This window comes from Halorhabdus amylolytica, assembly GCF_004944975.1.
Classification (GTDB): Archaea; Halobacteriota; Halobacteria; order Halobacteriales; family Haloarculaceae; genus Halorhabdus; species Halorhabdus amylolytica.
The window spans coordinates 162671-209113 of the sequence record NZ_SPQG01000001.1; the positions used below are offsets into that span (position 1 = coordinate 162671).

Annotated in this window: 43 protein-coding genes and 1 pseudogene; 18 read left to right on the plus strand and 26 right to left on the minus strand. The window is 59.8% G+C overall.

The annotated features are described in order from the left end of the window. Window positions 1-159, minus strand: a pseudogene (locus tag E3374_RS17510) (IS5/IS1182 family transposase); the annotation flags it as partial. Window positions 160-294: 135 nt separating this feature from the next. On the opposite strand from E3374_RS17510, the gene E3374_RS00835 reads away from it, so the two are divergent. Together E3374_RS00835 and E3374_RS00840 are read left to right on the plus strand one after the other, a co-directional pair. Continuing rightward, window positions 295-1269, plus strand: a complete 975-nt coding sequence (locus E3374_RS00835; protein ID WP_136686731.1) for a hypothetical protein — start codon at window positions 295-297, stop codon at window positions 1267-1269. Window positions 1270-1369: 100 nt separating this feature from the next. Continuing rightward, window positions 1370-1768 carry a Bax inhibitor-1 family protein gene (locus tag E3374_RS00840; RefSeq protein ID WP_282568425.1) on the plus strand — a complete coding sequence of 133 codons (399 nt, stop codon included), beginning with the start codon at window positions 1370-1372 and terminating at the stop codon, window positions 1766-1768. Here E3374_RS00840 and E3374_RS00845 read toward each other — a convergent pair. The 6 genes from E3374_RS00845 to E3374_RS00870 all read right to left on the minus strand — a co-directional run bounded on the left by E3374_RS00845 (window position 1718) and on the right by E3374_RS00870 (window position 8521). After that, window positions 1718-2299 (minus strand): hypothetical protein, encoded by a 582-nt coding sequence (locus tag E3374_RS00845; RefSeq protein WP_136686735.1) that lies wholly within the window; start codon window positions 2297-2299, stop codon window positions 1718-1720. The genes E3374_RS00840 and E3374_RS00845 overlap by 51 nt on opposite strands. 14 nt (window positions 2300-2313) lie before the next feature. Beyond that, window positions 2314-5553, minus strand: coding sequence for a carbamoyl-phosphate synthase large subunit (carB, locus tag E3374_RS00850; RefSeq protein WP_136686737.1), 3240 nt, complete (start codon window positions 5551-5553; stop codon window positions 2314-2316). Window positions 5554-5813: 260 nt separating this feature from the next. Further along, window positions 5814-6068 (minus strand): hypothetical protein, encoded by a 255-nt coding sequence (locus tag E3374_RS00855; protein WP_136686739.1) that lies wholly within the window; start codon window positions 6066-6068, stop codon window positions 5814-5816. A 109-nt stretch (window positions 6069-6177) separates the two neighbouring features. Beyond that, window positions 6178-6708, minus strand: a complete 531-nt coding sequence (locus tag E3374_RS00860; RefSeq protein WP_136686741.1) for a DUF5815 family protein — start codon at window positions 6706-6708, stop codon at window positions 6178-6180. Window positions 6709-6798: 90 nt separating this feature from the next. Then, a complete protein-coding gene (locus tag E3374_RS00865) occupies window positions 6799-7215 on the minus strand; it encodes a DUF7124 domain-containing protein (protein ID WP_136686743.1) in 417 nt (138 codons plus the stop codon). A gap of 61 nt (window positions 7216-7276) precedes the next feature. Next, window positions 7277-8521 (minus strand): NAD(P)/FAD-dependent oxidoreductase, encoded by a 1245-nt coding sequence (locus E3374_RS00870; RefSeq protein WP_136686745.1) that lies wholly within the window; start codon window positions 8519-8521, stop codon window positions 7277-7279. A 148-nt stretch (window positions 8522-8669) separates the two neighbouring features. Here E3374_RS00870 and E3374_RS00875 point away from each other — a divergent pair, with 148 nt between their 5' ends. Next, complete coding sequence (locus E3374_RS00875; RefSeq protein WP_136686747.1) at window positions 8670-9278, plus strand: DUF6149 family protein; 609 nt, start codon at window positions 8670-8672, stop codon at window positions 9276-9278. 161 nt (window positions 9279-9439) lie between these two features. On the opposite strand, the gene E3374_RS00880 is transcribed toward E3374_RS00875, so the two are convergent. Beyond that, window positions 9440-10753 (minus strand): NAD(P)/FAD-dependent oxidoreductase, encoded by a 1314-nt coding sequence (locus E3374_RS00880; RefSeq protein WP_136686749.1) that lies wholly within the window; start codon window positions 10751-10753, stop codon window positions 9440-9442. 86 nt (window positions 10754-10839) lie between these two features. Beyond that, window positions 10840-13029, minus strand: a complete 2190-nt coding sequence (locus tag E3374_RS00885) for a sensor histidine kinase (RefSeq protein ID WP_248299358.1) — start codon at window positions 13027-13029, stop codon at window positions 10840-10842. A gap of 91 nt (window positions 13030-13120) precedes the next feature. Between E3374_RS00885 and E3374_RS00890 the strand changes: the two genes are divergently transcribed. Beyond that, complete coding sequence (locus tag E3374_RS00890; RefSeq protein WP_136686752.1) at window positions 13121-13996, plus strand: homoserine kinase; 876 nt, start codon at window positions 13121-13123, stop codon at window positions 13994-13996. Between the two features lie 52 nt (window positions 13997-14048). Here E3374_RS00890 and E3374_RS00895 read toward each other — a convergent pair whose 3' ends face one another. The 4 genes from E3374_RS00895 to E3374_RS00910 form a co-directional block, all read right to left on the minus strand. Continuing rightward, window positions 14049-15254 (minus strand): mechanosensitive ion channel family protein, encoded by a 1206-nt coding sequence (locus E3374_RS00895; RefSeq protein WP_136686754.1) that lies wholly within the window; start codon window positions 15252-15254, stop codon window positions 14049-14051. 154 nt (window positions 15255-15408) lie between these two features. Next, window positions 15409-16314 (minus strand): pyridoxal 5'-phosphate synthase lyase subunit PdxS, encoded by a 906-nt coding sequence (gene pdxS / locus E3374_RS00900; protein WP_136686757.1) that lies wholly within the window; start codon window positions 16312-16314, stop codon window positions 15409-15411. Window positions 16315-16401: 87 nt separating this feature from the next. Beyond that, the gene (locus E3374_RS00905) at window positions 16402-16614 is read right to left on the minus strand and encodes a helix-turn-helix transcriptional regulator (RefSeq protein WP_136686758.1); all 213 of its coding nucleotides are present in this window, start codon (window positions 16612-16614) and stop codon (window positions 16402-16404) included. A 12-nt stretch (window positions 16615-16626) separates the two neighbouring features. Further along, window positions 16627-17190: a hypothetical protein gene (locus E3374_RS00910; RefSeq protein WP_136686760.1), complete on the minus strand. Its 564-nt coding sequence runs from the start codon at window positions 17188-17190 to the stop codon at window positions 16627-16629. A 97-nt stretch (window positions 17191-17287) separates the two neighbouring features. Between E3374_RS00910 and E3374_RS00915 the strand changes: the two genes are divergently transcribed. Beyond that, window positions 17288-18529 carry a tripartite tricarboxylate transporter permease gene (locus E3374_RS00915; RefSeq protein WP_136686762.1) on the plus strand — a complete coding sequence of 414 codons (1242 nt, stop codon included), beginning with the start codon at window positions 17288-17290 and terminating at the stop codon, window positions 18527-18529. A gap of 193 nt (window positions 18530-18722) precedes the next feature. Here the strand turns inward: E3374_RS00915 and E3374_RS00920 are convergent, their stop codons facing one another. The 8 genes from E3374_RS00920 to E3374_RS00955 form a co-directional block, all read right to left on the minus strand. After that, window positions 18723-19142, minus strand: a complete 420-nt coding sequence (locus E3374_RS00920; RefSeq protein ID WP_136686764.1) for a HEAT repeat domain-containing protein — start codon at window positions 19140-19142, stop codon at window positions 18723-18725. An 894-nt stretch (window positions 19143-20036) separates the two neighbouring features. Beyond that, window positions 20037-20822, minus strand: coding sequence for a hypothetical protein (locus E3374_RS00925; protein WP_136686766.1), 786 nt, complete (start codon window positions 20820-20822; stop codon window positions 20037-20039). After that, complete coding sequence (locus tag E3374_RS00930; RefSeq protein WP_136686768.1) at window positions 20823-21749, minus strand: hypothetical protein; 927 nt, start codon at window positions 21747-21749, stop codon at window positions 20823-20825. It abuts the gene before it with no gap. A 1-nt stretch (window position 21750) separates the two neighbouring features. Next, window positions 21751-23292, minus strand: a complete 1542-nt coding sequence (locus E3374_RS00935; protein WP_136686770.1) for a hypothetical protein — start codon at window positions 23290-23292, stop codon at window positions 21751-21753. 341 nt (window positions 23293-23633) lie between these two features. After that, on the minus strand, window positions 23634-24902 hold the full coding sequence (locus tag E3374_RS00940; RefSeq protein ID WP_136686772.1) for a serine/threonine-protein kinase: 1269 nt from the start codon (window positions 24900-24902) through the stop codon (window positions 23634-23636). 604 nt (window positions 24903-25506) lie between these two features. Continuing rightward, window positions 25507-26217: a zinc ribbon domain-containing protein gene (locus E3374_RS00945; protein WP_136686774.1), complete on the minus strand. Its 711-nt coding sequence runs from the start codon at window positions 26215-26217 to the stop codon at window positions 25507-25509. 419 nt (window positions 26218-26636) lie between these two features. Beyond that, window positions 26637-28793 (minus strand): coiled-coil domain-containing protein, encoded by a 2157-nt coding sequence (locus tag E3374_RS00950; RefSeq protein ID WP_136686776.1) that lies wholly within the window; start codon window positions 28791-28793, stop codon window positions 26637-26639. Further along, window positions 28790-29314 carry a hypothetical protein gene (locus E3374_RS00955; RefSeq protein WP_136686778.1) on the minus strand — a complete coding sequence of 175 codons (525 nt, stop codon included), beginning with the start codon at window positions 29312-29314 and terminating at the stop codon, window positions 28790-28792. The genes E3374_RS00950 and E3374_RS00955 overlap by 4 nt, the downstream gene beginning before the upstream one ends. Window positions 29315-29644: 330 nt before the next feature. Here E3374_RS00955 and E3374_RS00960 point away from each other — a divergent pair, with 330 nt between their 5' ends. From E3374_RS00960 to E3374_RS00985, 6 genes are all read left to right on the plus strand, one after another. Beyond that, a complete protein-coding gene (locus E3374_RS00960; protein ID WP_136686780.1) occupies window positions 29645-29923 on the plus strand; it encodes a hypothetical protein in 279 nt (92 codons plus the stop codon). Between the two features lie 63 nt (window positions 29924-29986). Continuing rightward, window positions 29987-30661 (plus strand): hypothetical protein, encoded by a 675-nt coding sequence (locus tag E3374_RS00965; RefSeq protein ID WP_136686782.1) that lies wholly within the window; start codon window positions 29987-29989, stop codon window positions 30659-30661. A gap of 30 nt (window positions 30662-30691) precedes the next feature. Continuing rightward, entirely contained in the window at window positions 30692-31831 is a 1140-nt protein-coding gene (locus tag E3374_RS00970; protein WP_136686784.1) for an ATP-binding protein, read from the plus strand. 1 nt (window position 31832) lies between these two features. Beyond that, window positions 31833-32621, plus strand: a complete 789-nt coding sequence (locus E3374_RS00975; protein WP_136686787.1) for a ribonuclease P Rpr2/Rpp21/SNM1 subunit family protein — start codon at window positions 31833-31835, stop codon at window positions 32619-32621. Between the two features lie 61 nt (window positions 32622-32682). Then, the gene (locus E3374_RS00980; protein WP_136686789.1) at window positions 32683-34473 is read left to right on the plus strand and encodes a zinc-ribbon domain-containing protein; all 1791 of its coding nucleotides are present in this window, start codon (window positions 32683-32685) and stop codon (window positions 34471-34473) included. Beyond that, complete coding sequence (locus tag E3374_RS00985) at window positions 34466-35236, plus strand: hypothetical protein (protein ID WP_136686791.1); 771 nt, start codon at window positions 34466-34468, stop codon at window positions 35234-35236. Before E3374_RS00980 ends, E3374_RS00985 begins: the two co-directional genes overlap by 8 nt. A gap of 319 nt (window positions 35237-35555) precedes the next feature. Here E3374_RS00985 and E3374_RS00990 read toward each other — a convergent pair whose 3' ends face one another. Further along, a complete protein-coding gene (locus E3374_RS00990; protein ID WP_169051743.1) occupies window positions 35556-37691 on the minus strand; it encodes a hybrid sensor histidine kinase/response regulator in 2136 nt (711 codons plus the stop codon). Between the two features lie 70 nt (window positions 37692-37761). Next, window positions 37762-37992, minus strand: a complete 231-nt coding sequence (locus E3374_RS00995) for a hypothetical protein (protein WP_136686821.1) — start codon at window positions 37990-37992, stop codon at window positions 37762-37764. A gap of 13 nt (window positions 37993-38005) precedes the next feature. Here E3374_RS00995 and E3374_RS01000 point away from each other — a divergent pair, with 13 nt between their 5' ends. The 4 genes from E3374_RS01000 to E3374_RS01015 all read left to right on the plus strand — a co-directional run bounded on the left by E3374_RS01000 (window position 38006) and on the right by E3374_RS01015 (window position 40775). Continuing rightward, window positions 38006-38389: a winged helix-turn-helix transcriptional regulator gene (locus E3374_RS01000; protein WP_136686823.1), complete on the plus strand. Its 384-nt coding sequence runs from the start codon at window positions 38006-38008 to the stop codon at window positions 38387-38389. After that, the gene (locus E3374_RS01005) at window positions 38390-39757 is read left to right on the plus strand and encodes a dihydrolipoyl dehydrogenase (RefSeq protein WP_136686825.1); all 1368 of its coding nucleotides are present in this window, start codon (window positions 38390-38392) and stop codon (window positions 39755-39757) included. A 99-nt stretch (window positions 39758-39856) separates the two neighbouring features. Next, window positions 39857-40183, plus strand: a complete 327-nt coding sequence (locus tag E3374_RS01010; RefSeq protein ID WP_136686827.1) for a hypothetical protein — start codon at window positions 39857-39859, stop codon at window positions 40181-40183. Beyond that, window positions 40173-40775, plus strand: a complete 603-nt coding sequence (locus E3374_RS01015; protein WP_136686829.1) for a hypothetical protein — start codon at window positions 40173-40175, stop codon at window positions 40773-40775. Before E3374_RS01010 ends, E3374_RS01015 begins: the two co-directional genes overlap by 11 nt. Before the next feature lie 137 nt (window positions 40776-40912). Here E3374_RS01015 and E3374_RS01020 read toward each other — a convergent pair whose 3' ends face one another. Further along, window positions 40913-41458: a redoxin domain-containing protein gene (locus tag E3374_RS01020; RefSeq protein WP_136686832.1), complete on the minus strand. Its 546-nt coding sequence runs from the start codon at window positions 41456-41458 to the stop codon at window positions 40913-40915. Window positions 41459-41581: 123 nt separating this feature from the next. Here E3374_RS01020 and E3374_RS01025 point away from each other — a divergent pair, with 123 nt between their 5' ends. Further along, window positions 41582-42646 carry an NAD(P)/FAD-dependent oxidoreductase gene (locus E3374_RS01025; RefSeq protein WP_136686834.1) on the plus strand — a complete coding sequence of 355 codons (1065 nt, stop codon included), beginning with the start codon at window positions 41582-41584 and terminating at the stop codon, window positions 42644-42646. A gap of 53 nt (window positions 42647-42699) precedes the next feature. On the opposite strand, the gene epsC is transcribed toward E3374_RS01025, so the two are convergent. Continuing rightward, on the minus strand, window positions 42700-43575 hold the full coding sequence (epsC, locus tag E3374_RS01030; protein ID WP_136686836.1) for a serine O-acetyltransferase EpsC: 876 nt from the start codon (window positions 43573-43575) through the stop codon (window positions 42700-42702). Window positions 43576-43911: 336 nt separating this feature from the next. On the opposite strand from epsC, the gene E3374_RS01035 reads away from it, so the two are divergent. Further along, the gene (locus E3374_RS01035; protein WP_136686838.1) at window positions 43912-44898 is read left to right on the plus strand and encodes a PLP-dependent cysteine synthase family protein; all 987 of its coding nucleotides are present in this window, start codon (window positions 43912-43914) and stop codon (window positions 44896-44898) included. Beyond that, window positions 44895-46070 carry a cystathionine gamma-synthase gene (locus E3374_RS01040; RefSeq protein ID WP_136686840.1) on the plus strand — a complete coding sequence of 392 codons (1176 nt, stop codon included), beginning with the start codon at window positions 44895-44897 and terminating at the stop codon, window positions 46068-46070. The genes E3374_RS01035 and E3374_RS01040 overlap by 4 nt, the downstream gene beginning before the upstream one ends. Window positions 46071-46094: 24 nt before the next feature. Here E3374_RS01040 and E3374_RS01045 read toward each other — a convergent pair. After that, on the minus strand, window positions 46095-46443 hold a 349-nt coding region (locus E3374_RS01045; RefSeq protein WP_248299359.1), incomplete at its 5' end, for a plastocyanin/azurin family copper-binding protein.

The following is a 46443-nucleotide window of genomic DNA, read 5'->3' on the forward strand; positions in this document are numbered from 1 at the left end:
GTAGGATTTCTCCAAATAAACCCGCAGACAGTGCAGCGACACAACCGCGTAGTCGGCGAAGCCGCCACCCCCTTCGGGGGCGGCGACTTCGCCTCGGCCACCGACAGCATTTTAAGCTAACTGAACCGCTTTCTTTGTGAAGCGGGAGATCTTCGACATAGGCATCGACGGTTTCCCGCTTCATCTCCCTAGTTCTGACGGTCGAAGCCGACGCTGTCTAGTGATTCACCAGAGCCAATTAGTTTACAAGATGAAATGGTTAGATTTTTATATCATTCGTATGAACATCCATTTGTGAAATCAAATAACAATTTTAGCAGACGGGAATTGCTCGAAAAAGGTATCGCTACTTCCGCACTGGCTGCGCTTGGATTTGTTGGAGCGGTTCCCGCATCGGCGTCGGAAGATTCTGATGAAATCAAACCCCTCCTCGAATCTATGGAAGTAAAGGCGATCAAACGTGTGGACCCCAGCTTGGAATGCAGACCGGACGACGCGGTACTGATCGCTACTGGGGAAGATCCCTCGTCCGCTTCTGTGCAACAGGATACCAGTGGTCATCCTGCCGGAGCGGCAATTCCAACGAATCATGGCACACTGACGGTCGTAACCACGGGTGGCGAGCATACAGCTATTCTTGATTTCGACGAGCGGGTTCCGGAGGTCGAGATCGACTGGCCAGAGGGCACGACAGCACGGCTAAAATCCAATGAAAACGAGACAACATTCCAGCGATCCGCAACAAAGAAAGAAACTCATCGAATATTACGGAAGATAAGTCGAAACGATCTTGCAACGGCAGATAACGTCGAGGTGAGTATAGCACCCAAAGAACAAGAGTTCTATATCCACCATATGAATGCGGAGGATCACGAGATCGAGCGAATTCGAGGCCATGATCCGTCGATCGGCAAAGCACATGGGAGAGACAATAAAGGTCAACGGACGCAGAAACCAGTCCAAGGAGGGTTCCAGGTGCTCGAAGAGAAAACGTTTGCCGCCGGAAATGATCAAATATCAACTGCATCATCTTGTGACTGTGACAAGGCGATGGCCGATCTGATATTTTGCGTCTACCAGGCCGGTGGGTGTTTCACGTGTTTCCTAGGATCACCTGTACCGCCAGTTCTTGTGGCGTGTCTGATTCTCGTCTGTGCCGGAGGAACTGGTGGTGTTATGCTATCATTCTTCGGGAATCTTGGGTGTGTCCCACCATCGAGCAGAGTCAGCAAAGGATGTCTAACGGACTGTGTTGACGAGTGGGTATAGGTAGCTATGGGGAACGATTAGACCCAACCCACGTTCGAGCAAGATAGACGACGCTCCTGAACCGCCATTCAAGAGAAAATGTAGTTACGGAATTATCGGTATTGCGGCGCTTCGAATGTTCGTCTTCAACCTCTCAAGTACCATGATCATCGCCGTGGACATCGGAACGGTGATCGTCTTTTCGCTGTTCATCCTCTATGACGTCAGCAAGATCCAAAAAGAGGACTACGGGCCAGTTGGCGATGCAATATCTCTCTACCTGGATTTCTTCTTGATTTTTCATCCACGTCCCCGAACTGCTCGGGGAAGCAAATTGACCATCTCGCAAAACCCGTTCGGCGTCCATCCGGTGAACACCTACCACCGAATCGACGTGATCCCGGAGTGTCCGCGCCTTTGGAAGAAAAACGAGGAATGTATATCTGATGCGACTGCCGGTGAACTGCTATCAGCCGGCGGGTTCCGCATCTGCGTTGGTGTTCTCGCTCTCCTCGTCTGAAGGATCGCCTTTACGCTGGGCGTTGATCTGGTCGACGATCGTTTCGACGGTCGCTTCGGTGGCGTAGACCTGTAGCGTTGTCCGTGACGTCTGGACGGCCAGATAGTGGTACGTTTCCCCCGCCTCGTCATCGTCACGGAGCCGAGCGGTGACCACACTCAGGGCGAAGGTAACCACCCCGACTCCGAAAGGTGCTGCCGTTAGCAGTGGCGAAAACGACATGAACAGCCACAGCGCGATCGTCGCGAGGATGCCGATCGCCAGGCTGAGCACACCGAGTCGAAGGATCGCCGACCCCGTTCCGGACTGCATCGTCTCGGTTTTGATCGCTTCGACGTCCTCGAACTCCACTGTTTCGAGGTCCTCGTCCAGCCAGAGGAGTCGTCGATCGGTCAGGCCTAGCGTCTCGGTCGGCCCCATCCCCGGTGGCGACAGTTCGAACCCGCGAATGATCGTATCGACTGTCCAGGTCTCGACCAACTCCTCGTCATCGCCGAGAAACGATGCCAGCGCACGTTCGGTTCGATCCATGGATGCAATCTCCCTCAGCTGTCGCCCCACTTCCGGGCGGTCTTCGGTCGGCTGGCGATGTCCTGCACGTTCAGCGGTTCGTCGGCCGATTCGATCGCTTCGAGGGCAGCCTCGGCACTCTCGATAGTCGAGAAGTACGTGATCGTCTCCTCGACACAGATCTCCAGCACGTCCCGGTCCCGCGAGACGACGAGATCGATCTCGCCCTCACGCAGGGCCTGCTCGATCGCCGTCTTGTCCTCGAAGTCGTCGAAGTCGAACGTCTCAAAGTGCTCCTCGAACCCGAGGACCGGCAGATCGACGATCGCCGTGCCCGAAAGCGGGATCGCCTTCCCGACTGCCTGCTGGGCCTTCTGGTAGGCTTTACCGAAGCTCCCGGCGGTCCCCATGACCTCGCCCGTCGACTTCATTTCCGGGCCGAGTCGCGGATCACTGCCCGGGAGACGGTCGAACGGCAGGACGACCTCCTTGATCGAGACCTGTCCGGGCTGTTGCTCCTCGACGTCGAGTTCGTCGAGACTCGATCCGGCCATGACCTTCGCGGCCAGCTTCGCGATCGGGACACCGGTCGTCTTCGAGATGAACGGCACCGTCCGCGAGGAGCGAGGATTGGCCTCTAGTACGTATACAGTTCCATCCCTGACGGCCAACTGGACGTTGAGCAGCCCTTCGGCGTCGAGTTCTCGGGCAACTTCCTCGGCCACCTCGCGGATACGCGGCATGACATCTTTGATCTCCTGACTGCGCGGCGGAATCATACAGGCCGAGTCTCCGGAGTGGACGCCCGCGGTCTCGACGTGTTCCATCACGCCGCCGATGAGGACGTCCCCGCCCTCGCCCGCGGCGTCTGCCACGGCGTCGACATCGAGTTCGACCGCATCCGCCAGGAAGTCGTCGACGAGGATCGGCTTGTCGGGACTGACCCGGACTGCTTCCTCGATGTAGGTCTTTAAGTCCTCGTCGTTGTAGACGACGTCCATCGCCCGACCGCCGAGTACGTAGGAGGGACGGACGAGAACCGGATACCCGATATCGCGAGCCAGTTCGAGCGCTTCCTCCTCGCTGGTCGCCGTGCCGCCCTCGGCCTGATCGATGCCCAACTCGTCCATCAGGCGGTTGAACCGGTCGCGGTCCTCCGCTAAGTCCATCGCGTCGACCGACGTACCGAGAACCTCACAATCCAGGTCACGGCGTTCGAGTTCCTCCTCCAGCGGGTGTCCGATGTCGACGGAGGTCTGACCGCCGAACTGGACCATCACGCCGTCGGCACCGGTCTCCTCGACCACGTCGGCGACCTCCTCGGCGGTGATCGGTTCGAAGAACAGGCCATCAGAGGTGTCGTAGTCCGTCGAGACCGTCTCGGGGTTGTTGTTGACGACGTGGGCCTCGATTCCCATCTCCTCTAGGGCCCGGACGGCGTGGACCGAACAGTAGTCGAACTCGACGCCCTGGCCGATCCGGATCGGGCCGCCCCCGACGACCACGACACTCTCGACGTCCGGATCGACCTGGACCTCGTTGCGCTCCAGTCCAGAGAGAGGTTCCCGCGCGGAATAGTAATACGGCGTCGAGGCCTCGAACTCGCCGGCGCAGGTATCGACCTGCTTGAACGACCGGTCGGGCGCGGCATCCTCGACGTCTTCGACTGTGACGGCACCGGTCCCGCCGTCGGCCTGCGGGGTGACTTCCCCGTTCTCGCTGACGACTCCCCGTTCGTCGAGCAAGCGGTCCGGCAGCCAAGAGGCGTGGGTATCGTCGAAGGCTCCGCCACTGGCGAGGGTCGCGACCTCGTGGTTCGTGAACCCGGCCTCGGCAGCGACGTCGAGATCGCCCGCGCTGGCGGCCTCAGCTGCGTCGGCGATCCGCTTGTAGCGTTCGACGTACCATTCGCGGATCTCTGTCAGTGCCGACACTTCCTCGACGGAGTAGCCCCGTTCGAAGGCCTCGAACATCGCGTAGGGCCGGTCGGGTGAGGGGCGGACGAGGTACTCGCTTTCGAGTTCCTCGTCGCTCACGCTGGCCCAGTTGACGGCGGGATCGTACTCGCTCGAACGGAGCGCCTTCAACAGTGACTCCTCGAAAGTCCGGCCGATAGACATCGCCTCCCCGGTAGACTTCATCGCCGGCCCGAGTTCGAAGTCGACGTCGCGGAACTTGTCGATCGGCCAGCGCGGGACTTTCGTGACCACATAGTCGATCGCAGGCTCGAAAGCAGCAGTCGTCTCGCCGGTGATCTCGTTTTCAATCTCGTGGAGGCGCTTGCCCATCGCGACCTTCGCGGTGACCCGGGCGATCGGATACCCCGTCGCCTTCGAAGCGAGTGCCGACGAACGGGAGACGCGTGGATTGACTTCGACGACGCGGTACTCGCCGCCGGGCGAGCCGTCGTCCCGCCAGGCGAACTGAATGTTACAGCCGCCGTGGATCTCGAGTTCGCGGATCACCTTCAGCGCCGTGTCCCGCATCTCCTGGTGACCCTCGTCCGGGATGACCTGTGAAGGCGTGACGACGATCGACTCGCCGGTGTGGATCCCCATCGGATCTAAGTTCTCCATATTGCAGATGATGATACAGGAGTCGTCGGCGTCACGCATCACCTCGTACTCGAGTTCGATCCAGCCATCGATAGACTCGGTGATCATCACACGGTCGTCACGCGACAGGCGAAGGCCCTTGCGGACCTGCTCTTTCAGTTCGTCCATGTCACCGATGACGCCCGATCCTGCGCCTCCGAGCGTGTAGGTCGTCCGCATGATGACTGGTAGCCCGCCGACCTCCTCGACGGCGTCCTCGACCCCGCCGATCGAGTCGATAGTCGTCGAGGCAGGGACCGGCTCGTCGATCTTCTCCATGCGCTTGCGAAACTGCTCGCGGTCCTCTGTCGCGTAGATAGTATCCAGTGGCGTGCCCATCACGTCGACGTCGTGGTCCTCCAGTACCCCTTCCTCGGCGAGTTCCGCGGTGACGTTCAGCCCGGTCTGGCCGCCGAGGCCGGCGATGACGCCGTCGGGGTCCTCCTTGCGAATGATCTCGGCGATGGCCTCGGTATTGATGGGTTCGAGGTACACCTTGTCGGCCATCTCCGGGTCGGTCATGATCGTCGCCGGGTTCGAGTTTACCAGGACCACGCGCGCACCCTCCTCCTGGAGCGCCCGACAGGCCTGGGCCCCGGAGTAGTCGAACTCGGCCGCCTGACCGATCTGGATCGGGCCGCTTCCGATCAACAGGATCGTGTGATCTTCCTCGTCTGTCATTGTGCGTCTGGAGTTCGTTCGTCGTAATAAGCCCGGCGAAAGGTTACGATACTCGCAAGTGAATTTCGAAAATCGTATCGACCCTGGTCACTCGGCCCGTCGTAACGAGCCTCGGCAACGGTGCCCCGGTCGTCGCGGTTCACACAACTGATAGCATTTGAAACCACCATCCACGAATTCCGGACGAAAAAACAACGGAACTGCTTTACGAGAGTCCGAAATAGGACGGAAGTCGACCGGCACTCCCGTCCCGACCGTGATCACTGTCCGCGGTCGTCGAACCGATATCGGTAGGGCCGGTCGCGGATCACCTCAACCTCGCCGGTCTCGGCGTGACGACCCAGGACGGTTGCCACCTGATGGGCGCTGTCAAAGGACTCGCCGTGCTCCTCCAGCAGGGCGAGGATTTCTCTGGCAGTCAGGGGTTCCTCGTGATCCGCCTCCCGCAACACGGCGCGGATCCGCTCGAACTCGCCGTGGCGTAACATAGTCTGACAATTGTTCCCGAACACCATTAATTACCGTCAGACTACCGTCTGACGGACGATCGGACAGTTTCGATAGACGACGGCGCGATCGACTGTCACACGAAGCGAACGATTCGCGGAAACGTCACACGCCTGGTCAGACAGCCGTGTCGTGCTCGCCTTCGAGGTCGCGTTCGGCCCGGTAGACGTCGACGAACTCGCTCACGTCGAACTCACGCATCTCGGCCTCGAATTCCGTGATCGTGTCCTCGTCGTTCGCGTGACTGACGGCGTGTTCCATCAAATCGACGATAAGTTCGACGACGATTTCGTGGAGGCGTCGGGCGTCGAAGTCAGTAATCCAGACGAGTCCACAGCCGATGTCGCCGTCCTCGGAGACGTCCTCGGCGACGACAGCGTCCGGGAACTCCTCTAAGACGATGCCCATGAGGTGAACGGTTCCGAGTTCCTCGGCCTCGTCGGTCGTCTCGACCGTCTCGCGGAGCACGTCGACCAGAAACTCGGGCAGGAAGCGGGCCGGCGGATGGACGTCCATGACGAGTGCGTGTGTCGACCCACACGCACAGTCGAACTCCCGCATACCCATGTCGAGTTCGGAGAGGCCGATTGACTCGCCACAGGGGAGTTCGATGCGGTCGCCCGCTCCAGGGACGCGAGGTGTACTCATCGGCCTGGATTGCGCCCGCGGGCGGTTAAACGCCCCGATGGGCGACGTCACTTCCGCGTCCCAACGTGTCGTCTTGCCGACCCCGGCAGGTCAGGGCCAGTCGTCGCGTGTCTCTTCCTGTTCGGCCTGAGCCGGCGGTTCGGGTTCGCCGAGTTCCCACTCGGCGGCCTCGGCCGCATCAGTGACGTCCAGAAACTCCCAGCCGGCTTCTTCGGCCAGTGCCGCCGCCTCGTCGTCGGTACCGACATAGACGTAGCGTGGCGTCTCGAACTGGCCCATGACGTTCTCCAGACTCTCCGTGCGGCCGCGGGGTCCGGAGAAGAAGTCCTGGCGGACGCGGTGTTTCCGCGCGAAGTTGGTGACGACGTACGTCGGTTCGTCGGAGACGATGCCGACGTACTCGCTCCACTGGCGTGCGTCAGTGAACACTGCATCGGGGTGGGCCAGTTGTCGCAGCGCGTCGAGGTCGAAAGCGAGAGTCATCTCACCGCCCGTATCGCCGTGCATGTGTCTCAACATCCGACTGACGCGCAAAACCGTGTCGATCCGGGACGGACCAGGCGGTCAGTCACCGTTCGAGGGGGGACGGAGCCAGCGCTTCGAGATCGACCTCGGGCGCAAGCAGTGCCTCCTTCTGGTCGGCGACGGGTCGTTCCTCGCGGATGATCCGCTTGAACGCGCTCTGCTGGGAGAGATCGCCGATCAGAACGCCGCCGATCAGCTTACCGTCCTTGAACGTGAGGCGACGCCACTCCTCGTCATCGTACTTGCGTTCGGCTGCGTCGTCGCCGATCGTCGGATGGCCAAAGGAGAGAAACGGGAAGTCGAAGTGCGTGATCGAGTACGTCGGCACGTATCGGAAGGTCTCGACGGGTTCGTCGGCGACCATGTTCGCGCCGGCGACTGCCCCCTGCTCCTTGGCACTCCCCCAGGAGCCGTTCTGTGCCCCCTCGTCGAGGATCACGTCGTGGTAGCGTGTCAGGTCGCCGGCGGCATAGACGCCTTCGACGTTCGTTTGCATGTGTTCGTCGACGACGACGCCGTCGTCGAGTTCGACCGGTGTCCCCTGAAGGAATTCCGTGTTGTAGTCCAGGCCGACAGCGACTGCGGCGAACTCGGCCTCGTGGAACTCGCCGTTGGAGTCGATGGCACCGCTGACGTGACCGTCCTCGTCGACCTCGAAGTGGTCGAGGCCACTCTCGAAGACCAGATCAACCCCTAGATCCCGGAGCGCCTCATGGACGATTTCTGCACCGTCGAGCGTCAGCGCGTAGCGCCACCACCGGTTTCCGCGCATCAGGTAGTCCGCGTCGACGCCCTGGGCGCCACAGATCGCCGCGAGGTCGATACCGAGCAGGCCCGCGCCGACGATGACGCCCGTCTCGGCCTCGCTGGCGTGCTGGCGGATCCGCCTGGCGTCTTCGAACGTCCAGAAGTGGTGGATCCCATCGGCGTCGCTGTTCTCGACGGGCAGCTCGATCGGCGTGCCGCCAGTCGCGACCAAGAGATTGTCGTACTCGTAAGTGGAGCCGTCGTGGGCCTCGATGACCTTCGCGTCAGTGTCGACGTCCGTGACGTGAGTGTTGAGTTCGAGGGCGATGTCGCGCTCGTCGTACCACTCCTCCTCGTGGATCGCGATGGGATCCTCGGGGAGTTTCCCTTTGGCGAACTCCTTGATCAGGATCCGGTTGTAGAGAGGTTCGCCCTCCTCGGTGATGACGGTCACCTCGGCGTCTGGATCCGCCTCGCGGATCGTCTCCGCGGCGGAACTGCCCGCGATCCCGTCGCCGAGGATCACGTGCGACGTGGTCATGATACCGTCCTTCGACCCGGGGCCTAATGTGGATTGCTATCGGCGAAATCATATCACTCGATCCGGGAACCCGCGTGTCCGAACGTCGCTCGTTACCGGATGCCGACTTCCCTGAGTTGATGGGGCTCGACCGAGTATTCCGACCCACATGAAGATCAAACAAAGCGTCAAACACTGGGCGGCCAAACAGAGCCTGACTGCACCGGTCGTCGGCGAGATGGTAGCCGACAGACTGGTCAACCTGCATACCGGTGTCTTCCTCGACTGGGCACAAGAGGAGTACCAGGAGGAGCGACGCGAACGCCTGGAAGCGTTCTTCGATGCGACGATGGATACCTACGTCGCCGCCTTGAAGGAGGGATACCCCGAGGCCGAGGCCCGCGAGATAACCCACGCTCAGGCCAACTTCGACTTCTACAACCACGGCTGGACCGAAATGATGGAGTTCCCCGTCGAGGAGGTCGAGATCCACTACGATCGCTACGCCGACTTCTTCGAATCTCACGGTATCACGATCGACGATCCGTTAGGGGAGTTCGCACCCGCCGGTGGACTACCCGATGCTCCCTCGACGCCGGAGAAACTCGACGACCCCGAACATCCCCACGCGATCGGCGGCTTTGCCGACGACGTCTACGTCGAAACCGAGGACGGCGAGGTCGTGATCGGCGGAGAAGAGGAACCCGACGAAGTCGACGTCGAGGAAGCACCCGGCGTCGACCGCGATGTTGTCGAGGGCAGGGAAATCGAGTCCTGATCGGCAGCGCAGTCCCGATCGCGTTTTCCTGAACGTGCGGCCGACGGAGTAAGCCCTGAGTGAGTCTGCATACAACCGTATGCACATGTCGAAAAGTATCCGACTCTCCGAGGAGGCCTACGAGCGCCTCGACGTTGCGATCGAAACGTACTAACGTTCGACTACTCAGCCTCGCCGATCCGTTCGGCACACGCCTCGCCGGCGACGATCGCCCCGTTGATCGAACGTTCGGGGTACTGCGCCCGTGAGGCCATCCCCGCGTAGTAGACGCCCGAAGCTACGTCCTCGCTCAGATCGTAGGGCACCACCATATCGAGGTAGCCCCGCTCGTAGATGGGCGCAGTCTTGGGGCTGCGTGCCGTCTCGATCCAGTTGACGGACTCCCGATCGAAGTCGGGGAACAGATCTTCGATACCGGATAGCCAGGTCTCTTCGACGCCTTCGTCCTCCTTCTGCCAGAGTTCGTCCCCCAGATCCTGAACGTACTTGACGGCGTACAACAAGTGTTCACCGCCGTATCGTTCCGCCGACACATAATTAGTGTGTTCGATCAGCGCGCCGAAGGGCGCCTCGTCGGCGATGTTGAGCCAGTAGGTGTCCGTCAGGGCTTGCTCCATACTGATGACCGAGCAGACGGTCCCCTGGAAGTCGATGCCACACTCGTAGCCCGTCAGGTGTTCGAGAACGTCCGGCATCGTGGCGACGACCACCGCGTCGACGTCGTGGGTCTCGGTTCCGTCGCCGGTCTCGACGGTGAGGGAGCCCACGGCGCCGTCCTCGATCCCGAGATCGGCCACGCGAGCGCCCGTGACGACGTTCTCACGGCCGACCGATTCGAGCATGGCGTCGATGAGTCTGCCGAACCCCCCTTCGAGATAGCCAAGCAGTTCGCCTTTGAGGATGTCCCGCTCGCCGCGGAACTTCACCCGCCCGAGAAGCCAGGCGGCACTGACCGACTCCCAGCGGTCGCCGAACTTCGCCTCCAACAGCGGTTTGAAAAACCGCTCGAAACAACCCCGCGAGGTGTGATCGAGGATAAACTCCCTGACCGGCACGTCCTCGAAGTCCTCCAGTCGTTCGTAGGTGTCGAAGGAAGGAACCCCGCCGCGAACGTCGACATCCAGCACGAGCATTCCCAGGCGAAACTTGTCGTAAAGCGAAAGGTGCGGATAGGCGAGGATCTCCCATGGTTTGTCCATGGGGTGGACGACGCCGTCGACGTAGTAGGCGTCGCTACCGTAGCGCCACTCCAGATTGTCACCAAGCCCCAGTTCCTCGATCCACTCGACGATGGTCTCCTCGGACTTCGAGAGGTGGTGGTAGAACTTCTCGACGGGATCGCCGGCGGTTTCGTATGTCGCCGCCAGTCCGCCGAGGTCGTCGCTCGCCTCGAACACTGTCACGTCGTACCCTCGTTCTTGAAGGCGACGGGCCCCAGCAAGCCCGGCGACCCCGCCGCCGACGACACCGATCATGGGCCGGCTTCGGCGGGTCCGCGAATAGGCCTTTCCGTTACGAACGGGCGGAGGCTAGTCGTGTGGTCCGACGATCCGAACGGCGTTCACTCTTCGGCGGACGGGCGCTGAAACTCCAGAACTGCGATCGCACCGGTCGGATCGTTGTCCTCGAACCAGACGTCCCCGCCGTAGAGGTCCATCATCACCGCGACGAAGTACAGCCCAAACCCATGAGCGGTCTGGCTGACGCTCACGTCCCGCTCGAACAGCGACTCCTTGAGGTGATCCGAGACGCCTGGCCCCTCGTCGGCGATCCGTACCTGGAGCCACTCGCCCATCGGTCGTATTTCGATTTCGACGGTCGCCGAAGCGTCGTCGCCGTGTTCAGCCGCGTTCCGAACGACAGCCTCGAAGACGTCGGCAAGCAGGCCGTTCGCCAGCACTGTCTGATCGTCGTCGACGTCACCCTTGACAGTGAGGGTGTGTTCGGCCTCGACGCGTTCGAGGGCGGCAGAGAGGGGCGCACCCACGTCGACGGCCCAGACCCGATCACCGTCGGATGTGAGTGTCTCGGTGATCGAACGGATCTTCCCGGTGAGTTCCGAGAGTTCCGCCGACCGCTCCCTGATGCGATCGACGCGTTCCTTGTCGTCTCCCTGGAGATCCCTGGCCAACAACTGCGCGTTGCTGTCGATGACCTGGACCCCATTGCGGATGTTGTGTCTGAGCACGCCGTTGAGGAATTCGAGTTGCTCCGTCCGGTGGCGGACGACGCGACGGCTCTCCCGGAGTTGCTGTTCACGGGCAACCCGATCCAGCGCGGTCTCGGTCGCCCCGGCGAGGATCGTCGCGAACTGCCGATCCTCGGCCGAGTACGCCGTGCCCTCCCGGGAGGCGATACACAGCAACCCGTGTTCCCCGAGCGACAGCGCGAGTACGCCGTCCACGTCGAGCGTTTCGAACGGGCTCCACCCCCAGTCCGATCCCGTCAGAACGCCTGTCTCCTCCGCGTCGTACTGTTCGAACAGGACCGCCGTCTCCGCCGTCACGTCCGGCGGACGTCCGTCGATCGCGTCCTCGACAGACGAGGAAACTGCCGCCGTACGGAGTCGGCCCTCGTCGGCCAGAAAGACGACCGCGATCTCCTGACCAAGGACCCGTTCGACGAACGAGACGGCGACATCCGCAACCTCGTCGTCGATCCGTGCCTCGATGAGTCGCTCGGTGGTCGCCTGTAGCGCCTCGATCCGATCCATGCGGCGCTGTTGGACGGTGACGTCCCGGAGCACGATCAAACGACCGCGGCAGTCGCCACGCGAGTCCGTTATCTCGGTGTCCCGGGGATCGAACAGCGCAGTCTCACCTGGATCGTTCGGGTTCGTTGCCCGGACCAGATCCCCGGATGCCACGCGATCGAGCAAGTTCGGCGCGACAGCCTCGACGTTCCGACCGGTCAGTTGCCCCCCGTCGAACGCGTCGATCGCCGCGTCGTTGTGATCGACGATTCGGTCGTCGATGTCGAGGACGAGGACGGGATCGGGGAGTTCGTCGAGAAGCAGGTCGCTCGCGAGCGGGGTGACCGACAGGAAATCGTAGCGAAACAGCGCCCAGCCGGCGATCACTCCACCGAGTGCGAAAGTCAACGGCGTCGGATCGAGTCCTGTCCGTGAGCCGATCCCGACGACGAACAGAGCGTTCCCGACCACGGGAAAGAGGCTGCCGCCGACGATGGCGCTTCCCTGGCGCCGGTACACCGGACTGGCTGACAGCAGGAAACGAACGAGGATCGCGTATCCGACGAACACGAGCAGGTACGCCACGCTGACGCTCGCCCAGTACGGGACGCCCCGCACGAGCGTCGGTACAGTCACGCCGGCGACGGTCCGGAACTCGACGGCGATATCGACCAGGCCGTGCAAGGGGGCGGTCACTGCCAATCCAGCATAGGCGATCGGAATCGCCCAAAGGACAGCGTATACCGCCGGCCGACGATATCTGTCGAGCCCAGTGTACGCGAGCGTGAACGCGACCCACAACGGCGGGATTCCCGCGGCTGCGATGTCTGCAGTCACCAGTAACGCAGCGATGATCTCGGCGTCCCCGGCCAGCAGAGCGCCGGCGTAGGCGACCGACCAGAGACCAGCGGCGACCATGAATCCGCCAAAGGGCTTGGCGGCCGGGACGTCCCGCCGATGCCAGGCGAAGGCAGCCAGCCAGGCACAGACCACACCGCCGGCGAGGCTCCCGCCGATCAGCAGGAGATCGATGGAGGGGGCGGGCATGGAATAGTTCATACGGCGGTTCGCGTGACGGGGGCTTATGTTTGGGGGTGATCTGAGGCCCGCATTCGCTACCTTTTTGCCCGCTGTCGGGGAAAGCCGGGGTATGCTGACGGCGCGGGCGCCGGCCACGAGCGCGAACCTCGGCAGCGGCTTCGATGTCTTCGGGATCGCACTCGAACGGCCAGCCGATGTCGTCCGCGTCGAGCGCGCCGAGAAGACGACCATCGAGGTTACCGGGGCCGGCAGCCAGTACATCCCCGAGGATCCCGAGAAGAACACCGTGGGGGCCGTCGTCGACGCGCTCGACGCACCCGCCCACATCAAGATCGATAAGGGAATCCGGCCCGCGTCCGGCCTCGGTTCTTCAGCTGCTAGCGCCGCTGCCGCGGCGGTCGCGCTGAATGAACTCTACGATCGCGGGAAGTCCCGGAAGGAACTCGTTCCGATCGCCGCCGAGGGAGAGGCAGTCGTCTCCGGGGACGCACACGACGACAACGTCGCCCCGGCGATCCTCGGAGGGTTCACGATCGCGACGCCGGGCGGCGTCACACAGATCGATGCTTCGGTCTCGCTGGTCGCCTGTCTCCCCGAGATCGTCGTCTCGACGCGCGATGCTCGACGGGTGGTGCCCAGCGAGACATCTGTCGACCAGCTCGTCGAGACCGTCGGGAACGCCGCAACGCTCACCAGCGGGATGCATCGCGATGATCCCGACCTCGTGGGGAGAGGGATGGAAGACAGCGTTGTCACACCTGCCCGAGCGAAGCTGATCGATGGATACGACGCCGTCCGCGAACGGGCGCTTGATGCGGGTGCGACGGGCGTCACGATCAGCGGTGCCGGCCCGGCCGTACTGGCCGTCTGTCGACCGGGCGATCAGCGCGGCGTCGCTTCGGCCATGCTCGACGCCTTCGAGGAAGCAGATGTCGACGCACGGACCTACCAGACGCGGATCGGCGACGGCGCGACACTGTACTGAACGAGTGACTCGAGACGAAAAGACATCTTACTGGACGGCGATAGGGCCCGGATCAGGCGTCCGGATCGTCACTGCGTGACGTGACCGTTTCGCCAGTCGTCTCCTTGACCTGGAATCCCCCGGTTTCGGCCCGTCCGGAGAGTTCCCGCTGTGGGAACGGGATCTTGATCCCCTCCCGTTCGAAAGCTGCCTTCACCCCGGTAACGACGCCGGAGACTGCGTTCCACTTCCGCGGCGGAGTGGGGTGATCTATCCAGAAACGCATTTCGAGGACGACCGCCGAGTCGCCGAATTTTTTCGGCACGATCTGTGGCGGCGGCCCGTCGGCGACCGAATCTACCTCCTTGATCGCTTCCAGGGCGACGGCTTTGGCGCGTTCAGGATCGCTCTCGTAATCGATACCCACGTCGACTTTGAGACGAAGGACGCCACGCCGGCTCCGGTTGACGATCGCCTCGTTGCTGACCTTGTCGTTGGGTATGACGACCACCTCGCCATCGAAGTTCTCCAGACGGGTATTGATGATCGTAATATCGGTGACAACGCCCTCTTCGCCGCCGATCTCGACCCAGTCGCCGATCGTGAACGGCCGGGAGAACATCAACACGAACCCGGCGATCAGCGAGCCGAGCGTCTGGCGAGCGGCAAGCCCGACGACGATCCCGAGAAAGCCCGCGCCGACGAGCAGCCCCTGAAGTTCGACACCCCAGAGACCAAGCGCGAGCAGCCCGCCAAACAGCAGGATAACTATCTGGCCCATCCGGACGACGATCTCCTGTTGGTGGTCGGTCATCCAGGACGCCTGTTTCCCGATCCGGCCGATGGCCTGTTTGTACTGATCGGCGATGACGTAGATCGCGCCCGCCAGTACCGCGGTTAGCAACAATTGAAAGACGAGGTCCATCGAGAGACCGCTCGATCTTATCAGTGACTCGACCGGAGTGAGAAGGTTCCAGATGATCAACAGGGCGAGTACCTCCAGGATCACCACCGCGAACTGCATGGTCCGAACGGCGAACCGTCCGATCGTCGTCGGGAGGTACTCCTCGACGACGTCGACGGCATCCGCGAGCCATCCGCCGAGCAGTCGTCGCCTCACTGTCCGACGAAGCTGTCGAACGACGAACGGAACGATCACCACCCCGACGAGGAGTGCGAGGGCGATCACGCCTGCACTGACCGCCACGCGCCACTCGACAGTCGAGAGACTCGACAGGAACTCCCCTATCTGGGAGAGTGTCGAGGCGACACTGGCCATAGTATCCCATGATACGGGGGCTCCCTTGACGGTTGCCTTCGTCGCTCGGGCAGTCCATCTTTACGACACGTCTATCAGTATCCCGGGACTGAAAATAGGGCGATTGGGGCCGACTTCGGGGATTCGACGTTCCGGTCCGCAAACGACACGACTCTCAGACGCCCCGGTCCTGCAGCTGTTCCTCTTCGGGCAGGTCGACGTTGGCGTCGCCTTTCATCCCGCCACCGATGTCCGAGGCGATCTCGGCCAGCCGCTCGGGGTCGTCGTAGTTGTTGACGGCCTCGACGATCGCTTCGCCCATGGCCTGGGGATCCTCCGCACCGAAGATACCAGACCCGACGAAGATGCCGTCACACTCGTGATACATCATCAGCGCGGCGTCGGCGGGGGTCGCGATCCCGCCCGCGGCGAAGTTGACGACCGGCAGCCGACCCATCTCGGCGGTTTCGTGGACCAGGTCGGCGGGCGCTTCGTGCTCGCGTGCCCAGGCCTCGCGTTCCTCGTGGCTCATGCCCTCCAGCTTCCGGATGGCGCCCTTGATCGTCCGCTGGTGGTGGACGGCCTGGTTGACGTCGCCCGTTCCGGCCTCGCCTTTCGTCCGGATCATCGCCGCGCCCTCGTCGATTCGTCGCAAGGCCTCACCGAGATTGCGCGCGCCACAGACGAACGGCGTCGTGAACTCCCGCTTTTCGATGTGATAGGCGTCGTCGGCGGGGGTCAACACCTCGCTCTCGTCGACCATGTCGACGCCGATGGCCTCCAGAATTTCGGCCTCCTTTGTGTGGCCGATCCGGGACTTGCCCATCACCGGAATCGAAACTTCCTCGATGATCTCCGTTACGTCCGCGGGGTCGGCCATCCGCGCAACACCACCGCGCTTGCGGATGTCCGCCGGGACGGCCTCCAGGGCCATGACGGCGACCGCACCCGCGTCCTCGGCGATACGGGCCTGTTCCGGGCTGACGACGTCCATGATGACGCCGCCTTTCTGCATCTTCGCGAAGCCGCGCTTGACGAGTTCGGTACCCCGACGCAGGTCTTCGAGATCGGTTTCCGTCATTGTTTCCGGGTTGGCTATGGATTCACTTAACGAGTCGCTTTCGCGCGTCGGAAGGTGAGTCAGAGTGATCTGTCCAGCAGCACCCGATCACTCGTCGCTGTCGGACTCCGACTCGCGCCAGAAGAGCTCCTCAACAGTCGTATCGAAGAACTCGGCGAGATCGAAGGCGAGTTCGAGCCGTGGGTCGTACCGTCCCTGTTCGATTGCGCCGATAGTCTGTCGCGTCACGTCGAGGGCCTCGGCGAGATCCTCCTGGGTCAGATTGCGTTTGACCCGTCGAACTTCGATGTCGTTATCCATGCGTTCAGACCGTCAATTGTGCATCTGCAAGTAGCGGAACGCCCCGTACCAGCCGAACAGACCGATGCCAGTGACCGCCGCCAGGGTCGCCTCTCCCGAGAACGTGTACACACCGAACTCTCGGGCCCATAGCAGCGCACCGCCGAGTACCACAATCGCCATCAGAACCCAAAACGCGGCCTTGTACGCTAGCAACTGCATCCGCTCGTCGGTCTGAGTGACTGTCGTCTCCGTCTCCCGGCGATGGATCCAGTAGACGACAGCCGGAATCAAAAACACCAGAAACGCCATCTGGGCGGTGTCACCTGTTCCGAGAAAAGGTGTGATCCCGACCGAGCCCAGGCCAACACCCAGAAACGTCGCCACGAGCGCCAGTGTCCGTCGCCGCGAAACGTAACCTGCCTGCCAGCGGAATGCGACCGCTCCTGACAGCCCGACGAGGACACCGCCCACGAGCGTCAGGCCGACTCCCGGCAGATAGCTGAGGCTCGATTCCAGTACCAGCGCGTAGCCGGCACCGAACGCTGACACCCCGACCGCGAACAGCCCAATTGCCACCCATGTGTCGCGCTTCATATGTGAAGGTTGTTTTCCGCTATGTTAATGAAGCTTTCCATTGCCGGACCACGTGTGATCCTCGGTTTTATCCAGCGGAACGTGACCAGATGCAGGCGTGTTCGATCTCGGCATCAGAATCGCTTTCGCCCCGGAAGCCACCTTGCTCGCCGTTAGCGCCATCGCGGGCGGGATCTGCCTGGGGACGATCAGTGGGCTGACGCCCGGCTTGCACGCCAACAACTTCGCGCTGTTACTGGCGGGGGTCGCCCCAAGCGTGCCGCTTCCACCGCGATTGATCGGCGCAGCGATGCTCGCCGCGGGCGTCGTCCACACGTTCCTGGATTTCGTGCCCGCGCTGGCACTCGGCGTCCCGGACCCGGCCATGGCCGCCTCGGCGCTTCCCAGTCATCGCCTCGTCCTCGGCGGTCGCGGCCGTGAAGCGCTCCGACTGTCAGCGCTCGGAAGTGGACTGGCAGTCGTCTTCGCGCTGCCGCTTGCGATCCCGGTGACGCTCGCGATGCTCGAAATCTATCCCGTACTCGCCGAGCGGCTGCCCGTCGTCCTGACGATCATTGCCGCGGCGGTGATCGCAACCGAGCCGACGAATCACGCTCGCAAGGCCGCGCTGCTGTCGTTCGTCGTCAGTGCACTCCTCGGGGTAATGACACTGAACGTGCCTGCCGATGGCATCCTCTCGGTCGGCAGCATGCTCGCGCCGCTGTTCGGCGGACTGTTCGGTGCGCCAGTACTGATCGACGCGATGCGTGGATCCGGCGTCCCGAGACAGGACGATCCGGCCGTCCGGACGACGCGGACGTCGGTCGGTGGTCTCGCATTACTGGGCACCGTCTCGGGGGCGATCGTCGGCTACCTTCCGGGCGTCTCCAGCGCCATCGCGGCAACGCTGGCACTGGTCAGTGCCCCGTCGAAGTACGGCAGCCGCGGGTTCGTCGTGACCACGAGCGGCGTCAATACGTCGAACACCCTCTTTGCGCTCTGTGCATTGCTCGCCTTCGGCAACCCACGGACCGGGGTGCTGGTCGCGCTCGATCGCTCAGGTGCGCCGCTGGCCTGGCCGCTTCTCGTGGCGGCCGTTCTCATCGCCGCGGCAGTCGGATTCGTCCTCGTCGTCGTGGTCGGCGACTGGTACATCGGGGCTGTCCGACGACTCGATCACGTCCGGCTGTCTGCCGGCGTGCTCGTCGTGCTGGCAGTGCTCTCGGGGCTGTTCGCCGGTCTGATCGGCGTCGCCGTCTACGGTGTCAGTACCCTGATTGGCCTGATCCCTGCCAGATTGGGTGCTCGGCGTGTCTCGCTGATGGGAGTGTTGATCGGGCCGTTGATCCTGGGTGTGTGAGCGTGTCGACGATCGGTTTTCGACTGGAGGTCAGTAATCGACCGATTTCCCTTCCGATTTCAATTTTTCATACGTTCGATGGTGATCTGGATAAGCTATCGCATCGAACTACCGACGATCCGGGCCATCAATCCGAGAAGAAAATGACGCTGATTGCTGTTAGCAAGTATATTGTCAGGTCAGGAAGAGGGGCCTACCGTAGTCCGTTGATAGCTGCGTTCATGACCCGATCATCAGTGTCGATGCGGCGACCCCGAAGAATCTCGTCCGCACGTTCATCGTCGATCTCGGCACAGACTTCACAGACTGCAAGTCTGATCTCGGCATCGTCAGCGGCGGCGTGGCGCTCAAGAAGTGTGAACGCTTGATCAGGGACGCCATCGGACTGAAGGTCGTCACCCAGTTCACGGATCTCGGCCGCTGTCAGGTCGTCATTTTCGAGATCTGTGAGCCGTGCTTCGAGAGACGCCGCTTCTCGTTCGTTTTTCGGTTGATCAGCGCCCGATGAACGCTCTTCCGAGGGATCTGTCTCCGATAGTTCTTCGTCCTCTGGCGGCGATTCCGTTGCCGTTGCTGTATCTGTTGACGCCTGGGCTGCCGTCGTTTCGTCCACCGACGTATCCGGATCTACCGCCCCCTTCGATGGAGAGCCGGCTGTAGAAACTGTATCCGTTGCAGATGGAGTCTCAGTGGAAGCGGTGGTTTTCTCGTCATTCACCGAACGGGGTTCGGGGGAAGATGTTGTCTCCGTTGGATCCACGGACGCCGTCGATTCTTCTGCCCGAGCAACGTCATCGACTGATCCCGGGTTGAAAACGGCGTGGCGCCCTTTCCATCCGGCACGGAGAATCCCACCGAGCAGTGCGAATTGACCGAGAGTAATGAGAAACAGCAGTGGCTGGTCGAATCCCGGAGATTCTCCCACGAAAACGCCAAACGTAGGAAGGATTCCGATAAACGAAACGAACGAGCCGAGTGTGAAGATCAGTGCGAACGCGAACGCGATGCCCCATGTGACTTTCCTCCGAACGCGGGCGACCACCGCAAAGAGACCGGGCAAGAGTGCGACCTGGAAGGAACCCACCAACAGATCCCCGATGGAGATGTACTCCAATGCACCGACACTCAGGACGATCAGAATTGGGATGAAGAATGAATACCCGGTGTATGCCGCGTAAAAAGTCTTGAAACGACCAAATTGACGTTCAACATCGGCATCCGGAAGCGCTTGCTCCGGCTCCTCGGAATCGTGTCGTGTTTCCTCCAAAGGAGGTTGCTCCCTGTTTACTTCCTGTTGATGGGTTGGTGACTCCGACCGGTCGTTGGCCGCTGCTTCGGCAGTCTCTCTGGCAGTACTCGTGGCACCAGCAGCTGCGTTTGCAGCCTTGCGCGAGCCACCGACGAGTTTGAGGATCGCTGTTTTGATTTTCCGAAACACTGACAACGCGATGAAGAGGGGTGCGAGGGCGCTCTTGATCGGCGCCATCAACAATCGTTTGAGCATGGTTTAGATGACTTCGGGATATTGTGATTCGTCCACACCCAGCGTCTCTAGCAGGGCCCCTGCCGGCGGAACCTCCTCTGCCGATGTGGCGGTGGCGACTTCCTGAAGCACACCTTCGAGTTCGTCCAGTCGGTCGGTGACTTTCTCGAGGTTGAGAATCCGCGGAGTGAGAGACAGATACGTCGACTCCTCGACTTCGATGAGGTCCTCTCCATCCATGGTTGGCATCGACCCGTCGCCGAGTTCCAATCGACCAAGGCCAGTGACAGTGACTGGCGTGACCAGTTCGAGTTCACCTTCCACGATGGCCTGTGGTAACACTGTCGAGAGTTGCTCTAGTTTCGTCTCACCATATGACTTGAACGTATAACAGAGTGAATCCTGTGCAGTTAGTTTCCGTTCAGCGGTGACGACGCCGATGACCGCACAGTTTTCGAGAATGACGTCCATCCCGACGACGTTTCCGTAGACGATTGCGTTTTTGAGCCGGATCCGAGTACCAGTTACCGTGCCATGCACAGTCATTCCGGATCCGACGACTTTTCCGTCGGTTCCGACTTCCCCCTGAACGGTCCCACCCTCGAATTCGACGCTCTCGGATCCCATCACGGATCCTTCGACAGTCCCACTTTCAATAGCGACAGTTTCCCCGTAAACGCTTCCCTGAACAGTCGCCCCGTCGTAAATCCTGACCGGCCGCCCGATCTCCGCTTTGGTAGTTGGGACGATCTTGCCGTCGTATGTCTCTCCCGCTTCGACGACAGCACGCGTTTTTTCTATCGAAGCCATTCAGGACCCCCCTTCCGTCGCGACGGTGATTTGCTCCCCTACCGCATCGTTTACCGTCTCATCGTACGAGAGAAGGGGTCGACCGTCTTCGATGTGTGATTCGAGGGAGTTTGTGATCGTCGATCCGTCGACGGTTTTGGTATCCGTATGCTGGAGGTCTGTCCGTCCGGTCAGTTGATCCATTCCGGGAAGAGGATCGAGTGAGACCGACACAGGACCGTCTTGGGAAGTCGTTTGGGAGGGCGCAACGACGTGTTGCTCGGTACCGTCTCCTGTCTCGACAGTAACGACGTAGTAAGGTACCTGGATCGTCACCGGTTCCGAGCGTGGGAGGTCGAAGTCCGTTCGAGTCTGTCGAATGCGATCGACGAGTTCGTTCTGCTGGCTGACGAAATCGTGAATATCCGCGATCACTTCACCCGTCGTCGACTCGATCTGGTCGTGGCGTTGCCTTTCTGTCACTTGATTCTGTGACTGGAGGTTCCGCCACGTCGTCGTAACGTGCTCGACGAAGGGTTCCTCGATACCGTCCTCGAACTCGTCTTCGTCGATTTCGAAGATATGCGCACCGAGATCTCTGATGCGCTTTGCGGCCTTATCGTCGAGTTCCTCGTGCTTTCGTTCGTACCGCTCACCGATCCGTTCCAGTTGACGCTCCAGTTCGTCCCGTTCGGCCTCGATTCGATCCTGTTCCGCAGTAATCTGGGGCTTTATTTCCCGCACCTCCGCGACACGTTCCATCATTTTGATTTCGGCCTGTGCCTGGATCGTGTCGCCGATCGCTTCAATGATCTCTTCGACGCCGTTAGTGATGGCCGTATGGACCTTCTCTACCTCGCCCCTGACTTCTTTAATCGACTTGAGAATGTCCCCAGCCGTTCTGTGGATCTTCTTCAGGATCGGATGCAGATCGTCGTTTCCAGCCATCTCAGGCTCCCCTCCGTTCGGGCCGGTTCTCGTTGTTCCGTTCGATTGCGTTGACGACTCTTGCGGTGTTGACGTTTTCCGCTACCTGTTTTCGAGCTGCTCGATTCTCCTGAAGTGCCTGTTGAGCGGCGAGGAACTCACGCTGTCGCTGTCGTTCCTCCTCACGCATCATCTCGGCTTTCTTTTCAGCCTGCTTTTCTGCCTCTTCGATCCGATCTTCCACGATACCTTCTGTTTCTTCCAGCACGCGCTCGGTTTCTGCATCGATCTCTTCGAACGCTTCAGCGACGTCCCGTTCGAACTGATCTAATCTCTGTTCGTTTATCCGTTCGTATTTGTCCATGAGATCACTCATGACCTCGACGGTGCCTTGCTTTGCACGGGCCTCCGTCTGTAGATCCCGAATCTTCGATCGAATGTCCTTGATCCGTTCCTCGACGGTCCGAATCTCCTCTCGTTGTTGTTCGTACTCCCGTTCTTTCAACTCGGCTTTTTGATCCTCGATCGATTCGTAAATCTGCCGGCGCTCGTCGTCTTTTTCGATCCAGAGTTGCTCCCAGACATCGAGAACGATATCGTCCCGAATCCGGTGGCGGGGAATCCCTTCCGATGGTGCGAACGACGACCGGCACGTCTGACAGTACCATTCACCGTCGTCACGCACTTCGAGACGTGATTCGATCTCGTCTCTCATACAGTCCGGACAATAGAAGTGATGAGAAACGAGTCCGAACATATCCCCTGCCGTTTGAATGTGTTCGTTGAGCAATTCTGTCGCCGTCTCCTGGAGGCCAGACAGATCGTTTGCGATGCGACGGCTCTGCTCACTCACGTTGAGCAGCACTGATTCGCCGTGATCTTCGTTGGCCATCGACTCGAATTCGTCAAACGTCTGCACCTGTTGTGCCGCCTCTTGGCGTGACAATGAGACGCCGCCGGCATCGACAACACCCTCGTCGGCTACAGATGCTAGCCGCGAAAGTGATTCGACAGCCGGATCGTCGTTTTGCAGGACTGGTGAGGTGACTTCGTGTGTCTGACTGTTCTCGATCTCGGCCTTGATCGAGTTGAGAGTCTCAACGAACTCACTTTCGACGTCCGTTTCCTCAGTCATCACGACGGGAAAATCCTGGATCGAATCGAGCGTCTGTTCGACGTTCTGAGCACGTTCGGGTTCTTCGAGGAGATTCAATTGAAACTGTTCTGACTTGATCGATTCGGTAGCATCGAAAACGACTGTCCCATCATCGTCTGGCACCAGATGACCTGTCCAATATCCCGTTTCGACTGACGAAACGGTCACGTCAGGACTTCGAGTGCGGACGTAAGCGCTGGCGCCGACTCCCGCGACGATTCCACCCCCAGCTATCAGTAATCCTATCCCCGCTTGGCCAGTCCCAACGAGCGCGATCCCCACGATAGTTGCAACAGTGGCAATCGCGAGAGCGATCTTTAAATACGACCACTGTTGTTCGTAGTGCTCTTCGAGATCGTTTCCGATCACCTCGTGGATCGCGAGCGCACGGGCTTGTTGTTCGTCCAAACGGTTTGCATCACTAAATACAACAGACGGTATCCGCATATCTGTTAGCCCCTGTCTGAACTTACATAAGTTATTCCCCGATCCATTCACTCCAATTATAGGTATATAGTAATGTAATAAATCTAATTTAAGGACATATGTAGATAGCCAGATCGGCGATATAATCTGTTGTACTCGATGAAACGTTCTGGTCATATAGTAGATGAGAAGTAATATAAAATCCGTAGATATATAGAAGAGAACATTTCACTCATCCATATTTTTGATATAAAATATTGCGGCCAAGATCATCCTTCAACTGGAGTGGAGTCGCCGAGTTGTTGAACGGGGAGTGAAAATATTCACCCGAACAGCTGTTTCAGCAATGAACTGAGAAGTTCGAGCGAACTTCGATTCGACGAATCAGGATCATTTGCGGAGATCGTTGATTTAGTTGTCTGAGAGCGCTGTACTCCTGTCGTCTCATCCGAGACATACTCTCGCTTTAGAGTCCCGGCTGTTTCCCCCTCGAGCCCGGGTGCACGTGTTCGTCGCTGCCAGGGGAATTCTTGTGAGTTGGAAGTTTGTGACTGCTCACGAATGGTATTCAGAACCCCTGGATCACTCGGATCACTGCCGAAGTTACTGCCATCGGTAAAGTCTGCGTGACCGGATCGAGTTTTGGAAGAACCACCAACTGACGTCGTATATTCGTCTTCCGGGCTACAGATCAGTGATACCGATTCGTCGAGAGCGACTGCTCGAAACAACGACGTCAAGTCACGTCGAAAGTCGAGCATCGACTCGTACCGATCATCCTTGTGAGTGGCAAGTGCCGTTCCGAGCACGCCATCGACCGCTGCCGGTAGAGTCGGATCGATCGCAGTCGGTTTCTCGGGCGCGTCTGTCAGATGGCGATCCATCATCGTCTTCGGAGATCCGGAAAACGGTGGATCTCCAGTCAACAGTTCATAGATGACGGTCCCAAGCTGATAGATGTCAGTCCGTTCATCCGGCGACCCGAGCGTCTCCGGATCGAACTGCTCCGGCGCTGAATAGCGGGGAGAAAGCCCATCGACCTCTCGGGAGTGATGGAGAAGTTGCTTGGCAAGGCCCCAATCGCTGACTTTCGGAACATCCCACGTTCGTGGCGTGGTCGTTCTGAACAGAATGTTCGCCGGTTTGAGATCAAGATGTGCGACCCCATGCCGGTGTGCGTTCCGGACGGCGTCGGCGACGCGTGCACCGATCCAGAGGGACTCACCGATCCCGGTGTTGCCGATACGATCGGTAAGATCCCTTGAATCCATATATTCGAGTGCGATCCAAGGGACTGGCGTCGTATCCCAGTCGATGACACCGACAATGCCGTCGTGATCATCGAGTTTTTCCCACGTTTCAGCTTCGGATACGACGGTCTGAAGGATCCGCTCATCGAGAGTCCCCTGAACACGAGGTTGTTTGATTGCGATCACCGTATCCGATTGTGGGTCCTCCATTTTCGTCACGTCGGCGGTCCCACCGCTTCCGATTTGGCCGCGTTCCTGTAGGGACGAAAAATCGATGTCGACTGTCGGTTTCGTTGGGATCTGTTCCGGGATCGTCGCGTATTCCGATGGGTTTAGATCCATGAATTCGAAATCACTTTCAGGAGTCAGCCGATTTGCTCGGAACCATCTCACCTGTCATTCTCCGCTCCGATGTCGAGCCAGGAATCGAATGTGGGTTCGTCTTGATGCCAACTGCCACGGGCACAGTGGCCCGCGGCTTGTCAGTGGACTCGCCGCGTCGTGCCGAACGTCCTGTTCGGTGTTCACGGGTCTGCATTCCTGACTTCGGGGCCGGTTGACTGCGGCCCGTGATCGACGACAACTGTAGGCCGACGACTACTATCAGAATGATTGGATTCCAGGATGATACAAATTGTGGATAGTTCGGCCAGTGTCGGCCTCCTCCCCGCCCACGGTGGGGCGAGGAATCCGTCTTGCTACCTAGTTTGAAACGATGCGAACTTGTGATCATGTGTGTGATACAGTCTCGCCGTAAATAGTATTTCTCCCAGCGATTTCTCTGGATTGGACGAGACTGCACTGACAAGTGAAAAATGACCCGTATCTGGTTCACCGCCGGTGGATTTCGGTTGTTGACCGATCGCGACACTGCTGTATCGCTAGCACTGTTTCCGAGGCGGTTCACCCTTTGGTTCCAATCGCAGACTGAACGAGAGCGTTGCCCTCACTCCATATCCGGAAATCCCTTTCCACATTCGGGACACGATCGAGCTGATTCCGGGACGGGTTCACCACAGTAGAGACAGTACTTGGTGCTTGGGCGATCGTTCTGTGTCGTGTCTTTCTCCGCACAGTCGGGACATACCGGTCCGGTGTAGATCCCATGCTCCTCACAGATGTTCTGTGTGTCGCCGCTTCGATCGCCACCGACGTGCATCTCGTTGGCGACAGTATCCTGCACATCGCCAGAGGTCTCACCATCGACTTCGAGTTCCTTGGCGACCACGTCCTCGACAGTGGTCCGCTCATCGACGTTCCGTTGATCGCCCATCACAACGTCACCATCGGCATCGACGTCGCCGTCGATAATATACTCCTCACGGGCTTCCCGTTCGACAGTCAATCTGAATTCCGTCTGATAGCCGACCTTCAGCACGGCATCTCGTCTGATTCGTGCGCTGAATCCTTTCTCAAGTTCCTTCTGGTCGCCCTCTGTCCGGATGTGAACTCCATTCGTGTTCCCCTCATTTCGGACCTCGATACATTCCGACTCTGGCTTGATGACTATCGGGGCTTCGTCACCGCTCTCCCTGGAGACCGTGACATCTGCAATGCCGAGTGTAACCGTCCGTCCGTCAGTGTTGACCGTGATCTGTTGACCGTTATCCGGATCACGGTAGATCTCTGTGCGTGTCTCGATCGGAATCCGCCCCATATTTGTCTCTTCAGTTGATAAGTATCCGTTCATGCCGTCCTTTGTAATCAGTAGCTGATTCACGTATAAGAAACTGTAGGACTATGTTAACTCAGGTGATACAGAATCCGCTCTTCGAGTTGCGATCGAGCGATACGCTGGAACGTGGGATGGTCTGACGACGTCTACCGTCAGTGAAACATTGTCGGTAGGAAACTGTCCAAGCGTATACAATCGTTACTCGAACGCGACCAGCAATGCGGACGATGTGGCTGAAGAATTTGATAGTGACTTAGATATGTCAGAACCATCCATCGAGACAGCACCATCCAATCAAACGAGTTTGGAAGGGGTTAGTTGGGGCTTCCATAGCCATCCCTGCCTGGCCTCGCCGTCCCAAACCTTGTTGAATTAGAATCGTTTCTCGAAAATCCTCCACGTCAGGAGAAATCCAACGCTAATCCAAAGTCTTCGAGGTATAACTGCTCTCCCTTGCCGTTCGCCTCTATCTGATCGAAGGCTTCCCGCGCTACACGCACGTCGAAGCCCTCGTCCTCGACGACTTCCTCCAACAGCACGCTGTCGACACCCGCCTCCGCAAGATAGCCCGATCGAATTGCGTCCACACAGGCCTCGACCCGCTCGGCGTCGACAGGAAGTTCATAGAGTCCACGATTGTGAGCCGCAACGCCGTCGCTCTCGTCGTAGACCAATTCGCCCGTCGAGAGGTCGACCAGCACCAGACTCAGATTGCGACTGTACCGCGTCCGGGCAATCTCACCGGCCTCAACCTGCTGGATCACCCGGTCGGTCCACCCCGTCGGCGAAGCCACGCCCAGAAGGTAGTGGTAGTCGTTCTGCTGGGCCTCGTAGACAGCGCTGTTGACGACCGATAGCAGATCGTCCAGATCGGCAGGCGAAGCGTCGAAGCCATTGGTTACGAAGGCTTCGAGATGGGACAGCGTCGCCGCTTCGATGACCATCTCTCGACTGCGCGAGAGACCCAACAATTTGGAACTCGTAACGAAATACCTGGCTCGTCGATTGAGCGGGTATTCCTCGGGTGCACCGTCAGCGGGCAGGAGTCGATCGAGTCGACCCCGTTCGTTGAGATGTTCGCTCCGATCGTCCCAGTAACCAGCCGGCACCTCGAAAGAACCATCAGGAGTTTCCACGACAGTAGCGTCGTAGACCGACGTATCGAAGCGGCCGATATAATCCATCTCCAACAGACGCGCCAGCGATGTTCCAACCGCGTTCTCGGGCAACTCGGCTTCATCGCCAGCCAGCGATTCCCGGACGTTCTCGACGTCCGATTCGAGGTCTCGCTGACGATCTTCGAGTTCGTCGCTGGCTTGTTCGAGACCCTTGCGTTCGTCGGCCAAGTCATCGACTTCCGAATCGAGTTCCTGCTGTGTCGCGGACAACTCACCACGCGCCTCTTCGATCCCTTTACGTTCCCCCGCGAGCTCGTCGATCTCGGCTTCGAGATCGTCCTGACGTTTTTCGAGCCGATCCCGAGCAACTCGGATCCCCTGCCGTTCGCGTTCGAGACTGTCGATCTCGCTCCGGAGTTGTTCGCGTTGTTCACGGAGTGCTTCCAACTCTTCTTCGACGACGGCCGTCGTTTCCTCGCGGGCGGAAGCCCGGGCCTGCTCTTTGGTCTCCGCTTTGACCTGCTCCAGTTGCTCGATCTTTCGTTCGAGCCGTTCCTCTAACTCCGATGTCCGGTCGATTCTGCGAGTGAACGCTTCGAGCATCGCCTCCTGCTCGGCGGAGATATCCTCGCGTTGCTCCTCAAGCTGGTTGATCTCGCTTCGTATCTCCGACCGATCGACGGTTTCGCTGGTGACTGTCCGCTCCAATCGCTGGAGTTCAGCTTCGAACGTCCGCTGCTGGCTACGGATGTCCGACTCGATCTCGGCCGAGAGGGACTCGAACTCGGCCTGGATCTCTTCGCGGATCATCGCGCGTTCATCAGCCGATTCCGAGACAGCTTGGACGGCTGCCTCGATCGACTCAACCATATGCTCGAGTCCGTGGGTCTCGACGTAGACGAAAAAGCCCTGGCGGATCTTCTCTCGGCGCTCCTGGTAGCGATCCAGAAGCTTTCGCATGACGTCGCTCTGAACGTCTGGCTCGTCCATCAACTCGTCCATATTGGCGATCTGCGTCGAAGTGTACTCGGTGACAAGTTCGTACACCTCTCCTTCCATCCGGCGGATCTTCTCCTCGATCTCGTCCTCCGAGAGCACGTCGAAGCGCTTGTACCGCTCGAACTCCAGAACGGCCTGTAGTTCGGTGTCGACAAAGTCCTCGGTCATCGCCCGCGGGATTGACCCTTCGTCGTAGAAACTCGCCGCGAGGAGAAGTCGTGCCAGCCGGAAGTCCCCGCGAACGTCCTCGCGCTCGCTGTCGGTCAGTCGGTCATACTCCTTGGAAAACTCCCAGACGAACTCCTCTTCGTCGGCTTTGATACTGTTGTACCGTTCGATGCGATCGCGGTCGGGCAACTTCTGTAAGGCGGCCAGATCTTCCTCCAGGACGACCGCCGACTCGTGGGTCAACTCCTCGAAACGCTGTTGGAACTCGCTCATGGTTGTTGGCTCTTCGCGTAATCGCTCAGTTCTCGTTCGAAGTACTCCCCGAGGAACGCCGGTGCCGGTGGATATCCCTCGACCTGTATCTCTACCGCCGTCTCGCCACCGTCCTCCTCGAGTGCGTAGCTGATGTCGGCCCGTCCCTTCTTCGTGTAGACCTCGTATTCGTTGTGTGCGGCCGACTGGAGGACCGCCTTCTTCTTCGAGAGCATGTACTCGACGAACGGTTCGACGGTTTCGGCCGGCGCACTCACCCGTTCCGTGACAGTCGTCCGCTCGGGTTCGGCCGTGACGTCGACTGGCTCGAGGCGGTAAGCCCGGACTTGCTCTTCGGGGACCTTCGAGACGAGCTGTTCGTACATCTCCTCGAGGTCGACGCCTTCCGCGATCCGGGATAGTCCCGACAGCGTCGACACTTCCCCTTCGGCGTTGTCGAAGAGATATTCGACACGCTTGCGCTCGGCATCGGAGTCGTAGTCAACCACGAACAGGAACTCGCCGTTGCTGTCACTGGCCATTGTCACTGAACTCGTCACGTATGGGAAGGCTAGTCGACACCGGTCGTTGTGAACAGCCGGCCGGAACAGCTGACATGCCGATCGATATCATCGCTGTCTAACACCTCCAACGCTATATACAAAAGCTTTTCTCCAATCTGGAGGGGAGTGGTTGGGACGAAACGGTTATCGAGCCCATTAAGAGCGCATATAGCACCAATACCCGGAATAGCTTGCGAGAGAATTACGTGTCCCAGGTATCTCCAAAAAGGAGACTAAGCGTATCGGCCAGACAGTAGATAAATTTAAGTGGGTCTATATGGATGTGTGTGATGTGGAGACAGACAGACCATGTCAATCATGCTTTGGACGGGGATCGTCTTTGCGGTGAACGTCGTGATGGGGGCGGCCCTCATAGCGGGTGTGTTCACACTGATGGAACGTCGAATCACGGTTGGGGCATTCGGCGGGATCGCAGTCGGTGCCGGGATGATCTACGCAGAGGCGACGGTCGGCGAAGACATCTTCAGTCCGACGATCACCGAGATGAAGTTCTTGGTCATTGCAGCGGCGGCAGGTGCGGTGCTCGGTGTAACCGCTGTCTTGCTGGCAATCGAGCCGGAGTTGTAGCCTATCGAGTACAAACTACTAAGAACAAACCGACTGACACAGATTCATAGGGTATCACAAACCATGCAAGTACGCGACTGGGTTCAGGATTATTTCGGCGAATCGGCCAACTCACTGCTTGATGAGGGCGTCTACAGCGACGAAGACCTGCGACGTGACAAGATCAAACTCCGAAAGCAGCGCAACCGTATCGAAGAGGAGATGAACCAATATTCAAGCGAGTACAAGGAACTCCTCCAGAAGGGGGCACAGGCCAACGAACTCAAACGGGAAACCTACGCGAAAAAGGCCCAAATCGCCAAGAAGAAGTACAAACTCAAGAAAAAGCAGTACCAGAAAAACAGTGTCATCCTCGGGACCGTCGTTAGCGTCGAAGGCGCTCGCGAACTCCAGGACATGCACGACGGCGACTCGACGGAAATCGAGTCGCTCATCAGCGAGCGCGATATCGACGTCGAGTCCGTCCAGGAGGACATGATGAACCAGATGGTCGAGTTCGATCTGGACATGGAGTTGATGCAAGAAGTTCAAGATGGACTAGACATCGACATCATGACGAGCGATATCGGGACCGAGGACAGCGAGGAGATGGAGATGATGGAAGAGATGGCAGCTGGCAAGATCACAGAAGAGGAGATCGAAGTCGAGGAGACCGTCGAGACCGGGTCAGTCGAAGACGTCACTCTAGAGGACGACCTCGAGGAGATCGACATCGAAGACGAAGAGATAGAGATCTGATCAACGGGAGTATCCCGCGGGAGTAACTGTATGATCGAATCGGAAGCTCAGAAGGAAATCTTAGAGGACAAGTACGAACAATACCGCGGGAAGGCCGATGCTTATCGAGCAAAAGGCGAAGCCGATCGAGCGGCCCGTTTCTACCGGAAGGCTGCCGAGACGGTCGACCGTATCGCGGACGTCGAGACCAGCGATACGCTCACCGAAAAGCGCCACGACCTCGCCGAGAACCTCCGGACAGCTTCGACTCAACTCGAAGAGACCGGCTCGTTGTCGGATGATTCGCCAGTCGAAAACGAGAACGACGAGTCCGACGACGGAAGTGCAGCTCGATCGACGGGATCAGCGTCGGAAGAGACGGATCACCCGGATGCAGAGCAATTCCTTGCGGATCCGCCGGAGATGAACTTCGGGGATGTTGGAGGGATGAGCGAACTGAAGGAGACGCTGAAGGACAAGGTGATCGACCCGCTGGAGCGACCGGAACTGTACGAACAGTACGACCTTGGTGTCGTGAACGCGATCTTGCTGTATGGGCCACCGGGAACGGGGAAGACCTACGTTACAGAGGCACTCGCGGGCGAACTCGGTTACAACTTCGTCGATGTCAGAGCGACGGATATCACGAGTTCACTCGTCGGCGAAGCCGCCGACAACGTCGCGGATCTGTTCACGGTCGCTCGTAATCACCAGCCGTGTCTGGTCTTCATCGACGAGATCGACGCTCTGATGCCTTCCCGAGTAGGTGGATCCCAGAAGACCCAAAGCCAGCGACAGATGGTCAACCAGTTCCTGACTGAGTTGACCGAGACCCGCGGCGAGGACGTCATCGTCGTGGGGGCGACGAACCTCCCCGATGAGGTCGACGACGCTGCAGTCAGTCGTTTCCAGGAACGCATCGAGGTACCGCCACCGGGCGCATCGGCACGGGCGGCGATACTGCGCGTCCACTTTCGGAGCCGGCCGGTCCTTCACGAAGAGATCGACTGGGACCATATCAAAGATCTGACTTCGGGGTACTCCGCTCGGGATTTGGAGATCGTCGCCACGGAAGCTGCCCGGATCGCGCTCGAAGAGGCTCGCGAACGTGACGACCTCCAGCCGATCACCCAAAACCATCTGGCCGAAGCGGTCAACGCGACTGAACCGTCGCTGTCCGGGGGTGGGTGATGTGCCCGCAAAGACTGGAGCATCGCACGCCGTAGCTGCGTTCGTCAGTATCCTGCTTGGCGGCCTCATCAGCGATCTCTTGGGCACGTACGCCACGGCGTTCACCGACCTTGGACGGGTCATCGGCAGGCCCGTTGCCAGTACGATCGGGCTCGCAATACCGGCCACGACGACCGGCCATCTCCTGATCGCAACGGTACTCGCTTTCGGCTGGGGTGTCGCCTATCATTACGCCCGACATGGAGACGACGACGGCGAAACCGAGAATGTGGGAGCTCTTTCGAAGAACAGTGGAGTCGATCACCCCTCGAATCCCGACGACAGTGATGGATCCGAGGCGTTAGCCGGTGTTGTCACGGTCGACTACACCCCCGATTCAGCACGGACCGCCGACGCGGAAGTCGGATCGTACCTCGAATCCACACTGCGTGACGACGTTCGCCCCAAATTGGCAGCGACACACGACCTGCTCGTCGACAGAGAACGACGCGAACTCGCCGAGCGTGTGTCATCACTGGCATCGGACATCGAAACGATCGAGCGAGCAATCTCGCCGTCACTCGAGACGACAATGCCCGATCCGGGGCGTCGAAATGGACTCAAAGACTCACACAGTGACCTTCTCGAGACAGTAACGGCTCTCCGGGCGAGCACATCTATTCTTGAATCCGCACTACGAGAGGGGCAACCCGACGTAGCTATCAAGGAGTGTCGATCCCGATACGAGGAACTGCGCGAGGCCAACGAGCGACGTCGACGACTCATCGAACAGGCGAGTGAGACTCTATGAGACAGCCAGAAGCGACCAGGATCGTACAGCCAGCTAACGACCGGGCCGGGAGGAAGCGCCAATGAGTACGTGCCCGAGCTGTGGGACGACGCTGCCCGACGGTGCGTCGTTTTGCAAACATTGTGGGACGGCACTCGAACAGACCTGTCCGGAATGTGGGACGAGTGTCCCCGGGACGGCGAACTTCTGTCCGAACTGCCGGGCTGAACTCGGCCACGGCGGCGGAGACAGTCGATCAGTTGACGATGGGGCATTCCGGCTCCAGCCCCACGAGTTCGGACGCCGGTTGCTCGGCAGCGATCTCGATGCCGACGGCTTGATCGGATGGTTGACTCGGAAGAAAGAAGTCTCGATCGAGACGGGGAACGAAGCACTGTTCCTAGAGGAGGGGGAGATCGTCGAACGACTCGGTCCCGGAAAGCACGAACTCGAGTCATTGATCCAGCGGCTGAAAGAGCGCCGTCGGGAACAGGAGTCGACGATCATCCTCTATGAGGCTCGTGATACAGTCGTCACGATCGAAGAGGAAGTACGGACGGCCGGAGAGTACCCCGTCGCCGTCCAAGCGGAACTCGTCGTGACGATCGACGATCCCGTCGAGTTCGCAAAGAGTCTCATGGCTGATCGTGGCGACGTGACTGATCAGACGTTCCAGCGTCTCCTGGGCAGTCCCATTCAGGACGAGCTCGAAGCCACCCTTGTTGAGTACGACCGCGAGGAGCTGTATGGTAACCGAGAGCTGAAGCGGACCGTCCAACAAGACGTCCGACGGGGGGCTCGCGAGGCGCTCGAACGGCACGGCCTGGGGCTGGTTTCCCTTCGGTCGCTCTCCTTTGCCGACGATCAAGAGCACATCCGCGAGGGGCGCAAGCAGGTCGAGATCCGCGAGCAGGAAGAAGACATCAGGGACGACGAGGCCCGACTCGATCGTCGGGAACGTGAACGCGAAACCGAGGACGTTGTCCACGAGGCGAACCAGCGCGTTCGCCGGGAAACCGCCGAGCAATCGGCCGACCACGAGATCGAGACCCAGGCCATCGAACAGGATCACGAAGTCGACGACAAGCAGCGCCGGCACGAACAGAAGGCCGAGCGCGAAACCGTCGAACACCAGGAAGAGACGAAGACCACCCGCAAGGAGAAGGAAGTCGAACGTCGAGATCTCGAACACGAGCAGGACGTCTCCGAGATGGAAGATCTGATGGACCTCAAGAAGCGCAAGGACATGGACGGCCTCGATATCGAGGAACGCGAGGCCGAAATCGAGATGCGCCGGGAGGAACACGACGTCGAGATGGAGAAAGAACGGTTGGAAGCCCGTGACGAGGTCGATCTGGAGACACTGGCGAGTATGGATGGCGTCGACGAGGCGGTCGCCGAACTCGCCGAGATCGAGAAGGCCGAGGACCTCACACCGGCCCAGCTCGAAGCCCTCGGCGCAAAGGACAGCGACGAACTCGCCAAAGCTCGCCAGGAGGCTCACGACGCCGAAGCACAGCGCGAGCGCGTCGAGGACCAAAAGGAGTTCCGCGAGGAGATCAAGGACATGGCCGAGGATTCGATGGATCAAATGCAGGAAACGACCGAGTCCGCGATGGACTCCATGGGCGAAACCGGGCGAGCAGCCGCCGAAGACACCGCTGACAACGTGATCGTCTCCGATACCGGCAGCGACGACAGCGGTGACACGACGATCGTCCAGGGGGGGTCCGGCAGTCAGGAGGATACCGGTGGGAACACTGACGAAACGGATCGCGGCTCAGGAACCGTCGCATGTCCGGACTGTGGCAGACAGGTCGACCCCGGGGATGACTTCTGTCTGGATTGCGGCCACGAACTCGGAGGTGAGTGACGTGGAAGCGATCGACCAGCATCGCAAGACAGCGTTGGACTCGCCGTACTCTCGGGATCGAGAAGAGGCTATCGAAGCACTGACAACGGCCTTTCCGAGCGCCGACGAACGCGATCAACAGCGGATCGCCGAGACGCTCCGGGAAGTCGCCCTCGAATCGGCTCATCGTGACGAACGTGAACTGGCTAAGGACCGACTGTTCGACTGTTTTGAAAACGAATCGGGGACCATAGACACGGTCCTCGTTGGAATGGTGACCGAGATCGCGACCGAGTCGAAGTTCTCCGAGGAACGTCTCGAGGCCATCGACGCACTCCGAGAGATATATTCCGAAATCGGCGAGCACCAACGGGATGTCGTCGGGAAGACGCTGGCAGAGATTGCCGGCAACGCGACCCGCGAAGAGGAGCGCCGAAAGGCCAGGCGTCGCCTCTCGGATGTGGCACGGACCGAACGCGAAGAGTGTGACACAAGCGACAAGGGGGCCGATGAGGCAGTCGATTATCTCGGGGAGTCGCTGGCCGAGCACCTCGAAAACGCGGCCACAAAGTCACGCGAGGCGTGTCTACAGCGCGCTGAAGAATTGTTTGAATTCCTCGATGAACAGCCGCTGGATGACGGCAGTTACGAGGAAGTACGGGAGGATGTAAAAGAACTGATGGAAGCGCTAGAGATCGTGGATAGTGAAACGCTGGCTGACGATCGCATCGAGCGCGTCGAGCGGATATCCGAGAGGACAAAACGGCTCTATGCACGCGCGTGAGACTCGAAACGGCTACGGCCCTGGACTTTCGCCTCACTACCGAAAGGAATCTCCGTATTGCAACTTTGAACGCCTAGTAGCTTCCTTATACTTTCCTCCGCGATGTACATTATTACAGAAAAGTAAGAACGCATGAGCCAGGTGGGACGTTGCTGGCCACGGATGACGATTTTCCACGGCGTTTATTGACGAACTCGGCCTTGATCGGGCTGACTCAGCAGACGTGAGCGGACAGATCCCCCCGACGGTGGGATAAGAGAAAAACGGTGGTAGAGACCCGTTCGGGATCGAGGGCACCAACGCCCGACTCCCGTTGCGTTCACTCGCCGACGATCGGAAGCGTGACAACGACGTGAGTTCCACGAGCCGCGTCGGCGAATCGCAGGGACCCGCCAGCGTGACTGATGCTATATCGAGCGAGCCAGAGGCCGAGACCAGTTCCGTGTACCACGGGACTCTGCTCGACTTGATCTGTCAGTACGGCCTGCTCTTTCGGCGGAATGCCCGGACCGTTGTCCCGGATGTCGATCCGTACCGCGTTGCCATCACGACTGACCTCGACTGTCACACGTGGCGTATCACTGTCGTTGTGGTCGATTCCGTTTTCGATAAGTTCCGTAAAGGCGTCCTCGAGGATTGGCACTGCTTTGATTTTGACGTCGATCGAACAGTGAACGTCGATCTCCGCTTCAGGCGATGACGCTTGGACCGTTTGGATGGCCGCCGAGAGTAACGGCGTGAGAGACATGATCGTCCGTTCGGTGTTGCCGGTAAGCAGCTCAACAATGTGCCGCTCGGTGTTGATGAGATCGATCACCTCGGTGCCGGTCGTCAAGATCCGATCGGCGGCATCCGAAAGTGTGCCCTGCGTCTGTTCCCGTAGTACCTCAGCGTTCCCGGTGATGACGTTGAGATCGTTCCGAAGGTTGTGTCGCAGAACGCGACTGAGGACTTGTAGTTGGCGTTCGCGATTTTTCCGCTGGGTGATGTCCCGGCTGATTGCGACAGTCCCGACAATAGTCCCGGTCCCGTCATAATGTGGATATCGCGTCGTGACGAATGCGCGTTCTCCGCCGCCTCGAAGTGTTGGTGAGATGGTGTAGTCGATCGCATCTTCTCGTTTGAGTACACGCGTCTTCATTTGCTGGATACGCTCGGCTGTCTCGTCGTCCATGAACGCAAACTCGTCAGCGCCGAGTAGTTCCGAACGTGGGAGTCCAGCATACTCGACGACGGCATCGTTAACGATCTGGAACGCCCCGTCTCGATCTTGAAGCATGATCGGGTCCTCGACCCGCTGGACGATCTCCTCGTAGGTCGCGAGTTCGGCCGTCGCTTCTACTCGATCGGTGATGTCGATGAAGACTGCTGCGATCCGTTTCCCGTCCAGGGGGTAGGAGGTCACCCGATGGTGCTGATCGAGTGGTTCCGAATAGGCTTCGAAATCGACCCGTTTCCCGTTCAGTGCAACATCGCCGTACCGAGTGATGAACGGATCCTCGGTCGGATCTTCTGGCAGATCGAACACATCGCTACCTCTTTTCCCCTGAATCTCCTCGGCTTTGAGTCCCGTGATTCGCTCGAAAGCAGTGTTGACGTCCTCGAACACGTAGTCCACAGCCCGTCCGTCTTCCTCGGTAATGACTCGCTGGATCGCGATCCCGTTTATGGCGTCCCGAAAGAGCTGTCGGTACGCTCCATCGTCTAGTACTCCATTGTCGCTCTCGCTTTGCCGGGAGGCCGTCGCTTTCGGTTGTGTCCTTTCACATCCAGTGAGAACGATGACCGCCGCTGGGGCGTTTTGCCAGTTGATTGCGGTCGCGACGTAATCAACCACCCACTGTTGCCCGTCTGCCGTCGTGATCGACGCTGTTCCGGAATCGAATACACACTCGCCAGTGGTGATTCGCCGCGTCCACGTTTCAAGGTCGCTAACACCAGGGTCGAACTCGACTGACGATCTGACGTCAGTTCCTTCGTCGGTTTCAGCCGGACCGAATTTGACTGTAGCACGACAATTGGCGTAGGTGACGTCTCCCTCTTGACAGACGAAAATCGGGTCCGGCGCACCATCCAAAATCCCGCCACGGGTCGGTACCGGAGCGGATCGGGTCCGATAGCGTCGGGCAACAGCTTCAATCAGCGACGCCACAGTTTCGATCTCGTCTTCTGGCGTCACGATATCGGTCGGTCGGGCTGCACTCACCCGATCAACGACCGCGGCGTTTTGCCCTTTGACTCGGACGAATACTGGCAGGACGGGGTCCAGTGCTCGGGTGATTTCGAGGAGAGTGACCCCATCGACATCAGGGGACGTGGTATCACAAATGAGACAATCGACTGTAGCTGTCTGAAGCTGTTCGATCACAGTTTTGATGGTTTTTTCCGCCACGACGTGCATACCGTCCCGCCCAGTGATCTGTGCGATCAATCCATCAGTGGTCCCCGTATCCATTACTGTGAGGGTCCGAAGGGGCGAGTCCGGTACCATTCCGTATCACAACTTACGTTCGGACGATAATAGTTCATCCGCCGACTGTGAAATGACGGACGAAGTATGGCTGGTCATTAACCAGTCGCTGACTCGATTCGGCGCCACGGATCGGCGTGGGAGAGTTCGGCTGGAGGTCCAGTGTCACGACCACGGTCACGTCGACGGGCGTGAATATGTCGGTCACATTCTCGTATTTAACTCTTGTGGTGATCCGGATCTCCAGTGCTCGCGCGAGGCAGTTTAAGTAGGCTACGGGTGCCACTGTGAGCTACACCATGAGTTCCGACGTGCACACGGCGACGAGCGTTCCAGAACAGACGGCGGCGAATCCACCGCGGTTCATCGATCCGAGCGATGCCTTCGATACCATCCAGGCGGTCACTGGGCGAAAGTGGCACCTCCGGATCGTCTACCACCTGCTCGAAGACGGGCCGATGGGGTTCAGTGTACTCAAGCACTCACTGGACAGCGTCTCCTCGAAAATGCTTTCGGAGAGTCTTTCCTCGCTGGAGGAGGAACACCTCGTCGCCCGTGAAATCGTCAGCGATCAGCCTGTCCGCGTCGAGTATTCGTTGACCGACCGGGGCGCAGCACTGGAACCCGCCATCGCGGCACTCCTCAGATGGGACGCCGAGTTCGACTGCGAGGAGGACGACTGAATGGCTCATTACGATGTACTTGTGATTGGCGGCGGAACAGGGAACAATGTCGCCGCGGCCGCTGCCGATGCAGGACTGGACACGGCATTGGTCGAGAAGGGCCCACTCGGTGGCACCTGTCTCAACCGTGGCTGCAATCCCTCAAAGATGCTCATCCAGGCTGCCAGTGCGGCCCAGGACATCCGGGATGCTGATCGATTCTTCCTCGACGCGTCGCTCGACGGCGTGGACTTCTCGACCATCGTCGCCGACATGGACGAAACCCTGTCCGGGCTTGCTCAGGGAATGGAAGACGCCTACCGCGAGAAAGCGAATCTCACGTTGTACAACGACGAAGCAGTCTTCGTCGATGACCGAACTGTTGTGGTGGATAGCGAACGTCTCAGCGGGGAGAAAGTCGTCGTCGCCGCCGGGAGTCGGCCGTTCGTGCCCCCGATCGAGGGGCTCGATTCTGTCGAGTACCTCACGAGTCGCGAAGCGCTGTATTTCGACGAACAACCCGAGAGCCTCGTCATCGTCGGTGGCGGATACATCGCCGTGGAATTGGGCTACTTTTTCGAAACGCTGGGGACAGAGGTTCAGATCATCGAATCCGGTGAGAACCTTCTCGGTCGGGAAGACCCTGACGTGAGCGAGACATTCACCGATATCGCCCGGGATCGTCATGGGGTCCACACTGGGTATCGGGCGACAGCCGTCGAATCAGTGAACGGTTCTGTCCGGGTCAACGCCGAGAGCGAAGATGGCGACGCGATCACCGTCGAGGGCGAGGACGTGCTGATCGCGGCGGGCCGGCGACCGAACACGGACACTCTCGATGTCGCAGCGGCCGGGATCGAAACGGACGATCGCGGCTTCATCGTGACGGACGAACGACTGCAGACCAGCGCGGCAAACGTCTGGGCACAGGGCGATATCGCGGGCAATGCGATGTTCAAACACTCCGGCGATTACGAAACCCGGGTCGCGATCGACAACGTGGTCCACGATGCCAACCGGCCGATCGATCTCTCGGCGATGCCCCACGCTGTCTTCACCGAACCACAGATCGCTGGCGTCGGCAAGACCGAAGACGAACTCGAAGCGGCGGGCCGTGAGTACGTCGTCGGCTGGCAGTCACTTCCCGAGACACCGATGGGTCGAGCGAAGAAACTGGACGAGGGATTCGTGAAGGTCCTGGCTGCGCCTGACGGCGAAATCCTTGGCTGTCACATGCTCGGCGAGGAAGCCTCGACGATGATTCACGAAGTGCTCGTGGCGATGCGGGCCGGGGCTGGACAGGTCAGCGACATCACCGATACCATTCACGCCCACCCGACGCTGAACAAGGCCGTCGAGTACGCCTTCCGGGACGCTCTGGACGCCTGATCACGGAAACTGCAACTCGCGTGACCGGGCGCCGAAAAATGTACTAACAAGTTCCTACACGTCATAACATATAACCCCCTGCGCGACGGACGCTTCAATATGAGTGGTTCGAGCTACGATACGACGATTCAGTTTCGCGCCGGGTCCGAAAAGGAGGCCGCAGAACTGCTCGACGAAGTCCATATCGGGGGTATCAACGTGAGTGAGCTCGCCCGGACGGGCCTGGTCGAGATGCTCCGCCGGTCGCTTGACGAACGGGACGAGATCGCAATTTACGAACGATATAGCCGCGACGAGATCGACGAAGACGTGGCTCGGGTTCTTCTCGGTGAAAAGATCGACCGGATGGAAGCGGAGCAAGACGCCTTCGAGTCGGCAATGGAGCGGGACACCTCGACGTTCCTCGCTGAGAGCGATGGCGAGTGACCCTCGCCACCCACTCCTGGCCGATACGAGCTCCCTTATTGCCGTTGCGAACACCGACCAGTGGGACGTACTGGCGGACTCGCTCGCGTTGACCACCACGAACGTCTGCAAGCACGAACTGCAGAACCACGTCAACTCGAACACGCACGCGCCGGAAGGAAGCCGCGAACAGTACCTGAAACGAGGTAGCCAGCGCGTACTCGATCACGTGGACGACGATTCCTCGTCGTGGTCGTGCGTGACTGTCGTTCCGCGCCCCCACGGGCCGGATGCAGGTGAGCAATCGCTGCAGCAGGAGCTGTCCGAACACGGTGACTCCTACCAGGTCGTCTCGCTGCTCGATGGAGCCGCCCGCCGGTCGATCAGGCGACTGGTCGAGGACCACGGATACGACGTTGACGTTGTGGGGCCGCCGTATCTACTCTACATTCTGTTTGATAACGACCTCATTTCGAAGGCTGAATTCTGCGAGGCGACGGGTGAGATGATCTGGACAGAAGGGTGGACGGGATACGAAGTCGTCAAGCACGCCTGGACAAGCATTCCCGTAGATTGTGCCGAGTTCCTCGACGACGACATTCTCCCACCCTGAGAGTCAATCAAACGGGAAGCGACTGATACGGATTGGTCTAAGTCATCACCATATCGACCGCCTGCAGTCGGATCGTCGTCACGGTAAACAGTTAGAGCAATCCGTATGTGAACAGATCGATCTCACGCTCCCGTCGCTTAACACTCCACCAACGAACAGTCGAAGACGAACGACTCCTGGACGTCTTCAACGGTATCGATCAAATCCCCGGCGGCCGGACGATCGTCGATCGAGTCCCCGCGGTGGGTGAAGATCACGTCGGCATCGTCGCCGCGTGTATCGAGGACGGCGCTTTGGGGGAGTCGTCCGAGGAGGTCGTGGAGCTTCCCGACCGGCCCGTACCGTGTCGGCTGGTCGTACTGCTCGGCGACGCGTTTCTCGCCGTCGGCCAGCAGTGGAAACGGGAAGTCCTCGACGACGTTGTCCCGCCAGTCGGCCGCTCGCTCGCGTGGCTCGGGCAAGATCGGCAGGACGGCCGTCTTGCGTTCGTTGAACGTCCGGGCGTGCTCGCTGATTTCGGATACCTGCGCCTTGCACTTCGGGCAGTGGTAGTCCCGCAAGAAGAGCAACACGGCGAAGTCCGACGCGTCGATCACAGCCGCCAACGAGAGTGGATCGGGACCGACGCCGACGTTCGGTAATTCGAAATCCAGGGCATCGTTGGCAAGCGTTTGTTGTGACATGTTCAACCCTTCTCCTTCAAGCGCCATCAACGACCGGTAGCGTTTCCGTGAGCGGGTGAGGGAAGCGTAACCGGGGTTCCGTCAGGCGTAGCTATTTGTGCCGCATGACCGTCCTCCACAGGTATGGCCGAAACGAGTGAGCACAACGAGTACGACGTCATCGTGGTCGGCGGCGGTCCTGCCGGCCAATCCGCTGCACTGTACACGACCCGGCTCGGCCACCGAACCGCCATTGTCGATGTTGGCGGTGGCCGAGCGGCGATGATCCAGGAGGTCCACAATCTGATCGGTGTCCCCGAAGACGAAAGCGGGATGGATTTGCTTCAGGTGGGCCGAGAACAGCTGGAGAACTACGGGTGTGATTTCTACCGCGACCGCGTCACCTCCTGCTCGCATGGCGAGGACGGGATAACCCTCGTCGGAAACTCTGACGAGTACACCGCCGAGGCCGTCGTCCTCGCCACAGGGTTCAACGACGTCCGCCCCGACCCGCCGCTGCCACGCACGGGACGAGGACTGCATTACTGTCTGCATTGTGACGCCCACATGTTCGTTGACGAACCGGTCTACGTCATGGGACACGGCGAGAGCGCGGTCCACGTCGCGGGGATCATGCTCAACTTCACCGACGAGGTGGATCTGCTGACCCGCGGGAACGACCCCGAGTGGAGCGACGAGACCGCCGAAACGCTCGACGCCCATCCGATCGACGTGATCCACGAGGACATCTCCGGCGTCCAGAACGGCGAGGACGGCTGGCTCAAGGCGTTGGAATTCGAGGATAGCGTGGGACCACGTCACACGAGCAACCGGACGGAGTCCGGCGACGGCGAAGTCCGGGAGTACAAGGGTGGGTTTGCCATGTACGGCGCGGAGTACAACAACGGCCTTGCGCGGGAACTCGGCTGTGAAATCAACGCTGACGGGACTGTCGAGATTGACGATCACGGCCGGACGGCTATCGAGAACGTCTATGCAGTCGGGGACCTGACCCCGGGTCACAACCAGCTACCGATCGCTCTCGGAGCAGGCGCGAAAGCGGGGATCGACATTCACTTCTCGTTGCGTGATTTCCCGCGCGACCCCGATGTGCTGGATTCCCAGGGCCCAGTTCGCGACGAGGAAGTCCCGGGGATTCCCGACCAACTCCTCGAACAGGCCGTGGATTTCCATACCTACGGCGAATAGGCGACTCGTCAGGTACTGAAACTCTCACGTTCGAGCGACGCGAGTACAGTCAGTCACCGGTTCGGTTTCCGCGTTTGTTTGGGATGATCGGCGATATACACGCTCGTGTCGTCGGGAACGTCTTCAGTCACCCACGAGTTCGCACCGATACTCACGTGATCGCCAACCTCGACCGTTCCGAGCACGTTGCTTCCGGCACCGATGACGACGTGGTCGCCGATGTCGGGATGACGATTGTAGTCTTTTGCGAGCATATGACCCTCGCCTTCCTCTTCTTCCTCGAAGTGCAGCGTCCCAAGCGTGACGTTCTGGTAGATTCGGACCCAGTCACCAACTGTCGCGGTCTCGCCGATGACGACCCCTGACCCGTGATCGACGAAAAAGTACTCGCCGATCTCAGCACCGGGGTGGATGTCGATACCTGTCTCGGTTCTCGCATACTCGGCGAGTTCCCGGGCGTAGGCGAAAATATCCTCCTCGTAGAGAGCATGCGCGACACGGTGGGTGAGGATTGCGTGAAACCCGGGATACGACCGGATGATCTCACAGTAGCTTTTCGCTGCCGGATCGCCCTTGTACGCCGCCTCGACGTCTTTTTTGAGAGCGCGTCGAATTGCCGACAACTGGTCCAGCGTCCTGTCGATGATCTCCGTTACGGTCGCTTCGTCGTGATCCGAATAGGCGGTGATGCCCGTCTGCATGCAGCGACCGAGCTCAGTCAGGCGGCCACGAGTCGTTTCGGGATTATCTAACAACTCCGTCGCGTTCCAGCACCTGGGGAACAGGAGCTGTTTCAGAAGGGGCGACTCCTCACGCAGGAACTCGCGACGAGGATACGTCCGTGAAGCATCCGTTGGAAACGGCGATTCATCTGTTCGATACGACTCAACGAGTGCTGTATGCACGTCGCCAGTGTACGCGTAGTTCATTCGCTTGGCCTCAAGTTATCTACCAAGGTTCGTTGCTCTGTCGGAATATATCACGGGAATCGACCCACTCCTCGAAAGGGCAATCGACATAAAGCGGCAAATAGTACATGGAATTATGCATCGATCCGATGCAGGCCGGAACGCTCGGTCGAGCGTCCGACCGGATGTCGATCGCTCGCCCCGGCGGAAGGGGTCCCAACAGAGCGACCGTCAACGACAAAGCCACGCTTGTTCCGTCCCGGTCTCGCGTCGGGATTGTTGTCGCTGTTGCTGACCGCTCTGTCCCCGTCTCGAGTGGCACCGAATGAACGACGACATAGTCACACAAACTGACACATGACCACACACGATACACCGAAGGCATCGGGACTCGAAACGATCGGCAAGACACCGCTGGTCGAACTTGACGCGTCGCCGGGGGCAGTCCCGGTTTACGCCAAACTGGAGACGTTCAACCCGGGCGGAAGTGTCAAGGATCGCATCGGAAAACACATCCTCGAAGGGCTGGTCGAGCGCGGCGAAATCGAACCTGGCGGGACGATCGTCGAACCGACGGCCGGCAACACTGGCATCGGGATGGCTCTGGCGGCGACCCGTCTGGATCTCGGCGCGATTTTCGTCGTCCCCGAGGGATTCAGCGTCGAGAAGGAACGCCTGATGGACGCGCTGGGTGCTGAAATCGTCCACTTCTCGGGGGACGGCGGAATGGCTGCAGCTGCCCAGAGAGCCCACGAAATCGCCCAGGAGCACGAAAACGCCGTCGTTCCCCAGCAGTTCTCGACGCCGCTGAACGTCGAAGCGCACTACCGGACGACCGGTCCCGAGATCGTCGAGGCACTCGACGGCGAGGTGGGCGCGGTTGTCGTCGGCGTCGGGTCGGGCGGGACGCTGACCGGGATCACCCGTGCCGTCCGCGAGCAGGTGCCGGACGTCAACGTCGTCGCCGTCGAACCGGAGGGGTCGACATTCGCCACCCTGCTCGGCCGCGAACGCGAAGAGAGCCCCTACAAGATCGAGGGGATCGGCACGCACGATCCTGCCGTGACCGACCTGCTCGAACCCGACGAGATCGACGACTTCGTGACGGTCAGCGATCGGGACGCACACAGCGAGGTACAGCGACTCGCAGCCGAGGAGGGCCACCTCGTCGGTTCAAGTTCGGGCGCGGCGAGCCTAGCAGCACGGCGTGTCGCCGAAGAGATCGCAGCCGGCCAGCGCAACGCACCGTACGATACCGTCGTGACTGTGTTCCCGGACGGGGGCGAGCGGTACCTCTCGAAGAACATATACGGCCACTTCGACGAGTGGGAGGGCAAAACATGACCGACGATTTGCCCGATCACGACGACTTCGAGACGCGCGCTATTCACGCGGGTTGGGACCCCGATCCGAAGACGGGCGCGATCATGCCGCCGATCTACGCCTCCTCGACGTTTGCCCAGGACGCCCCCGGCGAGGACCGGGGCTATGAGTACTCCCGGACGGGTAACCCGACCCGAACAGCTCTCGAGGACAATCTGGCGAGCCTCGAAGGCGGCGCGCACGGCCGGGCGTTCGCCAGCGGGATGGCCGCGATCAATACCGTCCTGAATCTACTTTCCGCAGGTGGGCACGTCGTCGTCGGCCGCGACGTCTACGGCGGCACCCACCGCCTGTTCACGGACGTCTACGAAGACTACGACCTCGAATTTTCCTTTGTGGATGCGACCGATCCGGACGCCGTGGCCGAGGCGATCACCCGGAAGACCGAACTGGTCTGGATCGAGACGCCAACGAACCCTCTCATGCAGATCGTAGACATCGAGCGGGTTGCTGCGCTGGCTCAGGACGGCGATGCGCTGCTGGCCGTTGACAACACTTTCGCGACACCGTACCTCCAGCGTCCCCTCGAATACGATGCGGACATCGTCGCCCACTCGCTGACGAAGTACCTCGGCGGCCACTCCGATGTCGTCGGGGGTGCACTCATCACAGAGGACCCGGATATCGATGATCGACTCGGGTTCTACCAGAACAGCGTCGGCGCGACCCCCGACCCGTTCGCGTGTTTTCTTGTCCTCCGGGGGACGAAAACCCTGCCCGTCAGGATGGATCGACACTCCGAGAACGCCCGGACACTCGCGACGTGGCTCGACGATCACCCCGCCGTCGAAACTGTCCACTACCCGGGACTGGGTACTCACCCCGACCACGACGTCGCGACTGCACAGATGGACGACTTCGGGGGCATGCTCAGCGTCGAGCTCGACGCGCCTCTCGAAGCTGTTCGAAGTTTCGTCTCCGAGACCGAGGTGTTCACGCTGGCCGAGAGTCTCGGTGGCGTCGAGAGTCTGATCGAACACCCAGCGACAATGACCCACGGGACCGTCCCCGCAGAAGAACGACGCGAAACGGGGATCACCGACGGGCTGGTCCGTCTCAGCGTCGGCCTCGAATCAGTCACGGACCTGCGGGCCGATCTGGCGAAGACCCTCGAGAATACGATCGACACCTGAGACCGGCGTCTGCCTGTCTTGCAGTCACTCCTCGCCGTAGTCCCCGCCGTACTTCATGAAGAAGTACGCGAACCCGAGCGTCGCCGCCATGAGGAAGCCACTGCCGACGCCGAGCAACTTCGCACTCTCCGGAACGGTCGGACCTGTCGACGCGCTCACTTCGACTTCGGGATAGTCGTCACCGACGACGACGGCCCCTTTCATACCGACCGAGAGGTGCGGGTCACAGTAATACTTCGAGATGCCCGTTTCCTCGAAGGTGCGTTCGAAGGTCGTGCCGGCCTCGGCAACGGGCGGCCCCGAGGAGTACGAGTCATCGTCGGCGACGACGTTGTGGGCGTTGCCCTGACCGGTCCACTCCCAGATAACGGTG

Excerpts from the sequence above, each read along its gene's own strand:
- E3374_RS00845 (WP_136686735.1), bottom strand. The coding sequence starts at position 2,299 with ATGGATCGAACCGAACGTGCGCTGGCATCGTTTCTCGGCGATGACGAG.
- carB (WP_136686737.1), bottom strand. The coding sequence starts at position 5,553 with ATGACAGACGAGGAAGATCACACGATCCTGTTGATCGGAAGCGGCCCG.
- E3374_RS00855 (WP_136686739.1), bottom strand. The coding sequence starts at position 6,068 with ATGGTGTTCGGGAACAATTGTCAGACTATGTTACGCCACGGCGAGTTC.
- E3374_RS00860 (WP_136686741.1), bottom strand. The coding sequence starts at position 6,708 with ATGAGTACACCTCGCGTCCCTGGAGCGGGCGACCGCATCGAACTCCCC.
- E3374_RS00865 (WP_136686743.1), bottom strand. The coding sequence starts at position 7,215 with ATGCACGGCGATACGGGCGGTGAGATGACTCTCGCTTTCGACCTCGAC.
- E3374_RS00870 (WP_136686745.1), bottom strand. The coding sequence starts at position 8,521 with ATGACCACGTCGCACGTGATCCTCGGCGACGGGATCGCGGGCAGTTCC.
- E3374_RS00875 (WP_136686747.1), top strand. The coding sequence starts at position 8,670 with ATGAAGATCAAACAAAGCGTCAAACACTGGGCGGCCAAACAGAGCCTG.
- E3374_RS00880 (WP_136686749.1), bottom strand. The coding sequence starts at position 10,753 with ATGATCGGTGTCGTCGGCGGCGGGGTCGCCGGGCTTGCTGGGGCCCGT.
- E3374_RS00885 (WP_248299358.1), bottom strand. The coding sequence starts at position 13,029 with ATGAACTATTCCATGCCCGCCCCCTCCATCGATCTCCTGCTGATCGGC.
- E3374_RS00890 (WP_136686752.1), top strand. The coding sequence starts at position 13,121 with ATGCTGACGGCGCGGGCGCCGGCCACGAGCGCGAACCTCGGCAGCGGC.
- E3374_RS00895 (WP_136686754.1), bottom strand. The coding sequence starts at position 15,254 with ATGGCCAGTGTCGCCTCGACACTCTCCCAGATAGGGGAGTTCCTGTCG.
- pdxS (WP_136686757.1), bottom strand. The coding sequence starts at position 16,314 with ATGACGGAAACCGATCTCGAAGACCTGCGTCGGGGTACCGAACTCGTC.
- E3374_RS00905 (WP_136686758.1), bottom strand. The coding sequence starts at position 16,614 with ATGGATAACGACATCGAAGTTCGACGGGTCAAACGCAATCTGACCCAG.
- E3374_RS00910 (WP_136686760.1), bottom strand. The coding sequence starts at position 17,190 with ATGAAGCGCGACACATGGGTGGCAATTGGGCTGTTCGCGGTCGGGGTG.
- E3374_RS00925 (WP_136686766.1), bottom strand. The coding sequence starts at position 20,822 with ATGGCTTCGATAGAAAAAACGCGTGCTGTCGTCGAAGCGGGAGAGACA.
- E3374_RS00930 (WP_136686768.1), bottom strand. The coding sequence starts at position 21,749 with ATGGCTGGAAACGACGATCTGCATCCGATCCTGAAGAAGATCCACAGA.
- E3374_RS00940 (WP_136686772.1), bottom strand. The coding sequence starts at position 24,902 with ATGGATCTAAACCCATCGGAATACGCGACGATCCCGGAACAGATCCCA.
- E3374_RS00945 (WP_136686774.1), bottom strand. The coding sequence starts at position 26,217 with ATGGGGCGGATTCCGATCGAGACACGCACAGAGATCTACCGTGATCCG.
- E3374_RS00950 (WP_136686776.1), bottom strand. The coding sequence starts at position 28,793 with ATGAGCGAGTTCCAACAGCGTTTCGAGGAGTTGACCCACGAGTCGGCG.
- E3374_RS00955 (WP_136686778.1), bottom strand. The coding sequence starts at position 29,314 with ATGGCCAGTGACAGCAACGGCGAGTTCCTGTTCGTGGTTGACTACGAC.
- E3374_RS00960 (WP_136686780.1), top strand. The coding sequence starts at position 29,645 with ATGTCAATCATGCTTTGGACGGGGATCGTCTTTGCGGTGAACGTCGTG.
- E3374_RS00965 (WP_136686782.1), top strand. The coding sequence starts at position 29,987 with ATGCAAGTACGCGACTGGGTTCAGGATTATTTCGGCGAATCGGCCAAC.
- E3374_RS00970 (WP_136686784.1), top strand. The coding sequence starts at position 30,692 with ATGATCGAATCGGAAGCTCAGAAGGAAATCTTAGAGGACAAGTACGAA.
- E3374_RS00980 (WP_136686789.1), top strand. The coding sequence starts at position 32,683 with ATGAGTACGTGCCCGAGCTGTGGGACGACGCTGCCCGACGGTGCGTCG.
- E3374_RS00990 (WP_169051743.1), bottom strand. The coding sequence starts at position 37,691 with ATGGATACGGGGACCACTGATGGATTGATCGCACAGATCACTGGGCGG.
- E3374_RS01000 (WP_136686823.1), top strand. The coding sequence starts at position 38,006 with ATGAGTTCCGACGTGCACACGGCGACGAGCGTTCCAGAACAGACGGCG.
- E3374_RS01005 (WP_136686825.1), top strand. The coding sequence starts at position 38,390 with ATGGCTCATTACGATGTACTTGTGATTGGCGGCGGAACAGGGAACAAT.
- E3374_RS01010 (WP_136686827.1), top strand. The coding sequence starts at position 39,857 with ATGAGTGGTTCGAGCTACGATACGACGATTCAGTTTCGCGCCGGGTCC.
- E3374_RS01015 (WP_136686829.1), top strand. The coding sequence starts at position 40,173 with ATGGCGAGTGACCCTCGCCACCCACTCCTGGCCGATACGAGCTCCCTT.
- E3374_RS01020 (WP_136686832.1), bottom strand. The coding sequence starts at position 41,458 with ATGTCACAACAAACGCTTGCCAACGATGCCCTGGATTTCGAATTACCG.
- E3374_RS01025 (WP_136686834.1), top strand. The coding sequence starts at position 41,582 with ATGGCCGAAACGAGTGAGCACAACGAGTACGACGTCATCGTGGTCGGC.
- epsC (WP_136686836.1), bottom strand. The coding sequence starts at position 43,575 with ATGAACTACGCGTACACTGGCGACGTGCATACAGCACTCGTTGAGTCG.
- E3374_RS01035 (WP_136686838.1), top strand. The coding sequence starts at position 43,912 with ATGACCACACACGATACACCGAAGGCATCGGGACTCGAAACGATCGGC.
- E3374_RS01040 (WP_136686840.1), top strand. The coding sequence starts at position 44,895 with ATGACCGACGATTTGCCCGATCACGACGACTTCGAGACGCGCGCTATT.